The following is a 53,189-nucleotide window of genomic DNA, read 5'->3' as shown; positions in this document are numbered from 1 at the left end:
GTACGGCAGGACGCGGATGCTCGGTGGCACCGCACACGGCGCAGGCCGCGCCGTCGACGAGGTGGGTTGCGAGCTCGCCCGCGTACCCGTCGAGCCGGCGCTGCAGGAGGGCGGCGACGTGCGCGGCCCTGTCGGCGGCGGCGGCCACGGCGTCGCGATGCCCGAGCTCGGCCGCCTGGCGGGTCGCGACGAGACCAGCGGCCTCGTCGGCCGCGGCGAGCCGGTCGGTGAGCTCGGCGCGGCGCGCCCTGGCGGGCTCGAGCAGCGCAGCATGCTCCCGCGTCTCTGCGAGCTCGGTGTCGAGGCGGGCGAGCTCGGCGGGAACTGCGGCGCGCTGCGCGTCCAGCGCGAGGACGTCGGCCTCGAGGCGCACGACCTCGGCGGCCGCGCGCTCCCGCTCGGCCTCTTGACCGGCGAGCGCGGCCTCCTGTGCCAGCGCCGCCGTCCATACGGCGAGGTCGCCCGTCAGCTGCTCGACCAGCGCAGGGAGCTCGGCAGCCGGGTCGAGCCCGGCGTCGTCCGCCGCGCTGTGCCATGCCGCGTCGGCGATCGTCGCGGCCTGTGCCGTCGCCGCCGCGGCGGCGGCCGCACGGCGCGCGGCGTCGAGCGGTGCACGCAGCGCCTCCGCGGCGCGCGCATCGTCGAGGGACGCCCGGTCTGCGGCGATGCGGTCGGCGGCGGCTTCGAGAGCTGCCAGCCGCTCGCGCGCGCGGATCAGCTCGCCCTGGGACTTCGCGAGGGCGACCAGCGCCGCATGCGCGGTCTCGGCGGCGGCCCGCGCGGTCTCCGCGTCGGCCCGCTGGTGCGTGGCGGTGTCGAGACGATACTCGGCCCGCTGGACCGCCCGCTCGACGGCCTCGCGGCGGCCGGCGAGGTCGCGCGGCACCTCCGCACCGGCGGCCGTCGTGTCGTCGTCCGTCCCGGCGGCCTCTCCTGCCGCCCCGAGGTCGCTCGTCGAGACGAGCCGCTCCGCCTGGTCGAGGAGCGTGCGCGCCCGCTCGCCGAGGGCCTCGACCTCGTGCTGGGCCTGCTTGCTGCGCTCGCCCAGTTCGCGGGTGTACTCCTCGTAGCGGCGCGTGCCGAACAGCGCCCGCAGCAGCGACTGCCGCTCACCGCCCGAGGCGAGCAGGAAGCGCGAGAACCGGTTCTGCGCGAGCAGGATCACCTGCTGGAACTGCTGTGCGTTGAGCCCGAGCACCTCGTCGAGCAGGAGGCCGACGTCGCGCGGCCTGGCGGCGCGGCCGACCCATTGCCCTCCGACGAGCTCCTCGAGCTCGGCGCGCGTCGGCTCGGTCGTCAGTCCGCCCCCGCGCCGGGCGGGCCGCTGGTAGTCGGGAGCCCGGGTGACGCGCCAGCGGCGGTCGCCGACCGTGAACTCCAATCGCACCTCGGTCGGGTCCTCGGGCTCGCAGTGGTCGCTGCGCAGCCGCTTGTCGCCCGAGTCGTAGCGGGGGACGCTGCCGTACAGGGCGAAGCAGACGCCGTCGAGGATGCTCGACTTGCCGGCGCCCGTGCGCCCGGTGATGAGGAAGATGCCGTCGCGCTCGAAGGCCTCGAAGTCGACGGTCTGCGTCTCGCGGAAGGGTCCGAACCCGGTGAGCTCCAGCCGGTGCAGCCTCACGCCGTGGCCTCCGCCCGGACGCGCTGGTCGAGCAGGTCGCGCACCAGCACGGCCTCCCGGCCCGACGCGCCCTCGCCGTCGCGGACATGCGCGAGGAAGGCATCGACGAGCTCGGCGTCGTTGCGGGCGCTGCGCACCCGCTCGGCGTACGTGCGCACCTCATCGGCTCGTCCGGCGGGAGGCGTGTGCCGCACCTCGGCGCAGAACGGGAAGCGGGCGAGCAGCCGGCGCATCGGGTCGCGCTGCGGCAGCTCATCCGTGTACACCGCTCGCACCCAGTCGCCGGTGTGGGCGGCGAAGCGCTCGCCCGTCAGCAGTTCGTCGAGGGGCGCGGTGAGCGTCGTCAGCGCGCGCGGCACGGGGAGGGGCATCCACTCGACGTCGCCGAGCCCGTCGGCGTCGAGGTCCACGAGCCACGAGCCGCGCGGCTTGTGACCCTCGTCGAAGCTGTAGTGCAGCGGTGCACCCGCGTAGCGCACGTTCGGGGCGAGCTGCTGGCGCCCGTGGATGTGGCCGAGTGCCATGTAGTCCACGCCGTCGAACGCCGACAGCGGCACGATGTCGAGTCCGCCCTGCTGGATGTCGCGCTCGAGGTGCGGCGTGGGCTCGACCCCCGCGGCGAAGCAGTGCGCGACCGCGACCGTCCGGCCACCGCGGTCGGCGGCATCCGCCCGCACGATGTCCATCGCACGCGCGAGCACGTCGGCCTGCGAGCGGACGCCGGGCCAGTCGGCGCGCATCAGCACGGGCTCCAGGAAGGGGATCCCGTACACGTGCACGGGCCCGTGCTCATCGTGCACCGTCACCGGCGTGCCGATCGCGGCGGGGTCGGTGAGGACGTGCACGCCGTCGCGCAACAGGCCGGACTGGAAGCCCAGGCGCGCGGCCGAGTCGTGGTTGCCGCTCGTGACGACGACGGTCGCGCCGGTGTCGGCGATGCCGCGCAGGGTGTCGGTGAGCAGCGTGTAGGCGCCGGCGGCGGGCGTCGCGGAGTCGAACACGTCGCCGGCGACGATGACGACGTCGACGGCATGCTCGCGCACCTGTCCGACGAGCGCGTCGAGCACACCGCGCAGCGCATCGAGCGTGGCGTGGCCGTGGAACGACCGCCCGATGTGCCAGTCCGAGGTGTGCAGGATCCGCATGCAGCCACCGTACGTTCGGGCTCGGACATCCCCGCCGAGGAACGCCGGGCTCAACCCGAACCCCTCGCCGTGGCCGGGCCCGGTCTGATCCGGCACGGCGATGCGCCGCCGCGCACGAGGCCGCCGGACGTATCGTGGAACATGGCGCTCATCCCGGATCCCGCCCCGCTGTCGACCGTCGTCGCGCTCGTCGGCGCCGACAGCGATGAGCTGCTGACCGGCCTCGCGGATCTTCCGGCGCTCGTCGCCCTGTCGCTGCGCGACGCCGATCCGGCCGCTGCGGCGCATCTGGTGGCCTCGGTCTCGCTCCCGTATGTCGTGCACGACGCGGATCCGCTCGTGCACGTGGCGTCGGCCTGGGTGGAGCTGTACGAGGAGCGCGCGACGCTCGGGTCGCTGGAGGTCGAGATCGACGCGCTGCTGTCGCTGTTCGCGTCCGGCGAGGCGGTGATGCCCGACTACTACCTCGTCGCCGGCCCCGAGGCGATCGAGGGGACGTGGCGGCACTGGTGGCTGGGCGCGCTGGCGCACCACGCCCCGTCGCGCGTGCTGCCGGTCGAGGCGTCCGGATCCGCCGTGCGGGCACGGCTGCGGGCGCTCCCCACGTCACGTCCGTGGCCGGAGCCGTCGGCGTGGCTGCCTCGCGTGCAGTTCGACATCCCCGATCGCGTCGGTCTTCGCGATCAGCCGGGCGCCGCCTGAGCATGCCGGCGGTGGAGCGGTTCGCGCACGCCGGCGCGACGCTGGTCGTCGAGCGCGAGGGGCATGGACGCCCGGTCTACGTCCTGGTGCACGGGATCGGCATGGGCCGCAGCGTCTTCGCGGATCTGGTCCGGCACCTGCACGACGGAGAGGTGGTCGCGGTGGACCTGCCCGGGTACGGCGAGGCGCCGGAGCCCGCGCGCGTGCTGACGATGGAGCGCACGGCCGACCTCGTGGCCGCCTATCTGCGCGAGCACGTCGGCCGCCCCGCGGTGCTCGTCGGGCATTCGATGGGGTCGCAGGTGGTGCTCGAGGTCGCCGTACGGCACCCCGCCCTGGTGGAGCGGTTCGTGATGGTGGGTCCGACGGTCGACCCGTCGGCGCGCACGGCACCGCGCCAGCTGGGGCGGCTGCTGCGCGACATCGCCGTCGAGAGCCCGCGCGTGATCGGCCGCGGCGCGCGCGAGTACGTGCGAGCGGGGCCGCGGCTGCGCACCAAGTTCCGCGCGATGCTCGCGCATCGCCCCGAGGAGGTGCTCGCACGGGCGCATGCTCCTGCGCTCGTGATCCGCGGCGAGGACGACCTCGTCGCCCCGCGCGCGTGGTGCCGGCGCGTGGCGGAGGAACTGCCCGACGGCCGCCTCGCCGAGATCGCGGGACACGGTCACGAGACGATGATCCGGGATGCCGCACCCGCCGCGCGCCTGATCAGGGCGTTCGCCGCCGACGTCGGCTGAGCATCGCCCCGACTGCCTCCTGGCGGCGGATTCCTGCCATCCCGCCGCCACCCGGCAATGTCGGAACCCCCGCGTAGGTTTCCTCATGTCGAACCAACGGAGGAAACCATGTTCGCTGTATTCGCCGCCGAACAGCAGTACCACCACGACACCCGCACGAGAGAGAACGAGCGTCGCATCCTCGCCTCGATCCGCGAGCGCTCCGCGGTCGCCCCGCTGCGTCTGGACGCCGTGTCTGCGCCTCGCACGACCGATGCCACGGTGCGGACCGCTCGCGCCGCCTGGCCGCGCCCGATCGGGCTCCACGTCCACGAGGATTCCGCGACGGCCTGCGCAGCAGCCTGACCCGCCACCACCTGACGCCCGCCGCGCGGCACCCGTCAGGAGCGCGGGTTGAGGATGCCGCGGTGCGCGGGGTTCTCGTCGAACCAGTCCGCGACGTACCAGCACACCGGGATGATCTTGCGGTCGCCGGTGCTCTCCAGCTCGGCGACGGCGCGGCCGACCAGCTCACCGGCGTAGCCGTGCCCCCGGAACGTGGGGATCGTGTACGCCCGGGTCATGGCGACGGTCCGGCCGTCGTCGCGGTAGTCCAGGACGCTCACGAGGTCGTCGCCGCGGTGCAAGGTGTACCGCGAGGCATCCGGCTCGTTCGAGAAACGCAGCTCGCTCACCCGCACAGGCTACGCCCGGCCGGGGACGACGGGACGCAGCGGACGGGATGTCGCGGCGATCCCCCAGCTGGGCCGTTCGTCAGGCCGGAGGCCCGTCGAGCGGTTCCACCTCGAGCAGGCGGAACTCGTGCCGCCGCAGGATCGTGAGCACGACGCGCGGCGCACGGCCGAACGCCCGCCGGCCGGCGTCAGCGGAGTACGGCTCGACGGCGACGATGCGGTACCACCGGCGCCGGTGGAGCACCGCTCCCCCTCCCGCCACGATGTTGCGATACCAGTTGACGGCGGGTCCGTAGGTGAGCTCGGCGACGAGGCCGCCGTCGGCCTCGCCCAGGATCACGGGCGTCTCGAAGGCCCTCCCGCTCTTGCGGCCGACGTGCCGCACGATCGAGAACGGCCCGCGCCCGGCCCGCGCGAGATCGAGCGTCCAGGGGTTGAGCCGACGCTGGATGAGGTCGAGCCACCATCGTTTCAGCGGGCCGGTCTGCGTTGCCACGGATGCCAGTAAACTCCGCTGAGGCCGCTCCTCCGAGCTCTTGAGCGCCGGACTGAGCAATCTGTCACATTCCGACACGTTCGGACCGCGGCATCCGAGCGATTTGACGTATTCCGACAAAGTCCGTCATAATCGGCCTCATGACTGACAACGCGCTTTCTCTGTCCGCCTGGGAGGCGAACAGGACTGCCGGCATGATGATGGCCGGCCGCGCTGTCATGTGTTGTCGAATGTGCCACTAGCACGGTGACCCCCGCCGGATTCCTTCTCCGCTTCTGAACACGGATCGCATGGAATCCCCCGAAGCACCGGTCTTGTGCGTCGATCACGCGCACCCGGATCCGCTTCGCACACCGCCCAACGTCGGGCACCCGCCCTCTCTGGGCTCCCGGCCGAACAGGGCCGCAGCACATCCGAACCCGGCACCGTCATACGGGTTCCTTCCGCAAGGACCATCATCATGTCGACCACCGCACTCCTCGACCGTCCCGCCACCACCCCCGTCCGCCACCTCCGCGCCGTGAACCACCCCGCCCGCGTCGAGACGCCCTCCGCCCCCGAGCCGGTCCAGCCCGCCTCCCGCGCCCTTCCCGCGGGAACGGCGCCGCGCGGCTTCGCCCTGTACGTCGGCATCGACGAGGCGAAGGCGGCCGCGAACGGCGTGAGCCTCGGCGTCCTCGTCGACGCACTGCGCCGCACCCTCGCCGAGCTCGCCCCCACCGCCGAGACCTACGCCACGGTCGCGCTGGCGCCGGTCGGCTCCGGCGGACGCGACGTGGATGTCGTGCGTCTGGCCCTGCACGAGCCCTCGGCCATCGCGCGCACCAAGCAGGAGGAGCCCGAGGACGAGGAGCACGCCGCCGGCGGCGTCGTCGTCGACATCTCGCGCAAGCGCGTGCTCATCGACGGCGAGTCGGCCGCGTTCACGTTCAAGGAGTTCGAGCTGCTGCAGTACCTCGTGCTGCGCGAGGGCCGCACGATCGAGCGCACCGAGCTCGTGACCTCGCTGTGGCAGGGTGCGACCGACGACGACGCTCCGGGCGAGCGCACGATCGACGTGCACGTCCGCCGTCTGCGTGCGAAGCTCGGCCGCTACGAGGACATCGTCCGCACCGTCCGCGGTGTCGGCTACCGCTTCGACCGCCACGCCGACGTCGTGATCCGCTACGGCCACGGCACGCCGTCGCCCGACCGCTTCTGACACCTCCGCCGACGTTCGTCGAGGGCGGGTGGATGCCGTCCCCCGTGCTTTGACGAAGCCCGATGTCGGAGGTCCCGGCGTAGGGTGGGCGGCATGACCACGTCGCTCTCGCGCATCCCTCGCACGAGGGATGCGGGGCGATTCCAGGCGCGCACCGACTTGCGCGACCCGCGTCCCACGCCCGAGCGCCCGCTCGAGACGGAGTACCGGCCGCGGCATCCTCTTGATCTGCGACGCACCGTCCTCGCCCAGCGTCACGGCGCCGGCGACCCGACCATGACGGTGTCGGGAACGGTGATCTGGCGTGCGAGCCGCACACCGTCCGGCGTCGCGACCCTCGCGATCCGCGAGACCCACCCCGGCGTCGTGCGCGGCGCGGCGTGGGGCCCTGGCAGAGAGTGGGCGCTGGCGCAGCTGCCGGCGCTGTGCGGCGCCGACGACGACCCGACGGGATTCGACGCGTCGCGGCATCCCCTCATCGCCGACGCCCACCGCCGCAACCCCGGACTCCGGCTCTCGCGCACCGACCTCGTGTTCGATGCGCTCGCGAGCGCGATCTTCGAGCAGAAGGTCACGGGCATGCAGGCCTTCGGCGCGTGGCGCCGCGTCGTCACGTGGTGCGGAGAGCGCGCACCCGGCCCGACGCCCCAGCCGATGTTCGCGCCGCCCACGATCGACGGATGGCAGCACGTGCCCTCGTGGGTGTGGCATCGCGCGGGGCTCGAGCCGCCGCAGTCGAAGACCGTCGTGCGCGCCGCCCGCCGCGGCGACGCGATCGTGCGCGCTGTGCTGGCCGCCGAGGACGGCGAAGCGGTCGACCGCGTGCTCGTCAGTCAGCCGGGTGTCGGCCCGTGGACCTCTGCCGAGACCCGCATCCGCGCCCTCGGCGACGCCGACGCCGTGAGCGTCGGCGACTTCCACCTCGCCCACCATGTCGGCTACGCCCTGGCCGGCGAGCGCACCGACGACGACGGGATGCTGCGGCTCCTGGCCGCATGGCCGGGCCACCGGCAGCGCGTCATCCGGCTGATCGGGGCGAGTGGCGTCGTCGAGCCGCGTCGGGCTCCGCGGCTGCACCCGGAGGACCATCGCGGCCGCTGAGGCATCCGGCCCCGGCGGGCCCGAAGATCGAGTCCATCGATCCCCGAGCCCGCCTGAGGTCAGTCGCCCTTGACGTTCACGAGCTGGTTCAGCGTGTGCCGAACCCGGACGAGGTCAGCGGCGTCGGCCATGACCCGGTCGATCGGCTTGTAGGCCTGCGGGATCTCGTCGATGAACGCGTCGGTGTCGCGGAACTCGATGCCCGTCATCGCCTCGCGCAGCTGCTCGTGCGAGAAGGTGCGCCGAGCCGCCGAGCGTGAGAACTCACGCCCTGCGCCATGCGGCGACGAGTTCAGCGACACCGGGTTGCCGAGGCCCTCCACCACGTACGACGCCGTGCCCATCGAACCGGGGATGAGACCGGGCCGTCCGAGATCAGCCTGGATCGCACCCTTGCGCGACACCCACACCTGCTTGCCGAAGTGCTTCTCGGACTCGGTGAAGTTGTGGTGGCAGTTGATCCGCTCGTGCTCGACGACCGGTTCATCCATCGTCTCCGAGAGCTGCCGGGCGACGCGATCCATCATCTCCTCGCGATTGAGCAGCGCGAAGTGCTGGGCCCACCGCAGCTCCCGGATGTACCGGCGGAACTCCTCCGTCCCCTCGACGAGGTACGCCAGGTCGGGGTCGGGAAGGTCGATCCACCACTGCTTCGCGAGCCGCTGCGCCACCGCGATGTGGTGCGTGGCGATCTTGTTGCCGACACCCCGCGACCCCGAGTGGAGGAACATCCACACGCGGTCGTGCTCGTCGACGGACACCTCGATGAAGTGGTTGCCCGAGCCGAGCGAGCCGAGCTGCAGCCGCCAGTGCCCCGCATACCGCGACGGGTCGAAGTCCGCCTTCGCGGCGAGGTCCTCGAGCTCTGCGACACGCGGCTCGGCGGTGGCGACGACCTTGCGGTTGTCGCGACCGGCCGACAGCGGGATCGCACGCTCGATCTGCTCGCGCAGCTGCGTGAGGTCGCGCGAGACGAGCTGCGCCTTCGTGAACTGGGTGCGCACGGCGATCATGCCGCATCCGATGTCGACGCCGACGGCGGCGGGCATGATGGCGCCGAGGGTGGGGATGACCGATCCCACGGTGGCGCCCTTGCCCAGATGCGCATCGGGCATGAGCGCCAGATGCGGATGGATGAACGGCATGCGGGCCGAGGTGCGTGCCTGCTCGACGGTCTTCTCGTCGATCAGGCTCGCCCATGAGAGCAGCCGGTCGGAGAGCCTCTCCATGATTCCTTTCCTTCGTCGCGGGCCGGCGGATGCCGGACCTGCGGTGAGCACGACGGGACATGGGCCCGCGGCTCCCCCGAAAGGAGGACGCCCCGGACCAGTTCGGTGCGGGGCGTGAAGAGCGGATGCTGCTACACGGCCGGCGCCGGAGGGGACGACTCGAAGCGGTCGCTGGGCTTCTGCCCCAGGACCGCGTCGTCACGGAGTCGACGCTGCGCGTTCATCCGTCGCCCTCTCGGCTCGTTCGTGCTGCTGCGCCGGCGGCACAGCTTGTCGACCGTATGGGAAGCACCGTGGGCACGTCAAGAGCAATTCGCAGGTCCTCCTCGCAGCCCCCTTGTCGATGTCGGAGGGGGCGAGCACACTGGGACGCGCCACGCGGCCGGTCGCGGCATCCATTGATCCCTCTCCCAGGAGTTCGACATGCCCAGCCTCAACCCCTATCTCTCGTTCCGCGACCAGGCGCGTGACGCGATGACCTTCTACCAGAGCGTGTTCGGCGGCGAGCTCGACATCTCGACGTTCGGCGAGTTCGACGGCATGGTGCAGGACCCGGCCGAGAACGACCTGGTCATGCACGCCCAGCTGACCAGCCCCGACGGCTTCGTGCTGATGGGGTCGGACACGCCCACGGGGATGAACTACGAGAAGCCCGCAGGCATCTCGGTGTCGGTCAGCGGCGATGACGAGGCCTCGCTGCAGGGGTTCTGGGACAAGCTCGCCGACGGCGGCACCGTGACGATGCCGTACGACACCCCGCCGTGGGGCGGCAAGTTCGGCATGCTGCGCGATCGCTTCGGCATCGACTGGATGGTCGCCCTCAACGCGCAGCAGGGCTGAGCAGCCCGGCTGCGTCAGAGGTAGTCGCTGTCGTCGATCGCCGACGGGGCCGGGCCGAGCTCGTCCAGCTCGCTCCACACCTCGTCGGGGATCGGCGCCGCCTCGAGCGCGTCGAGCTGAGCCAGGCGTGCGGCCGACGACACCCCGACCACGGTCGTGTCGACGAGCAGTGAGCGCAGCGAGAAGTGCAGGGCGACACCGGGCAGCGTGACGCCGTACGACGCGCACACCCGCTGCAGCCGCGACACCCACTCCTGCAGTTCCGGCGACGCGGGGCGATAGGCGTACATCGCGCCTTCGCGGGGGCCGGTGGCCAGGATGCCGGCACCGAACGGCGCGGCGTTGAACACCGTCATGCCACGCCCACGTGCATCGGCGAACACCGGCTCGGCGGAGCGGTCGACGACCGTGAAGCGATTGTGGATGAGCACGGCATCGAAGACGCCGGTCTCGACGTAGCGGGCCATGAGCGGTACCGGCCCGGCCGCCACGCCGATCGCGTCCACGCGGCCGGACTCGCGGAGTTCGATGAGCCCCTCGACGGCGCCGCCACGCCCCATCGCCTCGTCGAAGGTCACGGAGTACGGATCGTGCAGGTGCAGGAGCGGCAGCCGGTCGACGCCTAGGCGCGCGGTCGTCTCGTCGAACGACCGCAGCACGCGATCCCGGTCGAACACGCCGGTGTCGGGCTCGCAGTCGACCTTCGAGATCACGCGTGTCGCGGCATCTGCACCGACGCGCGAGATCGCGAGCCCCAGGACCGACTCGGACCGGCCGCCGGCATAGTTATTGGAGGTGTCGACGAAGGCGTGGGTGCTCGCGAACAGGCGCTCGGCGAACTCCACCGCCGCTGCTTCGTCGATGGATCCCGGCTCGGTGTCACGGCCGAGTCCCGACGTGCCGAGGGTGAGCGGGCTGACGTTGAGGGTCATGGCGTCCGATCCGTGGGGGGTCTGCACTCCAACCTACCGACCGGCGCTGATCCGGCCGCGACGGCTCTAGGCTGTGGGCATGGCGACGACGCGCAAGGGCTGGACCCGCGGGGACTCCGGCTGGGCGCTCGGCACGGCACTCATGTTCACGCTGGGGATCGTGTTCGGGCTGATCTGGGGCAACGTGCTGCTCGGGGTCGTCCTCGCGGGCGCCGTGTCGATCGGCTGGCTCATGGCGTACGAGTCGTGGCGCGGCCGCAACGTCGGGCTCGAGAACCGCGACGACGACGGCGCGCAGCTGTAGGCGGCATCCACGGGTCTACCCCTGCCGCGCGCCGCGACGTATCGTGAGCGCCAGGAGGTGATCCGCATGCATGCGAACGTCGGCGACCGCGTGATCATCCACGGCCGTGTCGTCGGAGCGACGGAGCGCGCCGGTGTGGTCGTCGAGGTGCGCGGCGACGGAGACAATCCGCTGCTCGTCGTGCGCTACGACGACGGCCACGAGGCGATCCTGTCGCCCGGGAGCGACTGCGAAGTCCGGCACGCGCCCTGAGTCAGGCCCGGGCACACCCGGGCACATCGGCACCCGGCGCGGCACCCGGCGTCAGCCGAGCAGCTCGGGGCGCACCGGCTCCTGACCGAGCACGTGCTCCGCGAGGAACGCGAACACGGTCTCGTACCAGATGACGGCGTGCTGCGGTTTGAGCACCCAGTGGTTCTCGTCCGGGAAGTACAGGAACCGGTGCGGCATCCGTCCGTCGGCGTCGGCGTGGTGCTCGGCGAGTTCCGACCAGAGCCGGAGCCCCTCCCCGACCGGTACGCGGTAGTCCTTGTCGCCGTGGATGACGAGCAGCGGCGTGCGGATGTCGCCCACGAAGCGGTGCGGCGAGTGCTCGACCATGGCGTCGCGGGTGAAGATGCGCTGCCAGTACTCCGAGCTGTCCGTCGTGCCGGCGAACTGGTCGAGCGCCCACAGGCTCGCGTGGGTGACGATCGCCCGGAAGCGGTCGGTGTGCCCGGCGACCCAGTTGGCCATGTATCCGCCGAACGACCCGCCCATGGCGGCCGTGCGCGTGGCGTCGACGTCGTCGCGGGCCTCGGCCGCGTCGGTGATCGCCAGCAGATCGGTGTAGGGCTTCGCGCCCCAGCTGTTCCAGCCGCGCGCGATGAAGTCCAGGCCGTAGCCGGTCGACAGGGCCGGGTCGGGCAGCAGCACCGCATAGCCGCGCGCGACGGCGAGCAGCGGCGCCCAGCGCCAGCTCCACGCGTTCCAGCTGTTGAGCGGGCCGCCGTGGATCCACAGCAGCAGCGGGGCGGGAGTCTGCGCCGACGCCCCCTCGGGCAGCAGCAGCCAGCCGCGCACGCGCGCGCCGTCCTCGGCGGTCGTCTCGACCTCCGTGATCGTGCCGGGAGCGGCCGGCGCCGCCGCCGGTGTGACGAGCGGCGTCACGGTGCCGTCCCGCGCGATGCGCACCGGATGCGACGGGACGACCCACGACGACCGCAGCGCGACGAGTTCCCCACTCGTGCGGTCCACCGCGACGTGCGTGTACGTGAAGTCGTCGTCGGTGAGCCGCTCCGGCGCACGGCCGTCGAGCGGCAGGCGGAACACCGGCCCGCGGCCGTTGTCGTCGGCCGTCGCGATGAGCGCCTGGTCGTCGGCGTCGAACGCCAGCGACGACGCCCAGCGGTCCCACTCGGCGGCGATCCGGCGCGGGTGCGAGCCGTCGATCCCGGCGACCCACACTTCGTAGTCGGTGGGCCCGGCGGGCGTGCTCTTGACCGTGCGCAGGTAGGCGATCCGGGTGCCGTCGTGACTCACCGCCGGCATCTCGAAGTCGACGTCGACCTCGTCGAACAGCGGCGTGCGGGCGCCCGTCGCGGTGTCGATCGAGACGATCGCGCGACGGCCGCCGCGCTGCTCACGCTGCTCCGCCGACACGATGAGCACCGACGCGTCGGGAGTCAGCGCCGCCTCCGCGTGGTCGAACGCGCGTCCGGGAGCGGGCGTCAGGTCGCGCGGCCGCGGCAGCGACGCCGGGTAGGGCTTGGCGTCAGGCTTCTGGGCCTCGCCTCCGTCGTCCTCGGCCGCCTCCTCGGCGATCGCGGCGGCGACGGTGTCTTCGAGCGCGTCGATGTCGAGGGCGAACAGGTGCGGCTGGCCGGGGCCGAGGTCGTGGTCCCAGAACCGCACCGGGTACGTGTCATGGAGGATCGCCGAGACCTTCTTCTCCTTGCGCTTCGCGCGCAGGGCGGCATCGGCTTCCAGCGTGTCCGCCGCGGGAAGGAGGGATGCCGCCAGCACGACACGATCGGCGGCCGCCGCCGTCGCCGCGATGCCGTCGACGCCACCCGCGAGCCGCGTGACGGCGCGGGCCTCTCCGCCGCCGGCCGGGAGCAGCCACAGCTGACCGGACTCGTCGTCGGCCTCGCCGTCGGCGTCGGGCCGCGCGGAGACGAAGAGGATGTCACCGCCGGCCGTGAACGCCGCCCCGGCCTCGCCCTTGGCCGAGCGGGTGAGCCGGCGCGGCGATCCGCTGCCGTCGGCAGGCACAGCCCACAGCGCCCGGTCGTACCCCGTCGCGTCCTTCTTGAGCACCGCGACCGTCAGCACGGCGGTCGTGCCGTCGGGTGACAGGACCAGCGCCTCCACCCGGGGAAGCGCGATGTAGTCGGTCAGCGAATCGAACGGGGTGGAGGGGGTCGCCATGCTTCCACGCTATCCCCCAGGACCGGAAGGAGGAGCAGGATGAGAGACAGCCGAGGCGAGAGGAGCCGATGTGAAGATCGCGGTGGCCGGAGGGACCGGCGTCGTCGGACGCCATGTCGTCGACGCGGCGAGGTCGGACGGACACGAGATCGTGGTGCTGAGCCGCGCCGCCGGCATCGACCTGCTCACGGGCGCGGGTCTCGAGGCGGCGCTGGACGGTGTCGAGGCGGTCGTCGACACCGCGAACGTCGAGACGCTGTCGGCGAAGAAGGCGACGGACTTCTTCGAGAGGGCGACGGGCACCCTCGTCGCCGGGGCGGTCCGTGCGGGCGTGCGTCACCTCGTGGTGCTGTCGATCGTCGGGATCGACCGGATGCCGTACGACTACTACGCGGGCAAGGTGGCGCAGGAGCGTGTGGCCGAGGCATCCCCCGTCCCCTGGACGATTCTGCGCGCGACGCAGTTCCACGAGTTCGCCGGGCAGATGTTCGCGCGCGGCAAGGTCGGTCCGCTCCACGTCGCGCCGCGGGCGCGGGTGCAGCCGGTCGCGGCGCGGGAGGTCGGTCGGCACCTCGCGACCCTGGCGGGCGGGGTGCCGCAGGGGCGGGCCGCGGACCTCGCCGGGCCGCGCGAGGAGCGCCTCGACGACATGATCAAGGCGTATGCGACACACATCGGCCACCGCGGGTGGATCCCGTCGGTGAGTCTCCCCGGCGCGCAGCTGAAGGCGATGCGCGACGGCCGGGCCCTGCCCGGCGCCGGGGCGACACTGGGCGTGCAGACGTTCGCGGAGTGGCTCGCGACCATCGATCGGCACTGAGCGATCGTGCGTGCGGCGGCCGGTGCCTCCGACGGCGGCGGCCCCGCTCTGCGCACCGCGCGGTCCGGACCCGCACTCTCCCCCGAGGGGACCGGAGCGTTCCATGACACGCCCGGCTTGCACACGCCCCGCGCCGTTCGCCACGATGGGGCGACAGCGCACGATGCGAGCACGACAGGAGCGCCATCATGAGGTTCGCGATCGCCGGCGGCACCGGGATGACGGGCACGCACGTCGAAGCGGTCGTGCGCGAGCGCGGTCATGAGGTCGTGCTGCTGTCGCGGAGCAGCGGCGTGGATCTGGTCAGCGGTGCGGGTCTGCACGGGCGCCTCGATGGCGTCGACACCGTCATCGACGTGTCGAACGTCACCACGCCGAGACCCGAAGTGTCGGTCTCGTTCTTCGCGGGCGCCACCACGAACCTGCTGGCCGCAGAACGCATGGCCGGAGTGACCCACCACCTCGCCCTGACGATCGTCGGCGCCGAAGCGGCCCCCGACGGTTACTACGCCGGCAAGCTCGCCCAGGAGCGCCTCGTCGAGCAGGGCGACGTTCCCTGGACGATCCAGCGGACGACGCAGTTCCACGAGTACGCGGGCATGATGTACCACCGCACGCACGCCGGCGCCCATGTCGCCCCGACCGGGCGCGTGCAGCCGGTGTCGCTGCGCGAGGTCGCGGAGCGCCTCGTCGACCTCGCCGAGGGCGATCCAGCAGGTCGTGCGACCGACCTCGGCGGGCCGCAGGAAGAGAGCCTCGCCGATCTCGTGCGCCGTTACGCGCACGCCATCGGCCACCACGGCGTGCTGCCGGTGATCGACATGCCGGGCACGCTCGGTCGCGCGTTCCGCTCGGGTGCGCTGCTTCCCGGCCCCGGTGCGCTGCGCGGCACGCAGACGTTCACCGAGTGGCTGGCCGCTCTGCCCGACGCGTGAGCGACGCTTCGACAGGCTCACGCTTCGACAGGCTCACGCTTCGACAGGCTCAGCGGCCGCGGTCGCTGAGCCTGTCGAAGCGTCCCCGGGCCCGTCGGGCGCCCGGGTGGCGGCATCCCGTCACATCTCTTCGTGCGTCAGCGGGTCGCCGTCCCACAGCCGTCCGCGCTCGAGCGCGCTCACGGCGTCGACCTGGTCGTCCGTGAGCGTGAAGCCGAACACGTCGGCGTTCTCGCGCTGACGGTCGGGGTCGGCGGACTTCGGGATGGGGGTGCTGCCGAGCTGGGTGTGCCACCGAAGCACCACCTGCGTGGGCGTGACGTCGTGGACGACGGCGAGCTCCTGCAGGATCTGCTCGGTCAGCAGCTCGGTGCGGCGCGCGAGGGGGCTCCAGCTCTCGGTGCGGATGCCGTGCGCGACGTGGAACGCACGCAGCGCCGCCTGGGGGAAGTACGGGTGCAGCTCGACCTGGTTGACGGCCGGGGCGACGCCGGTCTCTTCGATGAGCTCGGTGATCATCTGCTCGGTGAAGTTCGACACGCCGATGGAGCGCACGAGCCCGTCCTGCTGCGCCTCGATCATGCCCCGCCACGTGTCGACGTACTTGCCGACGCTGGGGTTCGGCCAGTGGATCAGCTGCAGGTCGATGCGGTCGAGGCCGAGCAGCCCGAGGGATCCGCGGATGCTGTCGATCGACTCCTGGCGGCCGTGGTGACGGCCGGGGATCTTCGAGGTGACCAGCAGCGCGTCGCGGTCGGCACCGCTGCGGCGCACCGCCTCACCGACCTCGCGCTCGTTCTCGTAGTTGACCGCGGTGTCGAGCAGGCGATAGCCGACGTCGATCGCGGAGACGATGGCCGCGATGCCCTCCTCACCGCGCAGGTTGTATGTGCCGAGGCCCAGTTCGGGGAACCAGGCGCCGTCGTTGAGGGTCACGGTGGGGATCGGGCTCATGCCTCCATCCTGGCCCCGTTCCGCGGGTGTCAGGGCAGGTCCTCGACGTCGAGCGTGCCCTCGGTCGCGGCCTGCTCGTCGGCGGCGGCGCTGTTCAGCTGGTCGTCGTTGCGGTCGGGGTCGAGCGGTCGGTCGTCGTCGAGCCCGGGCGTCTCGTCGGTGTCGTCGCCGACCACCTCGTCGTCCGGGTCGCGCATCGGGCCGTCGTACGGGAACTGGATCATGGCTCCTCCTGTCGCCCCGAACGTAGGATCCGGCCGGTCCCCTTGACAGGGGGCTTGCGTCGTCGCGCGGGAACGGGTAGCCCTACGGCTCCTCGGCGGCCGCGACCGCGCGGATGCGCTCGCGCGGGCCCGGGATGCCACGCTCGACGCGCCGCCACGAACCGTCGTCGCCACGCACGTCGTAGGCCGCGAACGCGCACGCGATTCCGCCGGCGGCCATCAGGTCGGCGGAGTCCATGAGCTGGAAATGCAGGTGCGGCGACGTCGAGTTGCCGGTGTGCCCGACCCGGCCGATCACCTCTCCCGCGCGCACGGGGGCGCCGGCGCGTACCGTCACGGTGCCCGGGCGCAGGTGCGCGAAGCCCGCGTACACGTCGCCCGCCCGCAGGATGACGTGGTTGCCGAGGATCTCCGGGATCCGGGCCGGACGGAACGTCAGCGCATTCCACGTCATGCGCGCGAACTCCCGCACCGGGTGGATCCACCGCCGCTCGCGCATGCCGTCGCTCGCTGCGACCACGACCGCGTCGAACGGGGCGTGGACCTCGGCGCCCCATGCGTAGCATCCGTCGGTGCGACAGCCGATCGTCGACGTGCGCAGGCGCGCACCGGGGTGCACCGGCGCACCGGCGCGGTCGTCGACTTTGACGAAGTCGTACGCGTACCGCTGGCCCAGCAGGTCGACGCCGTGGCTCGGGATGCGGGCGGCCGGGGTCGTGACCGCCATCCAGCCGTCGCCGCGCAGGGGGAACTCGACGACCACCGGATCGTCGAGCTCGCCCATGGGTCAACCCTGCCAGCGCTCTCGCAGCCAGTCGAGGGTCACGATCGCCTGGTCGCGCTGGAAAGGGCGCAGCGTCGGCATCCGCGGTGGCGCCGGTCGCAGCGACGACGACAGGAACATCCCGGCGAACCCTGCCAGCACGTTGCTCGCCGCGTCGGCGGGCATGCCGTCGTACACCGGGTGCTCCGCGACGATGCGCTCGACGTCGGCGTCGGCGTCGAAGTACCGGACGTTGATCAGCAGACTGAGCGCGTCGAACCATCCGGCGCCGCGCGCGCCCCACGGCCAGTCGACGAGCACGACCGTCCCGTCGGGGCGGATCAGCAGGTTGTCGGCCCGCGTGTCGTAGTGCACGAGGCGGTCGCCCCGAGCGTCCGAGGCGCCGCGGGCGGCGGCATCCACGAGTCCGTCGAACTGCGCACGCACCCACGCATCGAGGCCGCGCGGCATCGGCGGCAGGGCGTCCAGGTCGATGCTGCGCCACGCGTCGGCGTCACCGGCGAGCGCCTCGCTGACGTCGATCACCGGGACGTCGGCGGGAAGCTCGACCTGCGCGACCTGCTGCAGCGCATCGAGCACTGCGTCGAGCTCGCGCGGCTGCCAGGGAGTGGCGGGATGCCGCCCCTCGACGTCCTCGAGCACGAGGGCGATCCAGTCGCCGTCGTCGACGGCGCCCAGCAGTGTCGGGGCGGGGACGACGGCGGGCAGTTTGGCGGTGATGGCGGCCTCGCGCCGGTGGATGCTCGGGGTGTCGACGTTGACCGCGGGGGACGCGGCCTTGACGAACGCCCGGCGCCCCGCAGCCGTCACCACGCGGTCCGCCGACCCCGGCGAATACCCTCCGGGCTGCGACACCGCCTCGACGACCGGGCCGCCGAGGACGCCCTCGATCTCGGCGCGCACCGCGGCGGGGAGCTCGTGCCATTCGAGGCGGCTCATGCGGTCACCGGGATCGATCCGGGCCGCGCGCCCACGAGCGCCTCCGCTGCGCGCGCCGTGCGGCGGGCGAAGCGCGTGGTGTCGGTGCCGCGGGCGAGGGACTGCGCGTTCAGGCCGTCGATCATGCCGATGAGCTCCCACGCGACCTCGTCCGGCTCGGCGGTCGAGAAGGCTCCGGCGCGGCATCCCTCCGTGACGATGCCCTCGACGAGCGCCTGCCACCGCTGCATCTGGGCCTGCACGGCGGCGGCGAGCGCATCGCTGCGACGTGCCATCGCCCACCCCTCGACCCACACGACGGTGAGCTCCTCGCGGGCGCCGTCCATGAGCGTGTCGATGAGGATCCCCAGGCGCACCGCCGGGTCGTCCGCGCGCGCGACGACCCGCTCGACGTCGCGCACCTCCTCCTCCACGAGGTCGGTGTAGACGCGGGCGACGAGTTCGTCCATCGACGGCTGGTAGTGCGCGACGAGGCCCGAGGTGATCTCCGCGCGCTCCGCGACGGAGCGCAGCGTCAACGCGCTCAGCCCCTGTTCTCTCGCGACGGCGGTGGCCGCGGCGACGATCTCGGCGGCGCGTTCGGCGGGGGCCTTGCGGGTTCGGGGCCGGGGCACTGTGCTTGACATGGTCTCGCCAGCATAGATACTGTCTCTATTGATCGCTAGATCAATTACTTCCGGCGCCAGCCGCCGGCCGAAGCGAAGGGGCTGACGATGGCCTGGAGGATGCCGCACGAGGGCGACCCGCACGAGCGCACCTGGATGGCGTTCCCGAACGAAGGGCCGACGCTCGGCGAAGACCCCGCCGAGCAGGAGCGCTTCTACGCGGCGTGGAGCGCCGTCGCGAACGCCGTCGCGGAGTTCGAGCCCGTGACGATGCTCGTCGACCCCTCGAAGGCCGGCCGCGCGCGGCAGGCGCTCAGCGCCGGCATCGAACTGGTCGAGACGCCCGTCGACGAGTTCTGGTTCCGTGACCACGGCCCCACCTTCGTCGTCGACGACGAGCGGCCGGGCGTGCTCGGCGCGGTCGACTGGATCTTCAACGGCTGGGGCGCCCCCGAGTGGGCGTCCTGGACCAAGGCGGCCGCGCACGCCCGATTCACGGCGGGACTCGTCGGGGCCGAGGTCGTCAGCTCACTGCTCGTCAACGAGGGCGGCGGCATCCACGTCGACGGCGAGGGCACCGTGCTCGTCACCGAGACGGTGCAGCTCGACCCGCGCCGCAACCCGTTCGCCGACAAGGAGCGCGTCGAGGCCGAGCTCGCGCGCACGATCGGCGCGACCAAGGTCGTCTGGCTCCCCCGCGGCCTCACCCGCGACTACGACGAGTTCGGCACGAACGGCCACGTCGACATCGTCGCGACCATCCCGACGCCCGGCCGCGTCCTGCTGCACGCGCAGCAGAACCCCGAGCACCCCGACTTCGAGGTGTCGCACACGCTGCGCGCGTTCCTGGCGGAGCAGACGGATGCCGCCGGCCGCACCTTCGAGGTCATCGACCTGCCCGCGCCCGACACTCTCCGCGACCACGAGGGCTTCGTCGACTACAGCTACGTCAACCACCTCGTGGTGAACGGCGGCATCATCGCGTGCGGCTTCGGCGAGGAGCGCGCCGATGCGCGGGCCCGCGACATCCTCGAGGCCGCCTACCCCGGGCGCCGTGCGGTCACCGTCGACGCCCGTCAGATCTTCGCGGGCGGCGGCGGCATCCACTGCATCACCCAGCAGCAGCCGGCCCTTCGGCAGGCGCAGGGACCGGTGACCCGATGAGCCGCTATCCCGTCGTCGAGAAGACGATCGCGCAGCTGCGGGCCGCCCTCGAGGCCGGCGAGATCACGAGCGTCGAGCTGCTCGACACGTACGAGGCGCGCATCGCCGCCTACGACGCCCCCGGCACCGAGACCGCGCTCAACGCCGTGGTGGTGCGCAACCCCGACGCGCGCGCCGAGGCCGAGGCATCCGATCGGCGCCGCGCCGAGGGCCGCGCCCGCGGGCCGCTGGAGGGCATCCCGTACACCGCGAAGGACTCGTTCATGGCCCGCGGGCTCACCGTGGCCGCCGGCTCCCCGGCGTTCGCCGACCTGGTGGCGCAGCGTGACGCGTTCTCGATCGAGCGTCTGCGTGACGCGGGCGCCGTGCTCGTCGGACTCACGAACATGCCGCCGATGGCCAACGGGGGCATGCAGCGCGGCGTCTACGGCCGCGCGGAGAGCCCGTACAACGCGGACTGGCTGACGAGCGCGTTCGGCTCCGGGTCGTCCAACGGGTCGGGCACGGCCACCGCCGCGAGCTTCGCGGCCTTCGGGCTCGGCGAAGAGACCTGGTCGAGCGGCCGGGCGCCGGCATCCAACAACGCCCTCTGCGCCTACACCCCGAGCCGAGGTGTCATCTCGGTGCGCGGCAACTGGCCGCTCGTGCCGACGATGGATGTCGTCGTGCCGCACACCCGGACGATGGCCGACCTGCTCGAGATCCTCGACGTCATGGTCGCCGACGACCCGGAGTCCCGCGGCGACTTCTGGCGCGCGCAGCCGTGGATCGAGATCCCGGATGCCTCGGCCACGCGTCCCGCGTCCTACCCGGCTCTGGCACCGACCGGCACCGACGGTGCCCGGGCGACACTCGCGGGCCGCCGCTTCGGCGTGCCCCGCATGTACATCGGCGCCGACGCGGAGGCCGGCACCAACCCGGACGGCGGCATCGGCGGTCCGACCGGGCAGCGCATCGAGACCCGCGCATCGGTGCTCGAGCTGTGGCAGCGGGCGCGCCGCGACCTGGAGGCCGCGGGCGCCGAGGTCGTCGAGGTCGATTTCCCGGTGGTATCGAATTACGAGGGCGATCGGCCGGGCGCTCCCACGATCAAGAGCCGGGGCCTGGTCACCGAGGCGTTCCTGCAGCGCGAGATCGTCGACCTGTCGGCGTGGGCCTGGCAGGACTTCCTCGCCGCCAACGGCGACCCGGCGCTGGACTCGCTCGCAGACGTCGACGGCGCCACGATCTTCCCCCACCCGGCCGGCGCGCTGCCCGACCGCTACACCGGCTTCGACGACGACATCGCCGAATACCCCGCCCACGTGCGCGAGCACCCGTACGCCTCGTTCACCGACATCCCCGAGATCGAGGCGGGCGTGCGCGGACTCGAAGAGACCCGGCGCGTCGACCTCGAGGAATGGATGCTGCGCCTCGGCCTCGACGCCGTGCTCTTCCCCGCGGTGGCCGATGTCGGGCCGGCCGACATGGACGTGAACGCGGCATCCGCCGATCTCGGCTGGCGCAACGGCGTGTGGGTCGCCAACGGCAACCTCGCGATCCGCCACCTCGGCATCCCCACGGTCACGGTGCCGATGGGCGCGATGGCCGACATCGGCATGCCGGTGGGCCTCACGATCGCCGGCCGCGCCTACAGCGACGCCGAGCTCCTCACGTGGGCCGCCGCGTTCGAGGCCCTGCGGCCGCGGCGCAACGCTCCCCCTCGCACCCCCGAGCTGGACTGACCGGATGGAGCTCCGCACCGCGACCTCGACGCACGTCGACCCGGAGGCGCGCGGCCTCGAGCTGGGCACGGCGTTCGCCGCGCAGTACCGGCGCACCGCCGACCTCTACCGGGAGCACTTCGCCGAGCTCGGCATCCCGTCACCCGTCGTGCGGGCGATCGCCGAGGGCAGCCGCGAGGCGCTCATCGCCTGGGATTCGGGCCAGGCCGCCGAGTCCGACGCGATCGCCGACGCGGCCGGCGTCGACAAGTGGCGGCTGGCCGCCGTCGGGGCGCGGACGGAGATCCTCGCGGCAGCGCCGCCACGCGGCGAGGGCGAATGCTCCACCGCCGTGCACGTCGGCGCCGGCCGCGCGGCCGAGTCGATCCAGACGTGGGACTGGCACGACTTCCTCGTGCCCGAGGGACTTCTCCTCGCGTTCCCGTCGAGCGCGGGCCTCGACGTCAAGCTGTTCACCGAGTTCGGCACGGCCGCGAAGATCGGCGTCAACAGCGCCGGAGTCGGCCTGCACTTCAACATCCTGTCGCATGTGTCGGACTCCCCGGCTGGGGGCGTGCCCGTTCACGCGATCGCCCGGCGGATCCTCGACGAGGCCCGCTCGATAGAGGACGCCCGGCGCGTCGCCGCGAGCGCGGCGGTGAGCGCGTCGACGGTCCTGACCGTGTTCACGTCCGACGCCTCGGGCTCGCATGCCGTGTCACTGGAGCTCTCCCCTGCAGGCCTGGGCGTCGTCGAGCCCGGTCCCGACGGCTGGCTGTTCCACACCAACCACTTCCTCGATCCGGACCTGTTCGCGGGTGACACCATGCCGGCGGACTCCACGACCGCCGAGCGCTATGCGCACCTCGACCTCGTGCGGGGCGCGCTCGCGGGTCTCGATCCGGCGGCCCGGGCCCTCGCAGTGTGCGGCGGACTCGGCGCCGACGCCGCCGTGTGCATGACCCCCGATCCTGCCCTGCCGCGCCTCGACCAGTGGGCCACGCTCCTGACGATTGCCGTCGACACCGCGGGCTTCGCGCTCGACGTGTTCCCCGGTCGCCCCGATCAGGCCGCGACCGCGGGGTTCGCCCGGTTCTGAGCAGGGGCGACGTGCGTCAGCGCAGCCCGGAGCGGAGGTCTTCGCCGGCCTCGCCGACCGCGGTCGTGACGTCGATCGCGGCGTCCTGCCCTCCGTCGGGTTCCGCGGCGACCGCCGTGGCGTACGCGTCGCTCAGCTCGCGGTAGGGCTTGGAGACGAAGGCGAGCAGCACGACGAGCAGCAGCACGAGGCTGGCGCCCACGAAGGCGAGCGCGATGCCGCGGGCCTCGCCGGCGCCGAGCAGCCAGCCGAACGTGTTCTGCCCCTCCGGCGACTCCATGTACGGGATGAGCCAGAACTGCGCGAGCGGCCCGATGATGAACGCCGAGATCGGCGCCGCCGCCGACTCGACGCTCGCGGCGAAGCCGAACACGCGCCCCTGCTTGTCGAACGGCACGACCCGCTGAACGATGGTCTGCTCCGACGCCTCCGCGATGGGCATCAGGCACATGAAGAGGAGGATCCCGAGTGCGTAGATCCACCACTGCTCGCGGATCGCGAAGGTCATGCCGAGCAGGGCGATGCCGATGTTCACCAGCAGCATCGTGCGCACCGGGTTCCTGCCCAGGCCGAACTTCGCCACGAGCGCGCCGCCGATGATGAACCCGAAGCTCGTGACACCGAGGACGATGCCCCACATCTCGACCGAGAACAGCGTCAGACCGTAGGGGTCCATGAGCGCCATGAAGACGCCGCCGACGAGGTTGTTGAACGTCGAGAACAGCACGAGTGCGAGCAAGCCCGGCACCGCCAGCACCGCAGGGATCACGCCGCGGAACCCGAAGCCCTGCGGCGCACCGCCCTCGGCGTGCGCGACGCCGCGCTCGGGGATCGGCACGAACAGCAGGTGCACGAGCGCGATGCCGGTGGCGGCGATCGCGATCGCGACCGTCCAGCCCATGCCGAGGATGCCGATCGACAGCCCCGAGAACACGCTCGTCACCATGAACGCGATTCCCTGCACAGCCCCCACGAGGCCGTTCGCGCGGTCGCGCTGATCGGCGGGGACGAGGAGGGTCACGGTCGTCGACAGCGCGATGTTGCGGAGGTTCTCGACCACGCCGCCGATGAGGATGACTCCGGCGAAGACCCAGAACCACGGGCCGCCCCAGTCCAGCAGCGCGCTCTCGGGGAACGCGAGGAACATCGCCCCGGCCAGCAGGTACGCGACGGTCGTCACGACGCTCGACAGCATCATGACGGCCTTCTTCTTCATGCGGTCGACGACCACCCCGAACACGACGCCGAACACCGCGATCAGCAGCATGTACGACCCGCCGATGATGGCGGTGGCCAGCACGGAGCGGGTCTCGAGGTACACCCAGAAGGTCAGCGCGAACCACAGGTAGCTGCTGGTGACGTTCGCGAGGGCGGTGTTCACGAGCACCTGGTGGAAGGCGCGCACCGTGCGGGGTCCGGGGGTCGGCTGGCTCATGGCGGTTGCTCCGGCGTGTTCGGCGGTCGGGAGGATCGTGCGAGGGCCTACACTTCAATGTGGACACTGTTCACATTGAGATGTTCACACCGTACACACCAGAGCGGGAGCGCGCAATGACCTCACCTGCCGTGCGCACCTATCACCACGGCGATCTGCGCCGCGCCCTGATCGACGAAGGGCTCCAGCTGGCGCGCACCGGCGGCCCCGCCGCCGTCACGCTGCGCGAAGCGACCCGCGCGGTCGGCGTCTCGCCCAACGCGGCCTACCGCCACTTCGCCGATCGCGACGCCCTGGTGCACGCCGTCGCGCACGAGGCGCAGCGCGCCCTCGCCGATGCGATCCTCTCCCGCGTCGCCGCGACACCTGCCGGCCTCTCGCCGCAGGACGCCTCCGTCGAGCGTCTGCGTCGGGTCGGCTTCGCCTACATCGCGTTCGCCCGGGCTGAGCCGGGATGGTTCGAGACGGCCTTCTTCACGCAGGACGCACAGGCCAGCGACGGCATCGTCACCCTCGACGACGAGATCGTCGCCCCCTTCCGCCTGCTGATGGACACACTCGACGCGATGGTGGATGCCGGCGCCCTCGCCGCCGCCCGACGACCGTTCGCGGAGTGGGCGTGCTGGTCGGCGGTCCACGGCTTCGCCGACATCGCGGTGCACGGACCCGTGCGCTGGCAGCCGGCGGAGGTCGTCGACGCCCTCGCCGCGGCCGTCGTGGAATCGGCGATCACCGGCGTGATCGGCGCCCCCGCCCCGGCCCCCGCGACCTCCTAGACTGGCGCGCATGTCAGACGCCCCGGCCGCGCGCCCCTCGGTGCTGCGGCGCGGGCTGTGGTGGGCCGCGGACTACGTGTACGCCGCCCGGCGCCAGCTCGCCGTGCTGTCGCTCCCGTGGGCGATCGGCCGGCCCCGCCCCGCCCCCGACGCATGGCGCCACGGCGACCCGGAGCTCCCCGAGGCGTACCTCGTGCCTGGCGTGTACGAGCACTGGACGTTCCTGCGTCCCCTCGGCGACGCACTGGCCGAGGCCGGGCACCGGGTGCGCGTCGTGCACGGACTCGGGGTGAACCGGCGCAGCATCGCGGAGACCGCCGACCGCCTGGCCCGGCTGCTCGGCGAGACTCCTGCCCCGCCGGGCGGGCGCGTGCTCGTCGCGCACAGCAAGGGCGGGCTCATCGGAAAGCACGTGCTCGTGCCGTCCGGCGCGGCGACGTCCGACAGCCCGGTCCCGCCGCTGGGGCTCCTCGGGCTCGTCGCCGTGGCGACGCCGTTCCACGGGTCGAAGCTCGCGCGCCTGTTCGTCGATCCCAGCATCCGCGCGTTCCGCCCCGCCGACGTCACCATCGTGGCCCTCACGGGCGAGACGGGCGTGAACTCGCGCATCGTGTCGATCTTCGGCCCGTTCGATCCCCACATCCCCGAGGGCAGCGTGCTCGACGGGGCCGTCAACGTCCAGGTGCCCATGTCGGGCCACTTCCGCGTGCTCGCCTCCCCTGCGACCCACCGCGCGGTGCTGGACGGGATCACGCTGCTCGCTCGCCGCGACGCAGACTGACACCCGGCGCCGCGTCGGGTCACACCGCCGGGCGGTGCGGCCACCACTCCGGCAGCAGCGCGGCGTACGCCCGCAGGAACAGCTCGACCTGCGGATCGGGATGCCGCAGCCAGCCGTCGATGATGCCCACGGTGCCGTCGGCCAAGAACCGCGCGGCCGCGTCCGCGACATCGGCGGGCGGCATCCCGTCGACGGCCACGTCGAGCTCGACCCGGCCGCGCTCGATGAGCGCCTCGGTCGTCCCCCGGAAGTGGCGGCTCAGCATCGCGTGCAATGCGCCGCCTCCGCCCGAGAGCTCGCGACGATAGATGTCGGCGTGCCGCAGGATGTGCTCGAGCACGCCCCGGGTGACGGTGACGAGGGCCGTGACGGCATCCGATCGGTCGGTCATGAGCGCGCCGCGCAGGGTGTCGAGCTCGGAGGTGAGGGCCGACTCGACCAGCGACTCGGGCGAGTCCGCGTGCTCGTAGAAGGTCGAGCGGTGCACCCCCGCGGCGTCGGCGAGCTGTGTCACCGAGAGCTCTGTGATCGGCTGTGCCGCCGCGAGCTCGAGTGCGGCAGCGTACAGACGATCGCGGCTGCGCTGCTTGCGGGGGTCCATGGCGCCTCCAGGGAATCTTTTCGACAGGTGTAGGTTAACTCATATGTAACCGACAACTGTCGGAGACAGGACCGGCGCCACACGATGACGCCACCAACGGAGGTACATCATGGCTACGTACGATGTCGCGGACCGCTCCGCCATCGTCACGGGCGCCGGGTCCGGCATCGGCCGGGCGGTCGCCCTCACTCTCGCCGCGAACGGCGCCGCAGTGCTGGTCGCCGACGTGCGACAGGAGGCTGCCGACGCGGTCGTCGCCGAGATCACCGGCGCGGGCGGCACCGCCGTCGCGTTCGTCGGCGACGTGTCGGACCCCGCGGTCGGCCAGGCCGCGGTCGATGCGGCCGAGGCCCTCGCCCCCCTGCGGATCGCGGTGAACAACGCCGGCATCGGCGGCGCCGCCGCTCCCGTCGGCGAGTACCCGATCGACTCGTGGCAGAAGGTCATCGAGATCAACCTCAACGCGGTGTTCTACGGCACGCGCGCGCAGGCGCCCGCCATCGCGAAGAACGGCGGCGGCTCGATCGTCAACATCTCGTCGGTGCTCGGCTCGGTCGGAATCCCGATGTCGTCGGCGTACGTCGCCGCCAAGCACGGCGTCGTCGGGCTCACCAAGAACGCCGCCCTCGAGTACGGCACGCAGGGCGTCCGCGTGAACGCGGTCGGCCCGGGCTTCATCCACACCCCGCTCGTCGACGCGAACCTCGACGCCGACGCGCAGGCCGCCCTCGCCGGCAAGCACGCCCTCGGCCGGCTCGGCGACGCGCAGGAGGTCGCCGACCTGGTGGCCTTCCTCGCCTCGGACGCCGCGAGCTTCGTCAGCGGCAGCTACCACCTGGTCGACGGGGGCTACGCCGCGCAGTAGGCCTCGTCACGAACCAGCGGCCCGCGCGAACCCGAATCGCGCGGGCCGCTTCTCGTCCGTGCGGCAGCGGTGGACGATTCACGGGCCGGGATCGGCCGGCGTGAGCGTCAGGCCGCGCCACGCGGCGAGGACCTCGACGTGGCGCAGCAGGAACGCGCGCTCATCGAGTCGTTTGCGGCGGAGCCACCCGGTGACCTCGTCGTTGCTCTTCGAGGCGTTGCACGAACGGCACGCCGGCACGACGTTCTCGAACGTGTAGCGCCCGCCCCGCGAGATGGGCTGCACGCAGTCCTTCTGCAGGGCGACGCCGTCGGCGCCGCAGTACGCGCACGCGCCCCAAGCCTCCAGCAGTGCCTCCCACTCGTCGAGCGTGAGGTCGTTGTCGGCCGCCGCGACGCGGCGTGCGCGCCGGCGCGAAGCACGCGCGCGACGGGTCTGACTGACGGCCATGCCCACACCGTACCGATCGCGCCGGGCGGACCCGGCCGACGCGCCCGTACGACCGCCGACATCATGCGCTCTCGGCGAGCGCACACGTCCGTGACGCGGGCAACGCGTCCTCTCGCCGAGAGCACACGCTCTCGGCGAGCGCGGCTCAGGCCTCGTCGTCCGGGAGCCCGTCCAGGAGCTTCTCGATCGTGGTGAGGACGCCGTGATCGAGGTTCGACGGCGCCGCGTACCGCGCGCGCTCGGCGACGAGCGGATGGGCGTTGGCCATCGCGAACGAGAGGGCCGCGGCATCCATCATCTCGAGGTCGTTGAGGTAGTCCCCGAACACGGCGGTCTGGTCGCGGGTGATGCCGGTCGCCGCCTGCAGGCGCTCGAGGGCGACGCCCTTGTTGACGCCGAGGTTCATGACGTCGATCCAGTGCTCGCCCGACACGACGACCTGGTGGGTGGCGCGCAGGTCCTCGAGCGCCGGCGCGGTGGTGGCGGCGTCCTCGAAGTCGAAGATCGCGACCTTGAGGATCTGGTCGTCGACCTCGAGCAGGTCGGCGACGACCTGCAGGCGCGCGTAGTACTTGTCGGCCTCGGCGCGGAACGCGTCGTCGGCGCGCTCGATGTACGCCGACCGCTTGCCGCACACGACGACGCCGAGATCCCGGCCTTCGAGCGCGCGGACGCGGGCGATGAGGGATGCCGTGAACGCGGCATCCATCGCGTCCGAGCTGATCTCGGACCCGCCCTCGACGACGTAGGCGCCGTTCTCGGCGATGAACACCATGTGGTCGAGGTGGTCGGCGAACGCGTGCTGGAGGGTCGCGAGCTGGCGTCCGCTCGCCGGGGCGAAGCGGATGCCGCGCTCGTGCAGGCGATCCAGGAGCGGCCACAGCGCATCGGGGATGCGACCGTCTCCGTCGAGCAGGGTGCCGTCCATGTCGACGGCGATCAGGCGCAGGTCTGGGGCAGGAAAAGGCATCGCCTCGAGCCTACGCGGCTCACTCCGGCGTCCGTTCGGCCGTGAGCAACACGAAACCATCCTGGCCACCGGCCCGAGTACCTTAGGGTGCGTGACCGCTCCCGTCGATGCCACCGCCACGCCCGCCTGGTCCGAGCTCAGCTCGATCCGGGATTCGTTCGCCCCCGATCTGCGCGACTGGTTCGCGATCGATCCGCGCCGCGCCGAACGGCTGAGCTTCAAGCTCGCCGACCTGCACGTCGACCTGTCGAAGAACCTCGTGACCGACGAGATCCTCGCCGCCCTCGTGCGCCTGGCCGAGCAGACCGGCGTCGCCGAGCACTATGCGGCGATGCTCGCGGGCGAGCACATCAACACCACCGAGGACCGCGCCGTGCTGCACACGGCGCTGCGCCGCCCCGCCGGCGCGGAGCCCGCGCTCGTCGTCGACGGACAGGACATCGACGCCGACGTGCAGTCCGTGCTCTCGGCGATGACCGTGTTCGCCGACCGTGTGCGCGCGGGCGAGTGGACGGGCGTGACAGGCAAGAAGGTCACGCACATCGTCAACATCGGCATCGGCGGGTCCGACCTCGGGCCGGTCATGATCTCGGCCGCGCTGGAGCCGTATGCGACCGCCGGCATCCAGGCCCGGTTCGTGTCGAACATCGACCCGTTCGACATCGCGGACAAGACGAAGGACCTCGACCCCGAGACGACGCTCTTCATCGTCGCCTCGAAGACCTTCACCACGCTCGAGACGCTGACCAACGCCCGTCTCGCGCGCGACTGGCTGTGGGCCGGCCTGCAGGCCGTCGGCGCCATCGACGGTTCGGACGCGGCGAAGACGGATGCCGTCGCGCACCACTTCGTCGCCGTGTCGACCGCCCTCGACAAGGTCGCGGCGTTCGGCATCGACCCGGTCAACGCGTTCGGCTTCTGGGACTGGGTGGGCGGCCGGTACTCGGTCGACTCCGCCATCGGCCTCTCGCTCATGATCGAGCTCGGCCCCGACGTGTTCCGCGAGCTGCTCGCCGGGTTCCACGCCGTCGACGAGCACGTCCGCACGACGCCGCTCGAGCGCAACGTCCCGGTGCTCATGGGCCTGCTGAACGTCTGGTACTCCAACTTCCTCGGGGCGCAGTCGCACGCGGTGCTGCCCTACGCGCAGCAGCTCAGCCGCTTCGCCGCCTACCTGCAGCAGCTCACGATGGAGTCCAACGGAAAGTCGGTCCGCTGGGACGGCTCGCCGGTCACCACCGACACCGGCGAGGTGTTCTGGGGCGAGCCCGGCACCAACGGCCAGCACGCGTTCTACCAGCTGATCCACCAGGGCACGCGCCTGATCCCCGCCGACTTCATCGCGTTCGCGAACCCCGCGTACCCGCTCGAAGACGGCGGCCGCGACGTGCACGGCCTGTTCCTGTCGAACTTCCTCGCGCAGACGAAGGCGCTCGCGTTCGGCAAGACCGCCGAAGAGGTCGAGGCCGAGGGCACGACGGGTCCGCTCGTGGCCGCGCGCACGTTCGCCGGCAACAAGCCGACGACGTCGATCTTCGCGCCTGCGCTCACGCCCGCGGTGCTCGGACAGCTCGTCGCCCTGTACGAGCACATCACCTTCACGCAGGGCGTGATCTGGGGCGTCAACTCGTTCGACCAGTGGGGCGTCGAGCTCGGCAAGCAGCTGGCGCTGCAGATCGCGCCGGCGATCGAGGGCGACGAGGCCGCGATCGGCGCGCAGGACGCGTCGACGCGCGCCCTGCTGGCGTACTACGCCGCCCACCGCCGCTAGTCGACGACTGCGGAGGGGTGGATGCCGGCGGCCCGGCATCCACCCCTCCGTCGTTCGCGCCGCCGGGCGGCGTCCTCAGTCCGTCGCGGGCTTCGGCTCAACCGTGAGCAGCGGTGCACCGACCGCGATGTCGCCCTCAGGCCCGGGGACCACCTCACCGAAGTCGTCGGCGTTCAGCACGATCACGGGTGTGATGAGCGGGTAGCCGGCCTGCTCGATCACCGCGCGGTCGAAGGTCACGAGCGGCGTGCCGAGTTCGACGCGGTCGCCGTTGTGCACCTTGACGTCGAACCCCTCGCCCTTGAGGTTGACCGTGTCGATGCCCACGTGGATCAGCAGCTCCACTCCTCCGTCGAGGACGATGCCGAACGCGTGCCCGGTCGGCTGCGCCGCCGCGATGACGCCCGCGCCCGGCGAGAACACCGTGTCGCCGGCGGGCTCGATGGCGACCCCCGGCCCCATCACCCCTCCCGCGAACACCGGGTCGGGCACCGCCGACAACGGCACGACCCGGCCTGCGAGCGGCGCCCGCACCTCGACCGGCGCCTTCTCCGGCGCCAGGGTAGCGGTCGCGACGGCGACGACCGCGGGTGCGGCCTCCGATGCGTCCATCGCGCGAGGCTCCGCAGCCTCGACGACCGCCGGAGCGACATGCTCGGCCGCCGCCGCGGCCTCGGCCGCATCACGCGTCGCCTCGAACTCGGCCTGCTGCTCGGGCGTGCGGAAGTTCGACCCGATGACGAGGAACATCGAGGTGAAGAAGGCCAGTCCGATGGCGATCGCGTACAGCCCGATCGGGTTGAACGCGGGGATCGTCAGCAGCGACGTGAACACGAACGCCTGCGTCGTGACGCCGTCCTGGAGGCCCAGGATCAGGCTGCCGATGCCGATCGTCAGACCACCGACGAAGCAGCCCACGAGCATGCGCGGGTAGATGCGCTTGAACCGCAGATGGATGCCGTACAGCGACGGCTCCGAGATGCCGCCGAGCAGGCCCGCCGCGAGCGCACCCGTGGCGGTCTGGCGCATCTGCGTGTCGCGGTGGCGCAGCGACAGCACGAGCACACCGGCCGTCGCGCCGAAGCACGCGAAGTTCCACGCGCCCATCGGGCCCTGGATGAAGTCGTACCCGAGCGTCTGGATGTTCAGCAGCATGACCGCATTGATCGGCCAGTGCAGTCCCAGCGGCACCATGAAGGGGTATGCGAGCGGGATCACGATCGCGAAGATGAACGGCGAGAACTGGTTGATCGCCTTCAGCCCCTCGGCGAGCGCGGCGCCGGCGTAGACACCGATCGGGCCGATGATGAACGCCGTCAGCGGGATCATGATGAGCATCGCGAAGAACGGCACGAAGATGAGCTGCAGGTTGGCCGTGATGAGCTTGCGCAGCAGCTTGTAGAGCGGGCCGATGACCGCCGCCATCAGGAGCGGCGGGAAGACCTGCGAGCTGTAGTCGAAGATCGTCAACGGGAAGCCGAAGATCGGCACGATCGTCACCTCGACGCCGAGGAACTTCGTCGGCTCCACCCCTTCACCCAGCGCGAGGAAGCCCGGCAGCATGAGCACCGCCATGATGCCAAAGCCGACCCACGGGTCGGCGCCGACCTTCTTCGTCGCGTTGTACGCCACCATCAGGGGCAGGAAGACGAAGATGCACTGCCACATCAGGTTGACGAACGCCCACGACGGATCCAGGGTCACCCCGGGTGCGTTCCAGTCCGGGATCACCCCGAGGGTCGCCAGCAGCGCCATGAACGTGATGAAGAAGGACGCGCCGAGCAGGGCGCCGAGGATCGGCCGGAACGAGTCCGACAGGAACTCGAACAGCGAGTCGATCCACGCGACCTTGCCGCGCACCCCCTTCGCCCGCTCCCGCGCCTTGATCGAGTCGATGTCGTCGTCGGGCGCGGGAGCGCTGCTCCCGCCCGCCATCTCGGGCAGCGCCATGATGTCGTTGTAGACGTTCTGGACGCCCCCGCCGATGACGACCTGGAACCGCTCGCCGGCCTGCGGGACCGCGCCCATCACGCCCGGGATGGCCTCGACGGTCTTCGGATCGACGCCGGACGCGTCGCGGAGCTGGAATCGGAGCCGGGTCGCGCAGTGCGTCAGGCTCTCGATGTTGGAAGCGCCTCCGACCGCTTTCACGATGTCGGCGGCAGACGATGTGGCCATGGAACTCTCCTTCGAGATGTCGTGATCGCACCGACGACGCACACGACGCACGTGCCCCGTCGAGCGCAACCGTAGCGGCGCGCGGCCCCGCTCACCAGCACCACGCGGGGGGCCTTCTCCGACCCCGGATCAGGCTTTTCGCAGAAAACCCTTCCCACGGTTCTTCCAGGAAAACGCCAGAAGTCGTCCAGTGGCGATGAGGCAGACTCGTGGACTTATGCGTCCGACCCGAGGACGCGGCGCGCTGCACCCCGACGGCGCGGAACCCCCGAAGGAACGTACGTTCGTCATGCATTCAGATCAGATCGCCCCTGCCCGCCGCCCCCGTCGCCGCTTCGTCGGCGCTGCCGTCGCCGCCGGAACCGCTCTCGGAATCGTCGTCACGACCGGCCTCACCCTCGCCTCGCCGAGCCTCGCCGCCGCCGCCCCGATGGCTGCCACCGCCATCGCCACGGTCGCCGCCCCCGACGCCACCGTGCACACGCTGCGCGACATCCGCGTCGACGCCAAGAGCACGCTGCTCGCCGCCCGCGTCGCCCTCACCGAGGCCGACACCATCACCACCGACATCTCGACGGCCGGCCTCGACATCGGCATGGCCGACACCTCGGTCGACACCTCCGACCTCACGCAGGCGGCCGACCGCCTCGCGGAGCTCGACATCGTCCCCGCCCTGCTGCTGCCGGGTCTCGCCGCCGACACGTCGACCTCGACCGAGAAGGTGACCGCCCGCGTCGCCGACCTGCGCGAGCACCTCGACGCCGCCAAGGCGAAGAAGGCCGCAGAAGACGCTGCCGCTGCCGCGGCGGCCGCTGCCGCCGAGGCGCAGCGCCAGGCCGAGGCGGCCGCTGCCGCCCTCGCCGCCGCCAACACGCCCGACGGCGCCAAGGCCACCGCACGGCAGATGGCCGCAGCCAACTACGGCTGGGGTGACGGCCAGTTCTCGTGCCTCGAGTCGCTGTGGACCAAGGAGTCCGGCTGGAACTACCAGGCGTACAACAGCAACGGCGGCGCGACGGGCATCCCGCAGTCGCTGCCCGGCAACAAGATGGCCAGCGCCGGCGCCGACTGGCAGACGAACGCCGCCACGCAGATCGCGTGGGGCCTCGGCTACATCGCCGGCTCGTACGGCACGCCGTGCGCCGCGTGGGCGCACTCGCAGGCGGTCAACTGGTACTGATCCCGGCTCGCGAGTCGACGAACGCGGATGCCGCACCCCGGCCTGGGGTGCGGCATCCGCGTTCCGTCATTCCGAGGGGAACGGATCGGGGTCGATCTCCCACGCCGTGACGGACACCGTCGAGCCCTCGACGATGTCGAGATCGACGTCGAGCCCCCACGACCCGCGTTCCATGCCGGCGGTGGGCGCCGCGTAGACGGTCTTCGTGACGAGCGCACCGTGCGGTGACGCGGCGTCCCACCCGAGGTAGGTCAGGGCGTAGCCGCCGGCGGGCACCTCGATGCGCTGCGGGCCGGGGTCCTGCGCCATGAACGAGCCGCCCTGCTCGATCGTGACCGCCAGCAGGTGCTGGTTCTGGTCGCCGAAGGCGACGTCGGGGTAGCCCTCGATCACGCACGGCTCGTCCGAGAAGTTCATGAGCTGTATCGGCATGCCCCGATGCCCGGTGGCCGCATCCGATTGGCCGAGCAGCAGGGTCGCCTTGTCGGGCGTGCACCACTGTGCGTCGAGCTCGGTGGATGCCTCGGCCCGGGTCGGTACCGGTACGCCCGGCGCGTTCGGGTCGGGCAGGGCGCCGAACGTGACCGCCGCCTCGGCCTCCTGCCGCGCCGCACTCTCGGCCGCGATGGCGGCGGTGCGTGCGGTGTCGGAGGCGACGCCGCCGGCGACCACCGCGATCACCGCGACGGCCGCGGCCGGCAGCAGCCACACGGGGCGGCGAGTCTCGTCCGCGTACGCGGGGGTCTCTGCGGGCGAGCGGGCGACGAGGCCCGGCATCCATCCCGCCGCCAGGCCCCACAGCGCCCCTGACGCGGCGGCCACGCCGAACGCGCCGACGAGCAGACCGCGCGGGCCGAACATCGCCAGCGAGCCCCAGGCGGCGGCGAGGTCGAAGGCCAGCCCCACGACCGCGCCCGCCGTGACGGTCGCGAACCAGGCGGCGATCAAGGGCGCTCCGCTCCGGGCGGCGAGCGCCGTGACGAGCGCGTGGACCAGCCCCACCGCGAGCACGCCGGCGGCGATCGCCACGAACAACCAGCCGCCGCTCTGTCCCCACAGCAGCTGCGACGGGGCGAGCTGCGGCACGAGCTGCGCCAGTTGTGCAGCGCCGCCGGGGATCTGCGAGAACCCCCAGCGGATGACGACGATCAGGAGCCAGAGGGCCGCCGCAAGTGCGCTCGAGGCGAGCAGGCGACGGCTGAGAGGTGTGCGCATCACCTCTCATCCTGGCTCATCCGCCGGTGCTCACGCGCACCGGTTTCATCGCCTGGTCAGCCTTTCACGCCCGGGCCGTACAGCTCGGCGACCCTCTGCGAGCTGAACCAGCCGTCGTACGTGGGGGTCGTCGGCCATCCTTGCGGTGAGTCCTGCCAGTCCTCGCGCCGCCCGTACGGCAGCAGATCGATGAGGCCGAACTCGTACGACAGCTGCTCGGTGCCGCGACCGTTGGTGTGCCACGTGCGGTAGACGGTGTCGCCGTCGCGCAGGAACACGTTCACCGCGAACCCGCCGTCCGGCGGGGCGTCCATGTCGGCGCCGAACGGGCTGTCGGCCGTCGAGTACCACTCCATGCGGTTGCCGGTCCTGGCCTTGTACGCGAGCGCCTCGTCGATCGGGCCCTGCGTGACGATGACGAACCTCGCGTCATAGGGCTCGAGGAACTCCAGCCGGTCGAACTGCGACGTGAACCCGGTGCACCCGGGGCACTGCCATTGCTTGCCCTCGAACCACATGTGGCTGTACACGATGAGCTGCGTGCGCCCCTCGAACACGTCGGCCAGGCGGACGGGTCCGTCCTTGCCGGCGAGGGTGTAGTCGGGCAGCTCCACCATCGGCAGACGACGCCGCTGCGCGGCGATGGCGTCGAGCTCACGGGTCGCCGCCTTCTCGCGGACGCGCAGCTCGGCGAGCTCGCGGCGCCATGCCTCGGCGTCGACGACGGGCGGGAGGGCGTTCCGGGTCGTGCTCTGCATCAGGACCTCCGAGTCGGCGAATGCGTATGTTCACACCGTACACATCTGTGCCGCGACGTCAAGAGGGGTGCGCGGCGCTACGCGGGCGTGGCGAGTTCGGCCGGCAGCCGCCCGAAGGTGCGGGCGTGCGCCGAACGGGCGTGCTTCGTCATGTACCCGATCACGGGTCCGGGGGCGGTGACGGTCGTCGTCTCCTCGACGACCGTGCCGTCGGCCGTCGGGACCGCCGTTGTGACGGTCTGCAGCCGGCATCCGGGCGCCGCGACGACGTCGCCCCGCATCGAACCCGCGCTCAGCCGCGTCATGCGCGCCGGGAAGCGCATCGTGTACGGGATCCCCCACACCGTGGGCCGCTCCACGACACGCCAGTCCCACCACGGACCGTCGCCTGCGACGCCCTCCGCCACGACCTCCGCGGACTGCAGATACGGGTGCAGGCCGTGGTGGCGGTCGAGCTGCATCAGGAATGCGATCGCGCTCTCGGGCGGCGCGTCGACGGTCGCCGACAGGGTGAAACTGCGAGTGGGCACGCCGACATCCTGCCTCAGGATCCGTGCGGGATGAACAGTGGATGCCGGCGGCCGCTGCGGCCGCCGGCATCCACTCTCCGTCAGCGGGTCACGGCCCCGCGCCACGTGCGCACCGCCGCGCGCGTCGCGGGCGCGACCTCGGCCGCCGCGAACCACGCGTCGACGTCGATGCCGGTGTACGCGGAGCGGAACGCCGATTCCGGCGTGTGCCCGTAGCCCGACAGCACGCCGAGGCGCTGCGGAACGTGGGACGGGCGGCCGTGCAGCGCCTCCATGGCCCGGGCGTTCTCGAACGACCGGAGGTAGTCCGTGACCGCGGCCTCCGGTGTCACGTCGAGCGAGCGCAGCAGCACCGCCGACACGAGGCCGGTGCGGTCCCACCCCGCCGCGCAGTGGAACAGCACGGCCCCCTCCGGCGCGTCGGCGATCGCGTCGAGCACCGCGCGCATGCGGTCGGGGATCCCCGCAAGGTGCGGCAGGTAGTAGAGCGGCGTGCCCCAGCGACCGTCGGCCTCGTAGGGAGCCCAGAACTCCTGATCGTCGCCGTCGAGGTCGGCCGGCACGACGTCGATGCCGTGCGGCTCGGCACCGGCGCGTTCCTCGGGCCGCCGCAGGTCGACCACCGTCCGCACCCCGAGGTCGTGCAGCGCCCGCCACCCGTCCGGCGTCACGCGGTCGGGCATCTCGGACCGGTAGAAGACTCCGGTCGGCGTCACCGACCCGTCGCGCCGCTCGAGCCCCCCGAGATCGCGTGCGTTCGCCAGTCCTTCGACGTCGAGGTCGCGTGCCGCCATGCGTCCGAGTCTGTCACGCGGCGGTCGGGCCCCTCGCGTCGCGCTCGAACCGAGCCCGGGAAGACCCGCCGATAGCCTGGAGCCGTGCCTGACGAGGAGGTTCGGATCACGCGGGAGGTGCTGCGTCTGCCGGCCTTCGCGCTGTTCTGGAGCGCCGCCACGCTGCGCGCGTTCGGGGGCAGCGTCGCGGGAGTCGCGTTCCAGGTGCTCATCGTCTCGGTGATCGACGCGACACCCGTGCAGATCAGCGTACTGAGCGCGCTCGGCGTCGTGCCGTACCTCTTCTTCGGACTCGTGATCGGTGCGCTGATGGACCGCTGGCGCCGGCAGCGCACGCTCGTGCTCACGAGTGTCGGGCGCGCCGCCGTGCTGGCCGTCATCCCGGTGCTGCTGCTCACCGGGACCCTCGGGTTCTGGTCCCTCGCCGCCGTGGTGCTGGCGCTCGGCGTGCTGACGCTGTTCGCGGACTCCGCCGCACAGCCGCTCCTCCCCCGCATCGTGCCTCGCGACGCGCTCGTCATGGCCAACGCCCGCCTCGGCCAGAGCCAGACGGTCGCCGAGACGGCCGGTCCCGCGCTCGGCGGCGCGCTGCTGAACCTCGTCGGAGCACCGCTGCTGTTCGCGTTCGACGCCGTCATCAACGCAATCGCCGCACTGCTGCAGTGGCGCATCGCCGTCGCCGAGCCGCGGCCGGGGCCTCGAGCGCCGGGCCGGCACGTCGGCCACGAGATCGCCGACGGCATGCGGTACACGTACGGCCACCGCACCCTCCGGCCGCTCGCCCTGTCGGTGCACACCTGGTTCCTCGGCAACAGCATCGTGGCGACCGTGTTCGCGGTGTTCGTGCTGCGCGAGCTCGACCTGCCGCCGTGGGCGTTCGGCATCGCCCTCGCGTGCGGAGCCCTGGGCGGCTTCTCGGGCGCCGTCATCGCACCGGCCGTCGGCGCGCGACTCGGCGCGGGGAGGGCGATCCTGCTCGGCCGGGCGCTGGTGGTGGTGCCGTGGGTCGGGCTGGCGGTGGCTCCGCTGACCGCCGGCAGCGGCGTCGGCGTCGTGCTGACCGTCGTCGCGGCCGCTCAGTTCGTATACGGCCTGTCGATGGGGATCGAGGACGCGAACGACATCGCCTACCGCCAGTCGGTCGCCCCCGACGGCATCCAGGGGCGCATGAACTCGACCATCCGCACCGTGAACCGTGTCGTGTTCTTCTTCGGCGCGCTCCTCGCCGGCGTGCTCATGACGTTCCTCGGCTTTCAGCCGGCGCTCGCGATCGCAGCCGCGATCTTCGCCGTGGCTGCGGTGATCGTGCTGGTCTCGCCGCTGCGCCGCGCCCGCCACGACGACCCGCCCGACACCTCGGACTGAGGAGATGCCGGAGGCCCGGCATCCCGGGTCCGAACTCAGGCCGGGCCGAGGAGGTGCTCGCGCGCACGCTCGGCGCCCGTGACGGCGAGCGACCACTCCGGCCGGCGGAACTGCTCGGCCGACACCCGCACCCGGATCTCGTCGACCGGCTCGCCGGGACGCGGCTCGGCGCGCGAGAGTCCGTTGCGCTCGTAGCCGAGGCTCTGCGAGACGCCGAGGGAGGCCTCGTTCCACGACGCCGCGCTGGACTCCGCCCACTGCGCGCCGAGGTGGTCGAAGCCGAACAGCAGCAGGGCGGCGCGCATCTCCTTGCCGAGACCGCGGCCATGAAGGTCAGCGGTCAGCCACGACGCCGTGTCGATCGTGCGGCGGCCGGCGAAGTTGCGCGCGTGCATCTCCTGGATGCCGACGGGCACGCCCTCGTGCACGACGGTGAAGCTGACGCCCCAGTTCTCGAGCGTGGCGTTCGCGCGCAGGCTCCAGTGGAACTGCGCCATCGACCGCGTCAGCCGCGCGGGCTCCCAGTCCGTCCACGGCACCCCGAACGGCATGCGCTCCGGCTCGTGCACTCCCCGCAGCGCCGCCTCGACGAGCCCCGGCAGGTCCTCGTCGCGGATCGGGCGCAGCATGAGGCGCGGCGTCTCCAGCCGGAGGGCGAACAGCGGCCAGACGTCCTCGATCTCCATGCCGCCAACCTAGGGCCACGATGCGGCCGGGTTACGAAGGCCTCCCGGCGCGGTCCTGCCAGGAGGTCGTCCGTAACAGTCGGTGCGGGATGCCGCACCCCGTCACCGCCGCCGCACGGCGTCACGCGGTGTCGTGACCGTCCAGTTCGTCGGCGTACGCGGCGACCGACCGGCGGTACAGCGGCAGCGTCGGGGCGAGAGCCCGCAGCGCGACCGCGAGAGCCTCGTCGGGATGCCCCGCATCGCGCAGGCACAGCGCGAGGAACGCCTGCACCGCCGCCCCCGCGACGGTCCCGTCGCCGAGGTCGCGCAGGAGCGCCGCACCCTCGTCGGGCCGGCCGATGTTGCGCAGCGAGCTGGCGAGCTGCACGACGGCCTGCGGCATCCGTTCTCCGTCCAGGCCCGCGGCGAGCGCCGCTTCGTACGCGGGGACCGCCTCGTGCTCGCGCCCGACGAAGTCGAGCACCGAGGCCCATTCGAACAGCGCCACGGGATCAGCGGGCGGGCGTTCATCGACCAGCGCCCGCATGCGGTCGACGACGGCGGGGTCGGCGTCGTCGGCCGCGTCCCAGAACGCCGCGACGCGGTCCTCCCACGACGTCATCGGGTGGTCCCGCCGCCCGCGCTCGGCGTGAGCGCCATTCGCCCGCAGCTGGCCATCGATACCTCGTCTCTCGCGTCCGGCGGCAGTCGCTGTCGTCGTCCGGACGATGCTAGCGCCGTGGCGCCGGCGCCGAACGAACGGATGCCGCCACCCTGCGCGCCGCGACCGCCCGAGGTGACGGCATCCACTCTCCTCACGCGACGGCGGCGAGCTGAAGGCGCCGCTGGCGCGCGGCGTCGGCGAGGTCGCCGAGGAGGACCTGGGTGGTGTCCCAGTCGATGCACGCGTCGGTGACGGACTGGCCGTACACGAGGCTGTCGCGGGTGTCGGCGGTGAGCTTCTGGCTGCCGCCCACGAGGAAGCTCTCGATCATGACGCCGGCGATGTCGTCGGTGCCGGCGATCTGACCGGCGAGCTCGCGCACGACCTCGGCCTGGCGCACGTGGTCCTTGCCGCTGTTGGCGTGGCTGGCGTCGACCACGAGCCGGCGCGGCATGCCGGCGCGCTCGAGCAGTCCGGCCGCGAGGTCCAGGTCGGCGGGGGCGTAGTTCGGGCCGCCGCGGCCGCCGCGCAGCACGACGTGGGCGGCGCGATTGCCCGTCGTCGAGACGACGGCCGCCGCGCCGGAGTCGTCGGTGCCGAAGAAGACGTGCCGCTGGGACGCCACCGTGCAGCCGTCGATCGCGATCTGCACGTCGCCGTCGGTGGCGTTCTTGAAGCCGATGGGCATCGAGAGCCCGGAGGCCAGCTGCCGGTGGATCTGGCTCTCGGTGGTGCGCGCGCCGATCGCGCCCCACGCGACGGCGTCGGCGATGAACTGCGGGCTGATGGGCTCCAGGAACTCGCAGCCGATCGGCAGGCCGAGGTCGAGGACGTCCAGCAGCAGGCGACGGGCGACCCGCAGCCCCCGCACGACATCGTGGGTGCCGTCCAGGCCCGGGTCGTTGATGAGCCCCTTCCAGCCACCCGTCGATCGCGGCTTCTCGAAGTAGACGCGCATCACGACGAGCAGGTCGTCGCGGTGCTGCTCGGCGACGACGGCGAGCCGGCGCGCGTAGTCCACGGCCGCCACGGGGTCGTGCACCGAGCACGGGCCGACGACGACGAGGAGCCGATCGTCGTCGCCGCGCAGCACCGCCTCGACCTCGGCACGGGCGTCGGTGACGGCCGTCTCGTGCGCGGCGGTCATCGGGAGCTCGCGTCGCAGCTCGGCGGGCGAGGGCAACGGGGTGAAGGAGGCGACGCGCAGGTCGTGGGTGGCGTTCATGACGGATTCCTGTTCCCGGCGGAGCCCGGGACCAGGCCACCGCCGTGTTAACGACGAAGGCAGACCCTCGAAACGAGTGTCTGCCAGTGGCTCTGGAGGCGCGATAGCGCTTATCGGCGGTCGGCCCCTCCAGAGCCACTCCGATACGCATACCAGCGGATGTCCATGCCGCGACGGTACCCGGGCATCCGCCCGATATCAAATCGCGGGCCATAGTGTGGCGTCATGATCTGGCAGACGCTCGCCTCCCGCACCGTGTACGAGAACCGCTGGATCCGGGTGCGCGAGGACGACGTCATCGGCCCCGACGGCGCGGGCATCTACGGCGTCGTCGAGATGCGGCATCCCGCCGTCTTCGTCGTCGCGCTCGACCCCGAGGACCGCGTGTGCCTCGTCTCGCTGTATCGCTACGCCACCGGGCGCACGTCGCTGGAAGTGCCTGCCGGCGGCTCGGACGGCGAGGACGCGCTGATCGCCGCGCGGCGCGAGCTCGAGGAGGAGACCGGCTACGCCGCGGCCGAGTGGACCGAGATCGGCCGCATGGATGCGCTGAACGGCCTCGCCGACGCCCCCGAGCACGTGTTCCTCGCGCGCGACCTGCGGCGCGTGTCCGACGCCGCGGGCTCGCAGCACGAGGAGGGCATCGACGACGTCCGCTGGGTGCCGTTCGCCGAGGCGCTGGCGCTCATCGGCGCCGGCGAGATCACCGACGGCGAGACCATCGCCGCCCTCGCGTTCGCCGGCATCCACCTCGGGCGCTTCCGGTGAGCGACGCCGTCGGCGGAGAGTGGATGCCGCCGGCCGAGGTCGACTGGGTCGAGATCCCCGAGGGGGTCGTGCGGCGCGGGACCCCCATCGCGGACCTTGAGAGCGTGGCCGAACGCTACGCCGACACCGGGGCGCTGCCCCAGTGGTTCCGCAAGGAGGCGCCGCGCGCCGACGTGCGCGTGCCGGCGTTCCGCATCGCCCGCACCCCGGTGACGGTGGCGCAGTGGGCGGCGTTCGCGACAGCGACGGGACGCCCCGTCACAGCCGCACCGACCCGCGCCGACCATCCGGTCATCGGCGTGGCCTGGGCGGACGCGGCGGCCTACTGCGACTGGATCGGCACGAGGCTCGGGGTGGGGGTCCGGCTGCCGACGGAGGACGAGTGGGAGCGCGCGGCGCGCGGCGACGATGACCGCGAGTTCCCGTGGGGCCGCGAGTATCGCATCGGGCTCGCGAACCTGCACGACCTGGGCATCGGCACGACCACAACGGTCGGCTCCTTCCCCGACGGCGCGAGCCCGTTCGGCGTGCTCGACATGGCCGGCAACGCCGACGAGTGGACCTCGACGCGCTACGCGCCCTACCCCGGGGCGCCGGCCGACGTGCCCGCCGTGGAGGACTGGGCGTTCGACCCGCACATCACGCGTGGCGGCGCCTTCCGCCACGACCGCGACCTCGCCCGGTGCGCCCGCCGCCACGGTGCGTACGAGGCGGATCTGGCGGCGATCGGCGTGGGGTTCCGGCTGGCGGCGGGCGCCGCCTGAGGTGCCACCATGACGACGCAGTACATCGTTCCCTTAATTCAGGGATCCCTGTACTATTGCCGCATGTCGACAGCCACCGCCACCGCGACCGCGACGCACACCGCGGCGCTCGCCCGCCTGGGCCACGCCCTGTCGGATCCCACCCGGACGGGCGTGCTCCTGGCACTGCGCGAGGCGCCGGCGTATCCGTCCGATCTCGCGGACGCCCTGGGGGTATCCCGCCAGGTCATGTCGAATCAGCTCGCGTGCCTCCGCGGCTGCGGCCTCGTGGAGGCCGTGCCCGATGGTCGCCGGACCTGGTACCGGCTGGCCGACCCGCACCTGGCGCCTGCGCTGGACGAGCTGCTGCGCGTCGTCCTCTACGTCGAGCCCGGCTGCTGCGCCGGCGAGTCCTGCACCTGCGCATGACCACCGCCGGGCCCCGTCTCGCCGACGACCGGCGCCGCGTCCTGCAGCGGCGCGTCCGGTGGATCGTCGCCGCGACGATCACGTACAACCTGATCGAGGGCGTCATCGCGATCGCCGCCGGGGCGACCGCGTCGTCGGCGGCGCTCATCGGGTTCGGCCTCGACTCCGCGATCGAGGTCCTCTCCGCGGCCGCGGTCGCGTGGCAGTTCACGCGCCGCGAGCCCGAGCGGTGGGAGAAGGCGACGCTGCGCGTCATCGCGGTCGCGTTCTTCGCACTCGCCGCGTACGTCACCGTGAGTTCGGTCCTCGCGCTGACCGGACGCGTCGAGGTCGAGCACTCCCCGCTCGGCATCGCCATCACGGCGCTCAGCGTCGTGATCATGCCCTTCCTGTCGCTCGCCGAGCGCCGCGCCGGCCGCGAGCTCGGATCTGCGACTGCCGTCGCCGACTCGGCGCAGACGCTCATCTGCGCCTACCTTTCGGCCTCGGTGCTCCTCGGCCTCGCGCTCAACAGCCTGTTCGGGTGGTGGTGGGCGGACGCGTTCGCCGGCCTCGTCATCGCGGTGTTCGCGATCCGCGAGGGCATCGAGGCGTGGCGTGGCGACGCGTGTGCGACGTCGGTCGGGATGCTCCTCGACGACGCGCACGACGACGCTCACGAACAGGGTCATCACGACCACTGACGGGCGTCTGGAACGCCCTTGCACGATCAGCCGACGCATGACGGAGCTCGCAGCGGACGCCTATCGGACTCACAGCAGATGAATCACAAAAAGATAACGGGAAACCCTTGCTGTCGTTATCTGGCCGTTATAGAGTGCTTGCACGGTAGTTGTTTTGCTGTGGCAGCTACCGGCATGTGATTGCAGGACACTCTTGGTGCAAGGGACAAGGGCCGGTCGGTAGCCTCTCCGACCGGCCCTTACTCTTGCCCGCGCAACGGAGCCGCGAGGGATGCCGGGCGCCCGGCATCCTGAACGCTCACTCCTCCGCTGCGACGACCTCCACCTTGAACCCGGAGGCGTTCTCGAGCCAGCCGGCGTAGTGGTCGGGACCGCCGGCGTGCGGATACCGGTCGTGGTACAGCGGGCTCCAGCCGTGCGCGCGAGCATCGGCCATGACGGCATCCACCGTGGCACGATCACCCGCCCAGAACGCGAGGTGATTGACGCCCGGGCGGCGCCGGTCGTGGCCGTCGGGCGACAGGTTGGGCGACCCGGTGAGGGTCAGGTACGCGCCGCCGTCACCCCACGTCTCACCGCCCGGCCACGCGCTCAGACGCGTGAGGCCGACGCGGCCGAGCAGCCACGCCCAGTCGTCGCGAACGAGGTCGAGGTCGGCGATCCACAACTCCACGTGATGCAGGCCCATGCGTCAGACCCCGCCGCCGCCACCGCCGCCACCGCCGCCGCCCGCCGAGCCGCCGCCGGACGAGCCGCCCGACGAGGACGACGACCCGGCCGACGCCGACAGGCTGGAGATGCCCGAGGAGAACGCCGCGGCGTTGAACGCCGTCGAGCCCACGTACCAGCCGGGGTTCCCACGGTCGCCGTAGAGGACGGCGAGCTCCTCGGCCCACTGCTTCTCCTGGCCGAAGACGACCGCATACGGCAGCAGTGCCTCGTACAGCTTGAGCTTCACCGTCGGGTCGGTGAGATCGACGGGCACGCGCTCGGCGCCCTGCGGCGACTGCAGCATGCGGATGCGGTCGGCCTCCGCCCACTCGATGAACTCCTTGAGTCCCCGCAGATGATCGCGGGCCTCGGCCCCCGCGGCGGTGAGAGGATCCCTCGCCACCATGAAGGTCACGGTGAACGCCACTCCCAGCCCGCCGATGAACAGCAGGAGCGGCACCAGCGGGGTCACGAACGAGACCAGGGCGATGACCCCGAACACGATCACGAGCGCCGCCGACAGCCACGCGACGACGATCGGCCACGCCTTCGCCCCACCGGGCACGACACGGCGGAACCCCCGCGCCTTCAGGTCGTCGGCCGCCGCTTTGAGCAAGGCCTGCGCGGTCTTCGAGAACCTCGTGTCGGTGCCGCCGAACTCGAACTCCTCGCCCGGCACCCCCGACGGGAACAGGCCGGGCAGCAGCATCCGCCCGTCGGCGTCGGAGAGCGTCGGATCCTGCAGCACGGCCTTGAGCCTGACGCCGCCGAACAGCTTGTGCGAGCCCTCCTCGATGCGGATGCTGCCCACGATCGCCTGCTCGAGCACCTCGGCCGGCACGGCCTTGGTCGTCCGGCCGAGCAGCACGGCGCTCTGCATCGCGTCCAGCCCGGGCGGCGGCGTGTACTCCGCGATGATCACGGGACGCCCCGGCGCATCGCGCAGGAACCGGCGGCGCGCGACGAGCGCGGCCACGAACGAGCCGCCCAGGCCGACCAGCGCCACGATGCCCTGCAGCCACCCCCACGGTGAGGCCAGGTAGGACGCGTCGAACGGCGTGAACGTTCCGGCCGTGAACCCGATCGCGATCGTGACCGTCTGATACGGCCCCACGTCCGTGGCGGATGCCTCGACCCCGTCGCCCGAGTCCGAGATGGGGCAGGTGGCGGTCGAGCCCTGGCTGCCGACGTAGCAGGCCGTCGCCCCCGTGCGGGCGGCATCCACGTCGTCGGTCATCGTGACGTGCGCGGTGATGCGACCGAACGACTGCGGCCACGCGGTGCCGTTGACGTCCCAGTAGAACTCGCCCACTCCGGTGTCGGAGAAGTACCGCGTGACGTTGTGCAGCGTGTACGTGAAGACGTACGTCTGGCGGCCGTGCACGAACCCGTCCGCCCGCGAGGTCATGTAGTAGAAGCCGTCTTCGGTCTCCGTCTCGGATGCGCGGGGCGCACCGTTCTCATCCGTGATCGACACCAGCCGGGGGTCGAGCGGCGCCCCCTGGTACGAGTCCGGGACCGCCCGTCGCATGCCGTGGTTCTGGTCGATGTCGGGGAACAGGGCCACGAACGTCTCGACGACGGTGAGGGTGCTCGCACCGTCGGCGTCGCGACCGAGCTGATACTCGACGTCGAGACTCTCGAACGAGAAGTCGTCGACAGCCGCGCGCGCCGGCACGGTTCCCGCGCCCGCCAGCAGCACGCCGGCGAACAGGGCGATCAGCAGGCCGACGACACCGAGAAGGCGCGGGCGCGACGCGCGCGCAGCGTGAGAGGCCATGCCGCAAGCCTACGGTCCGCACCCTGCCCTACTCTTGTCGATATGACCGACCGCCGCCTCGCCATCGACGCCTGGGAGAGCCTGTTCCGCGCCCAGCATGAGGTGTTCGGCGATATCAACGAGGACTTCGACGACGACACCCTCAGCCAGGCCGAGTACGACGTGCTGCTGACGGTCACGCGCGCCGACGATCTGACGGCGCGACTGCGTGACGTCACTGCCAACATGCTCATCAGCCAGCCGAGCGTGTCGCGGCTCGTCGATCGCATGGTCGCGCGCGGGCTGCTCACCAAGTGCGCCGATCCCGAGGACGGACGCGGTTCGCTGGTTCACGCGACGGATGCCGGCGCCTCGATGTTCCGCCGCATCGCGAGCGCCCACGGCCGCTCCATCGCGGAACGCATGTCGCTGCTCAGCGACGACGAGCTCGCGCAGCTGCGCGACCTCACGTCCAAGCTGCGCAAGAAGCAGCCCAGCTGCTGAGCCCTTCGACAGGCTCAGGGACCGCGACAGGCCCAGGGACCTCCTCGGCCGGGCGCTCTACGGCGTCCGCCGCCGCAGCGTGAGCGACGCGAGGATCAGCGCGCCGACCGCGAACGCCACGACGACGAGGAGCGGCCCGAACACGTCCCACCCCTCGTCACCCGCGGTGACGGCGTTGATGGTGTCGATCGCGTAGCTCAGCGGCAGGATCTTCGAGATCTGGTACAGCGCATCGGGCATGTCCTCGCGCGGCATGAAGAGTCCGCCGAGGATGATCTGCGGGAACACGATCAGCGGCATGAACTGCACCGCCTGGAACTCCGTACGGGCGAACGCGCTCGCCAGCAGCCCGAGCGCCGTGCCGAGGATGGCGTCCACCACTGCCACCAGCCCGAGCTGCCACAGTTCCCCGTCCACCTGGAGATCGCACACCCACACGGCGAAGGTGACGGTGATCACGGCCTGCAGCGTGGCCATGAGCCCGAACGCGAGCCCGTAGCCGAGGATGAAGTCCGCCTTGGCGATCGGCGTGGTCATGAGCCGCTCGAGTGTGCCCGAGCGCCGCTCGCGCAGCGTCGTGATCGAGGTGATGAGGAACATCACGATGAACGGGAACAGCGCGAGGATGGGGCCGCCGAACTGATCGAAGACGCCCTCCTGATCGCTGAACAGCCAGGCGAACAGGCCCACGAGCAGGCTCGGCGCGATGAGCATCAGGGCGATCGAGCGCGGGTCGTGGCTCAGCTGCCGGAGCACCCGGCCGGCCGTGGCGAACGTGCGCACGCCGTTCATGACGCGTCCTCCCCCGAGGGCGGCATCGGGTCCGGATGCTGGGCGTGCTCGCGCGCCTCCCGCCGCGTCTGCGGATGCGGTTCGACAGGCTCACCGGCCGGAGTTTCCGGTCCCTGAGCCTGTCGATCCGGTCCCTGAGCCTGTCGATCCGGTCCCTGAGCCTGTCGGTCCGGTCCCTGAGCCTGTCGAAGGGCGTCGCGCGCGATGAGCTCCAGGAAGGCCGCATCCGGGTCGGTCGTGCCGGTGTCCGCGAGGAGTCCGTCGGGAGTCGTGTCGGCGATGATCCGGCCCGTGCGCATCAGCAGGAGCCGGTCGCACCGCAGCGCCTCGTCCATGACGTGGCTCGACACGATGAGCGTCGTGCCCTTGTCCGACAGGCCGCGGAACACGTCCCACAGCTCGGACCGCAGCAGCGGATCCAGGCCCACGGTGGGCTCGTCGAGCACGAGCAGCTCGGGCGTGCCGAGCATGGCGACCGCGAGCGACACGCGGGACTCCTGACCGCCGCTGAGCGAGTCGATGGTCTGGTCGCGCTGGTCAGCGAGACCGACCTCCGCGATGACCCGGTCGATGTCGCTGCGGGGTGCGCCGAGCAGCCGGGCGAAGTAGCGCAGGTTCTGGCGGATGGTGAGATCGCCGTAGACCGACGCGGCCTGCGTGTCGTACGAGACGCGGTGTCGCAGCGCTCGCGATCCCGCCGGCTCGCCCAGCACCTCCACTGTGCCGCCGGCGACCTTCTGGACCCCGACGATGGAGCGCATGAGCGTCGTCTTGCCGCAGCCGGACGGGCCCAGCAGGCCCGTGATCTGCCCGCGCGGAATGGCGAGATCGAGACCGGCGAACACCTCGGTCTTGCCGCGCCGGACCTGCAGTCCGCGCACCTGGACGGCATCCATGCGCTCAGACTAGACCCGCGTCACCAGCGGTTGTGGACCTCTTCGGCCCAGCCCAGGATCCCGTCGAAGGCGACCGTCTCGCCGCCCGGGATCGCGAAGGTCCCGGCCCAGTGCCCGAAGCACTGATCGGTGCGCGACGAGATCACCCCGAGCTGCGTGCGGGCGGTCTTGTCGAAGAACGGGGTGAAGGATGCCGTCAGCCCTCCGCCCGCGACCTGCCAGGGCCTGCGCCACTCGGCGACGTCGTACTCCCACGTGAGCTCATCGTGGATCTTGTGCAGTCGGCCGTCGACGAAGAAGGCGTTCTCGGTGGACCCGGTGCCCTCGGTCCAGCGACCGCCGACCTGGATGCCGATCGTGCGACCGTGCGAGACGCCGGAGCCGGCACCCCAGTTCCAGGCGATGTCGTACGGCCACCGCCCGCGGCCGTGGTCGAGCACCGCCCACGACTGCCCCGCCGGGACCTCGTGCGTGACGCCGTCCACGGTGACGGTGCCCGAGGCCGGACGGGCGACGTCCTTCACGGTGTACTGGAACCGGGTGCTGCTCCACGGCACGACGACGGCGAGGCGCTCGTGACCGTCGGGGAGCTCGGCGAACACGTCGAACGAGGCCCCGGGGATCCGGGCGCGCAGCCGCGTGCCGCGAGGCGCGGGCGTGATGTCGATCTCGAGGTCCTTGGCCCGTGCGCGCGCCGGGCCGCTCTCCACGTTCGCGGGGAGTTCGGCCCCGCGCGACGGGATCACCGTCGCCCCCTTGCCCCAGCTGCGCTGGGTCGCGCGGTCGAAGACCCACACCTCGTGCACGGCGGCGTAGTCGATGGACGACACGGTCAGCGCCAGGATGTGGGTCGGCGTCGTGACGTTCCAGTACTCCCACCGCTTGTTGCGGCCGAGCCCGCGCCCGAGACCTGCGGTGTCGACGACCGGCTGCCGCGCCCACCCGATCGCGTCGGGGTTCACGCCTCCGTTCGGCAGGGTGAGCGACACGGGGGCGGTGAGCTCGCGCTCGGTCATGCGGGGTCCTTCCCGGGGCCGGGAGCCGCGGCATCGCGCAGCCGGTCGTTGATCGCGCGCATCGCGTCCTCGGGGACCTTCACGAACCGCCGATCGTACGTCACGAGCCCGTTGACCTCCTCTTCGACGTCGGCGAGCTGCGTGTAGACGGTGGCGGCGAGCCCACGCGCGATCGCCGGGGCGATCTCGCGGTCGTGCAGGCGCTCCAACGCTGCGACGAGGTGGTCGCGCGAGCGGAACTTCTTGTAGCCGAACGTCGTCGTGCTCCACGTGTGCTGCGGCACCGCGAGGCTGTAGCCGCCGTACTCGGTCAGCGCGAGCACGCGCCCGTCGCCGCGGGGCGCTTTCACGGGACGGAAGTAGACGTGCAGGCTGTGCAGGTCGCCGGCCCCCTGGTCGTGCCACCCGCTCGCGTGGTCGACGGGCCGTGTGGGGTCGAGCTCGCGAACGACGCCCGCGATGCGTGCGGCGTCGAACTGTCCCCACCCCTCGTTGAACGGCACCCACAGCGACAGCGAGGTGACGCTGCGCAGGTGCTCGATCATGTCGCGCAGCTCGTGCTCGAACGCAGTGCGCCCCGCCTCGTCGGCCCGCGCGAACCGCGCGTGCCGGCGGTCGTCGAGGGTCGGCGACGCGATGGCGGGTGCCGACACGACGAGGGGGTTGTACGCGGTGCCGCCGCTGACGGCGTCCTGCCACACGAGCATGCCGAGGCGGTCGCAGTGGTGGTACCAGCGCAGCGGCTCGACCTTGATGTGCTTGCGCAGCATCGTGAACCCGAGGCGCTTCGCCAGGCGGATGTCGTACTCCAGCGCTGCATCCGACGCCGCGGTGTACCCGCCGTCGGGCCAGTACCCCTGGTCGAGCAGGCCGACCGGCAGGTGCGGCTGCCCGTTCAGCAGCAGCCGCGTGAAGCCCTGGTCGTCCACGCCGACGCCGAACGACCGCATCCCGACGTACGACGTGACGACGTCCTCGCCGAGCGTCACCCGCACGTCGTACAGGAAGGGGTCGTCGGGGCTCCACACCCGCACCGGCCCGTCGAGCACGACCGCCGTCGCCACCCCGACGAGAAGATCAGTGGATGCCGCCACCCGCCCGCCCTCGAGCAGCTCGACCCGCGCGGTCTCGGTGCCGGCCGCATGGTCGCTGTGCACGGCGACCACGACGGCACCCGCGTCGAGGTCGGGCGTGAGCACGAGGCGGTCGACCGCGATGCGAGGAACGATCTCGAGCCACACCGTCTGCCAGATGCCCGACTGCGCCGTGTACCAGATGCCGCCGGGGCGACTCGTCTGCTTGCCGCGCGACAGCCAGGAGGCATCCGTCACATCCCGCACCGCGACGACGAGTTCGTGCTCCCCCGCGTCGGCGGCGAGCGCCGAGGTGATGTCGAACGCGAACGGCAGGTAGCCGCCGGTATGGGCACCGACCTCGACGCCGTCCACGGCGACGCGGCAGGACTGGTCGACGGCGCCGAAGTGCAGCAGGACGCGTTCGCCGTCGCGGAGCGCACGCGGCAGCGCGAACGCGCGCCGGTACCACAGCGTCTGGTCCGCCCGGAGGGTGCGACCGACGCCCGACAGCGCCGTCTCGGGCGAGAACGGCACGACGATGCGGCCGTCGTCGATGGCCGGCGGGGCAGCGGGGTCATCGACGGCGAGCGAGTCGAGGCCGTCGGCCTGCAGGGGCGTGATGGCGTAGTCCCAGCGGCCGTTGAGGTTCGCCCAGTCGCCTCGCACGAGCTGCGGACGGGGGTACTCGGGCAGCGGCGCTGCGGGGTCGAGGGTGTCGGCCCACGGCGTGAGGAGCGTCATGCCCTGGCCTCCGAGACGGCCGGGGCGGCGGCATCCACGCTCCGTCGGTCATGGCGGCGCAGCAGCAGGACGGGGACGACCACGAATACGGCCACGACGGCCGCGGCCGGGAAGATCCACGGCGTCGGCACCTGCTTGACCACGCCCAGGTCGACGTAGGTCTCGGCGGCTCCGACGATCACGGCCGCGCCGATGAACGGACCGGCGACCATCGGGATCAGCACGGCCGCGATCATGCGCAGACCCTGCACCATCCCGACGCGGTCGGTCGGCGTCGCGTCGCGGACGCTCGCCGAGATCGCCGCGATCGACAGCATGAAGCCAGCCATCATCACCGTGCCCGCGACGATCACCGCGAGCATGTCGCGCACGAAGAACATCGCGACGAGCCCCACCACGAGGATCGCGACGGAGGGGAGGATCGCCCGCACCTTGCCGACCCTGTCGATGACCCGGCCGCCCAGCACGCTGGCGATCGAGGCGAGGATCAGGACGCTGCCGAGCACGATCGCGTAGCCGTCGATGCGCAGGTAGCGCTGGATGTAGATGATCAGGTACGGGATGAACACCTGCGTGCTGGTGCCCACGACGGCGTACGCCAGGAGCAGCAGGTACAGGCGCGGGTTCGCGCGGACGCTGCTCGGGCGCAGGCCGTGCACGACCGAGGCGAGGTAGGCGCCCTGCGCCGATTCGATGCGCTCGGGGTCGCGCACGAGGAACCAGGCGATCACGCCGACGACCGCGGTGACGAGCCCGACGATGCCGAAGAACAGCGTCCACCGGCCGGCCTGGGTCAGTCCGTCGAGCGCGCCGAAGACGACCAGCATGCCGATGAGCGGCATGATCGCGAGCACGCCGTCGACGCGGCCGCGGTTGGAGGGCGCCGTCGACTCGGTCACCCACGCGTTGAACGCCGCGTCGTTGGCGCCCGAGCCGAAGAACGACATGACGCAGTCCAGGGCGACGATCGCGACGACCGCCGTGCCCACGGCGAGTGCGGCATCCGCTCCCGCCGCCGGCTGCACGAACCCGAAGGTCGCCGTCGTGAGCCCCCACAGCACGTACCCGACGGCGATGAACGGCCTGCGGGTGCGCGCGCGGTCCGACCATGCGCCGACCAGCATGGTCGCGAGGGTCGCCGCGACGGCCGATGCCGCCACCAGCGTCGCGATGACGGTGGGGTCGGCCGTGATGGTGTCGTACACGAAGACGTTGAGGTACATGTTCTCGACCGTCCAGGCGAGCTGGCCCACCAGGCCCAGCACCACGACGGTCACCCACGTGCGGGCGGAGAGACTCTGGGCGCGCGGCGGCGCGGGCGCACGGGATTCTGCGGGCATCGGCATCCTTGCTGACGTTCCGGGGGACACTGTCCGGTAGTTCGGGCGCTTCGATCCTAGGCCGCATATCCTGGCGCCATGCACACGCCAGATCGGGCCCGGCTGCAGGTGGTCACCGGACCCATGTTCGCCGGCAAGTCGGAGGAGCTGCTGCGCCGAGTGCGACGGGCGCGCATCGCCGGGCTGTCGGTCGAACTCGTCAACCATGCGCTGGACGACCGGCGGGGAACGGGACAGGTGAGCTCGCACTCGGGGCTCAGCGTCCCGTCGCGCACCGTCGCCGACGCCGCGGCGCTCGCGGACGCCACGCTCGGCCGCGACCTCGGCATCGTGGCGATCGACGAGGCGCAGTTCTTCGGCCCGCCGCTCGTCGCGGCAGTGGAGGCGCTCGTCGCCGACGGGGTCACCGTGATCGTCGCCGGGCTGTGCGTCACCTTCGACGGTCGTCCGTTCGAGCCTCTGCCGGCGCTCATGGCGACCGCCGAGGACGTGCTCAAGCTCACCGCCGTGTGCGCGGTCTGCGGGGCCGATGCCGCGTTCCACCAGCGTCTCGCCCCCGGCGAGGTCGTCGATGCCCGGGTGCCGGCGCCCGAGCAGATCGGCGGCGTGGAGTCGTATCAGGCGAGGTGCCGGCGCCACTTCACGGGCGGGGTGCTCAGCACTCGATGACGTTGACCGCGAGGCCGCCCTCGCTGGTCTCCTTGTACTTCGTCGACATGTCGATGCCGGTCTGCCGCATGGTCTCGACGACCGCATCGAGCGAGACGTAGTGCGAGCCGTCGCCGCGCAGCGCCAGGCGCGCGGCGGTGACCGCCGTCGACGCGGCGATCGCGTTGCGCTCGATGCACGGGATCTGCACCAGGCCGCCGACCGGGTCGCACGTGAGC

Annotated in this window: 57 protein-coding genes (2 of these 57 running past the window's edge); 25 read left to right on the top strand and 32 right to left on the bottom strand. The window is 72.0% G+C overall.

What is annotated here, in order from left to right:
- Positions 1 to 1,621, bottom strand: partial view of an AAA family ATPase gene (locus ACFWJ8_RS16760; protein ID WP_378813656.1) — the 5' portion only. The gene continues 1,418 nt to the left of window position 1, outside the view; 1,621 of the gene's 3,039 nt are visible here — the first part of the coding sequence; the start codon lies at positions 1,619 to 1,621; the stop codon falls past the left edge of the window.
- Entirely contained in the window at positions 1,618 to 2,766 is a 1,149-nt protein-coding gene (locus ACFWJ8_RS16755; RefSeq protein WP_378813654.1) for an exonuclease SbcCD subunit D, read from the bottom strand. Before ACFWJ8_RS16755 ends, ACFWJ8_RS16760 begins: the two co-directional genes overlap by 4 nt.
- 141 nt (positions 2,767 to 2,907) lie before the next feature.
- Here ACFWJ8_RS16755 and ACFWJ8_RS16750 point away from each other — a divergent pair, with 141 nt between their 5' ends.
- The 3 genes from ACFWJ8_RS16750 to ACFWJ8_RS16740 all read left to right on the top strand — a co-directional run bounded on the left by ACFWJ8_RS16750 (position 2,908) and on the right by ACFWJ8_RS16740 (position 4,550).
- Positions 2,908 to 3,468 (top strand): hypothetical protein, encoded by a 561-nt coding sequence (locus tag ACFWJ8_RS16750; protein WP_378813652.1) that lies wholly within the window; start codon positions 2,908 to 2,910, stop codon positions 3,466 to 3,468.
- Between the two features lie 2 nt (positions 3,469 to 3,470).
- Positions 3,471 to 4,205, top strand: coding sequence for an alpha/beta fold hydrolase (locus tag ACFWJ8_RS16745; RefSeq protein ID WP_378813650.1), 735 nt, complete (start codon positions 3,471 to 3,473; stop codon positions 4,203 to 4,205).
- Positions 4,206 to 4,313: 108 nt separating this feature from the next.
- On the top strand, positions 4,314 to 4,550 hold the full coding sequence (locus ACFWJ8_RS16740; protein WP_378813648.1) for a hypothetical protein: 237 nt from the start codon (positions 4,314 to 4,316) through the stop codon (positions 4,548 to 4,550).
- Between the two features lie 35 nt (positions 4,551 to 4,585).
- On the opposite strand, the gene ACFWJ8_RS16735 is transcribed toward ACFWJ8_RS16740, so the two are convergent.
- Entirely contained in the window at positions 4,586 to 4,879 is a 294-nt protein-coding gene (locus ACFWJ8_RS16735; RefSeq protein WP_378813646.1) for a GNAT family N-acetyltransferase, read from the bottom strand.
- Positions 4,880 to 4,958: 79 nt separating this feature from the next.
- The gene (locus ACFWJ8_RS16730; protein WP_378813644.1) at positions 4,959 to 5,375 is read right to left on the bottom strand and encodes a nitroreductase family deazaflavin-dependent oxidoreductase; all 417 of its coding nucleotides are present in this window, start codon (positions 5,373 to 5,375) and stop codon (positions 4,959 to 4,961) included.
- A gap of 460 nt (positions 5,376 to 5,835) precedes the next feature.
- On the opposite strand from ACFWJ8_RS16730, the gene ACFWJ8_RS16725 reads away from it, so the two are divergent.
- Together ACFWJ8_RS16725 and ACFWJ8_RS16720 are read left to right on the top strand one after the other, a co-directional pair.
- Positions 5,836 to 6,576: a winged helix-turn-helix domain-containing protein gene (locus tag ACFWJ8_RS16725; RefSeq protein WP_378813642.1), complete on the top strand. Its 741-nt coding sequence runs from the start codon at positions 5,836 to 5,838 to the stop codon at positions 6,574 to 6,576.
- Between the two features lie 93 nt (positions 6,577 to 6,669).
- Positions 6,670 to 7,677, top strand: a complete 1,008-nt coding sequence (locus ACFWJ8_RS16720; protein ID WP_378813641.1) for a DNA-3-methyladenine glycosylase family protein — start codon at positions 6,670 to 6,672, stop codon at positions 7,675 to 7,677.
- Positions 7,678 to 7,736: 59 nt separating this feature from the next.
- Here ACFWJ8_RS16720 and ACFWJ8_RS16715 read toward each other — a convergent pair whose 3' ends face one another.
- Positions 7,737 to 8,906, bottom strand: a complete 1,170-nt coding sequence (locus ACFWJ8_RS16715; protein ID WP_378813639.1) for an RtcB family protein — start codon at positions 8,904 to 8,906, stop codon at positions 7,737 to 7,739.
- 423 nt (positions 8,907 to 9,329) lie between these two features.
- Between ACFWJ8_RS16715 and ACFWJ8_RS16710 the strand changes: the two genes are divergently transcribed.
- Positions 9,330 to 9,746, top strand: coding sequence for a VOC family protein (locus ACFWJ8_RS16710; protein WP_378813637.1), 417 nt, complete (start codon positions 9,330 to 9,332; stop codon positions 9,744 to 9,746).
- 14 nt (positions 9,747 to 9,760) lie between these two features.
- Here ACFWJ8_RS16710 and ACFWJ8_RS16705 read toward each other — a convergent pair whose 3' ends face one another.
- Positions 9,761 to 10,678: an aldo/keto reductase gene (locus ACFWJ8_RS16705; protein ID WP_378813635.1), complete on the bottom strand. Its 918-nt coding sequence runs from the start codon at positions 10,676 to 10,678 to the stop codon at positions 9,761 to 9,763.
- A gap of 79 nt (positions 10,679 to 10,757) precedes the next feature.
- On the opposite strand from ACFWJ8_RS16705, the gene ACFWJ8_RS16700 reads away from it, so the two are divergent.
- The gene (locus ACFWJ8_RS16700) at positions 10,758 to 10,982 is read left to right on the top strand and encodes a hypothetical protein (RefSeq protein WP_378813633.1); all 225 of its coding nucleotides are present in this window, start codon (positions 10,758 to 10,760) and stop codon (positions 10,980 to 10,982) included.
- 66 nt (positions 10,983 to 11,048) lie between these two features.
- Positions 11,049 to 11,234 carry a DUF1918 domain-containing protein gene (locus ACFWJ8_RS16695; protein ID WP_378813632.1) on the top strand — a complete coding sequence of 62 codons (186 nt, stop codon included), beginning with the start codon at positions 11,049 to 11,051 and terminating at the stop codon, positions 11,232 to 11,234.
- Positions 11,235 to 11,285: 51 nt separating this feature from the next.
- Here the strand turns inward: ACFWJ8_RS16695 and ACFWJ8_RS16690 are convergent, their stop codons facing one another.
- Entirely contained in the window at positions 11,286 to 13,391 is a 2,106-nt protein-coding gene (locus ACFWJ8_RS16690; protein WP_378813630.1) for an alpha/beta fold hydrolase, read from the bottom strand.
- A gap of 70 nt (positions 13,392 to 13,461) precedes the next feature.
- Here ACFWJ8_RS16690 and ACFWJ8_RS16685 point away from each other — a divergent pair, with 70 nt between their 5' ends.
- Both ACFWJ8_RS16685 and ACFWJ8_RS16680 read left to right on the top strand, forming a co-directional pair.
- Positions 13,462 to 14,211: an SDR family oxidoreductase gene (locus ACFWJ8_RS16685; protein WP_378813628.1), complete on the top strand. Its 750-nt coding sequence runs from the start codon at positions 13,462 to 13,464 to the stop codon at positions 14,209 to 14,211.
- 188 nt (positions 14,212 to 14,399) lie between these two features.
- Positions 14,400 to 15,146 (top strand): SDR family oxidoreductase, encoded by a 747-nt coding sequence (locus ACFWJ8_RS16680; RefSeq protein WP_378813626.1) that lies wholly within the window; start codon positions 14,400 to 14,402, stop codon positions 15,144 to 15,146.
- Positions 15,147 to 15,266: 120 nt separating this feature from the next.
- Here the strand turns inward: ACFWJ8_RS16680 and ACFWJ8_RS16675 are convergent, their stop codons facing one another.
- The 5 genes from ACFWJ8_RS16675 to ACFWJ8_RS16655 form a co-directional block, all read right to left on the bottom strand.
- A complete protein-coding gene (locus ACFWJ8_RS16675) occupies positions 15,267 to 16,100 on the bottom strand; it encodes an aldo/keto reductase (RefSeq protein WP_378813624.1) in 834 nt (277 codons plus the stop codon).
- Between the two features lie 29 nt (positions 16,101 to 16,129).
- A complete protein-coding gene (locus tag ACFWJ8_RS16670; RefSeq protein WP_378813623.1) occupies positions 16,130 to 16,324 on the bottom strand; it encodes a hypothetical protein in 195 nt (64 codons plus the stop codon).
- 82 nt (positions 16,325 to 16,406) lie between these two features.
- Positions 16,407 to 17,108: a M23 family metallopeptidase gene (locus ACFWJ8_RS16665; protein WP_378813621.1), complete on the bottom strand. Its 702-nt coding sequence runs from the start codon at positions 17,106 to 17,108 to the stop codon at positions 16,407 to 16,409.
- Positions 17,109 to 17,111: 3 nt separating this feature from the next.
- Complete coding sequence (locus ACFWJ8_RS16660) at positions 17,112 to 18,047, bottom strand: phosphotransferase family protein (RefSeq protein ID WP_378813619.1); 936 nt, start codon at positions 18,045 to 18,047, stop codon at positions 17,112 to 17,114.
- Entirely contained in the window at positions 18,044 to 18,673 is a 630-nt protein-coding gene (locus ACFWJ8_RS16655; RefSeq protein ID WP_378813617.1) for a TetR/AcrR family transcriptional regulator, read from the bottom strand. The genes ACFWJ8_RS16660 and ACFWJ8_RS16655 overlap by 4 nt, the downstream gene beginning before the upstream one ends.
- A gap of 87 nt (positions 18,674 to 18,760) precedes the next feature.
- On the opposite strand from ACFWJ8_RS16655, the gene ACFWJ8_RS16650 reads away from it, so the two are divergent.
- From ACFWJ8_RS16650 to ACFWJ8_RS16640, 3 genes are read left to right on the top strand one after another with little or no spacing between them, the layout of a single operon-like run.
- Positions 18,761 to 19,816 carry an agmatine/peptidylarginine deiminase gene (locus tag ACFWJ8_RS16650; protein ID WP_378813615.1) on the top strand — a complete coding sequence of 352 codons (1,056 nt, stop codon included), beginning with the start codon at positions 18,761 to 18,763 and terminating at the stop codon, positions 19,814 to 19,816.
- Complete coding sequence (locus tag ACFWJ8_RS16645; protein WP_378813613.1) at positions 19,813 to 21,540, top strand: amidase; 1,728 nt, start codon at positions 19,813 to 19,815, stop codon at positions 21,538 to 21,540. Before ACFWJ8_RS16650 ends, ACFWJ8_RS16645 begins: the two co-directional genes overlap by 4 nt.
- Before the next feature lie 4 nt (positions 21,541 to 21,544).
- Entirely contained in the window at positions 21,545 to 22,618 is a 1,074-nt protein-coding gene (locus tag ACFWJ8_RS16640; RefSeq protein ID WP_378813611.1) for a C45 family autoproteolytic acyltransferase/hydolase, read from the top strand.
- Positions 22,619 to 22,634: 16 nt separating this feature from the next.
- Here ACFWJ8_RS16640 and ACFWJ8_RS16635 read toward each other — a convergent pair whose 3' ends face one another.
- The gene (locus tag ACFWJ8_RS16635; protein WP_378813609.1) at positions 22,635 to 24,053 is read right to left on the bottom strand and encodes an MFS transporter; all 1,419 of its coding nucleotides are present in this window, start codon (positions 24,051 to 24,053) and stop codon (positions 22,635 to 22,637) included.
- Between the two features lie 116 nt (positions 24,054 to 24,169).
- On the opposite strand from ACFWJ8_RS16635, the gene ACFWJ8_RS16630 reads away from it, so the two are divergent.
- Positions 24,170 to 24,829, top strand: coding sequence for a TetR/AcrR family transcriptional regulator (locus ACFWJ8_RS16630; RefSeq protein WP_378813607.1), 660 nt, complete (start codon positions 24,170 to 24,172; stop codon positions 24,827 to 24,829).
- Between the two features lie 10 nt (positions 24,830 to 24,839).
- Positions 24,840 to 25,610 carry an esterase/lipase family protein gene (locus ACFWJ8_RS16625; RefSeq protein ID WP_378813605.1) on the top strand — a complete coding sequence of 257 codons (771 nt, stop codon included), beginning with the start codon at positions 24,840 to 24,842 and terminating at the stop codon, positions 25,608 to 25,610.
- Positions 25,611 to 25,629: 19 nt separating this feature from the next.
- On the opposite strand, the gene ACFWJ8_RS16620 is transcribed toward ACFWJ8_RS16625, so the two are convergent.
- Positions 25,630 to 26,211 (bottom strand): TetR/AcrR family transcriptional regulator, encoded by a 582-nt coding sequence (locus tag ACFWJ8_RS16620; protein WP_378813603.1) that lies wholly within the window; start codon positions 26,209 to 26,211, stop codon positions 25,630 to 25,632.
- Positions 26,212 to 26,320: 109 nt separating this feature from the next.
- Here ACFWJ8_RS16620 and ACFWJ8_RS16615 point away from each other — a divergent pair, with 109 nt between their 5' ends.
- The gene (locus ACFWJ8_RS16615) at positions 26,321 to 27,076 is read left to right on the top strand and encodes an SDR family NAD(P)-dependent oxidoreductase (protein ID WP_345545169.1); all 756 of its coding nucleotides are present in this window, start codon (positions 26,321 to 26,323) and stop codon (positions 27,074 to 27,076) included.
- 78 nt (positions 27,077 to 27,154) lie between these two features.
- Here ACFWJ8_RS16615 and ACFWJ8_RS16610 read toward each other — a convergent pair whose 3' ends face one another.
- Both ACFWJ8_RS16610 and ACFWJ8_RS16605 read right to left on the bottom strand, forming a co-directional pair.
- Positions 27,155 to 27,526, bottom strand: a complete 372-nt coding sequence (locus tag ACFWJ8_RS16610) for an HNH endonuclease (RefSeq protein WP_378813600.1) — start codon at positions 27,524 to 27,526, stop codon at positions 27,155 to 27,157.
- Positions 27,527 to 27,671: 145 nt separating this feature from the next.
- Positions 27,672 to 28,496 carry a Cof-type HAD-IIB family hydrolase gene (locus tag ACFWJ8_RS16605; RefSeq protein ID WP_378813598.1) on the bottom strand — a complete coding sequence of 275 codons (825 nt, stop codon included), beginning with the start codon at positions 28,494 to 28,496 and terminating at the stop codon, positions 27,672 to 27,674.
- 91 nt (positions 28,497 to 28,587) lie between these two features.
- On the opposite strand from ACFWJ8_RS16605, the gene pgi reads away from it, so the two are divergent.
- Complete coding sequence (gene pgi / locus ACFWJ8_RS16600; protein ID WP_378813596.1) at positions 28,588 to 30,267, top strand: glucose-6-phosphate isomerase; 1,680 nt, start codon at positions 28,588 to 28,590, stop codon at positions 30,265 to 30,267.
- 75 nt (positions 30,268 to 30,342) lie between these two features.
- Here pgi and ACFWJ8_RS16595 read toward each other — a convergent pair whose 3' ends face one another.
- Positions 30,343 to 32,445, bottom strand: a complete 2,103-nt coding sequence (locus ACFWJ8_RS16595; protein WP_378813595.1) for a glucose PTS transporter subunit IIA — start codon at positions 32,443 to 32,445, stop codon at positions 30,343 to 30,345.
- Positions 32,446 to 32,734: 289 nt separating this feature from the next.
- Between ACFWJ8_RS16595 and ACFWJ8_RS16590 the strand changes: the two genes are divergently transcribed.
- Positions 32,735 to 33,625: a phospholipase gene (locus ACFWJ8_RS16590; protein ID WP_378813593.1), complete on the top strand. Its 891-nt coding sequence runs from the start codon at positions 32,735 to 32,737 to the stop codon at positions 33,623 to 33,625.
- Positions 33,626 to 33,691: 66 nt separating this feature from the next.
- Here the strand turns inward: ACFWJ8_RS16590 and ACFWJ8_RS16585 are convergent, their stop codons facing one another.
- From ACFWJ8_RS16585 to ACFWJ8_RS16570, 4 genes are all read right to left on the bottom strand, one after another.
- A complete protein-coding gene (locus tag ACFWJ8_RS16585) occupies positions 33,692 to 34,840 on the bottom strand; it encodes a DUF4232 domain-containing protein (protein WP_378813591.1) in 1,149 nt (382 codons plus the stop codon).
- A gap of 56 nt (positions 34,841 to 34,896) precedes the next feature.
- Positions 34,897 to 35,598: a DUF899 domain-containing protein gene (locus ACFWJ8_RS16580; protein ID WP_378813589.1), complete on the bottom strand. Its 702-nt coding sequence runs from the start codon at positions 35,596 to 35,598 to the stop codon at positions 34,897 to 34,899.
- Positions 35,599 to 35,675: 77 nt separating this feature from the next.
- A complete protein-coding gene (locus ACFWJ8_RS16575) occupies positions 35,676 to 36,128 on the bottom strand; it encodes a hypothetical protein (RefSeq protein WP_378813587.1) in 453 nt (150 codons plus the stop codon).
- 80 nt (positions 36,129 to 36,208) lie between these two features.
- Positions 36,209 to 36,922 carry a tyrosine-protein phosphatase gene (locus tag ACFWJ8_RS16570; protein WP_378813585.1) on the bottom strand — a complete coding sequence of 238 codons (714 nt, stop codon included), beginning with the start codon at positions 36,920 to 36,922 and terminating at the stop codon, positions 36,209 to 36,211.
- An 84-nt stretch (positions 36,923 to 37,006) separates the two neighbouring features.
- On the opposite strand from ACFWJ8_RS16570, the gene ACFWJ8_RS16565 reads away from it, so the two are divergent.
- Positions 37,007 to 38,287, top strand: a complete 1,281-nt coding sequence (locus tag ACFWJ8_RS16565; RefSeq protein ID WP_378813583.1) for an MFS transporter — start codon at positions 37,007 to 37,009, stop codon at positions 38,285 to 38,287.
- Between the two features lie 35 nt (positions 38,288 to 38,322).
- On the opposite strand, the gene ACFWJ8_RS16560 is transcribed toward ACFWJ8_RS16565, so the two are convergent.
- The 3 genes from ACFWJ8_RS16560 to ACFWJ8_RS16550 all read right to left on the bottom strand — a co-directional run bounded on the left by ACFWJ8_RS16560 (position 38,323) and on the right by ACFWJ8_RS16550 (position 40,844).
- A complete protein-coding gene (locus ACFWJ8_RS16560) occupies positions 38,323 to 38,973 on the bottom strand; it encodes a GNAT family N-acetyltransferase (protein ID WP_378813581.1) in 651 nt (216 codons plus the stop codon).
- 121 nt (positions 38,974 to 39,094) lie between these two features.
- On the bottom strand, positions 39,095 to 39,577 hold the full coding sequence (locus tag ACFWJ8_RS16555) for a tetratricopeptide repeat protein (protein WP_378813579.1): 483 nt from the start codon (positions 39,575 to 39,577) through the stop codon (positions 39,095 to 39,097).
- A 193-nt stretch (positions 39,578 to 39,770) separates the two neighbouring features.
- The gene (locus ACFWJ8_RS16550; RefSeq protein ID WP_378813577.1) at positions 39,771 to 40,844 is read right to left on the bottom strand and encodes a 3-deoxy-7-phosphoheptulonate synthase; all 1,074 of its coding nucleotides are present in this window, start codon (positions 40,842 to 40,844) and stop codon (positions 39,771 to 39,773) included.
- Between the two features lie 225 nt (positions 40,845 to 41,069).
- On the opposite strand from ACFWJ8_RS16550, the gene ACFWJ8_RS16545 reads away from it, so the two are divergent.
- The 4 genes from ACFWJ8_RS16545 to ACFWJ8_RS16530 all read left to right on the top strand — a co-directional run bounded on the left by ACFWJ8_RS16545 (position 41,070) and on the right by ACFWJ8_RS16530 (position 43,467).
- Positions 41,070 to 41,612 carry an NUDIX domain-containing protein gene (locus ACFWJ8_RS16545; protein WP_378813575.1) on the top strand — a complete coding sequence of 181 codons (543 nt, stop codon included), beginning with the start codon at positions 41,070 to 41,072 and terminating at the stop codon, positions 41,610 to 41,612.
- Positions 41,609 to 42,376 (top strand): formylglycine-generating enzyme family protein, encoded by a 768-nt coding sequence (locus tag ACFWJ8_RS16540; protein WP_378813573.1) that lies wholly within the window; start codon positions 41,609 to 41,611, stop codon positions 42,374 to 42,376. Before ACFWJ8_RS16545 ends, ACFWJ8_RS16540 begins: the two co-directional genes overlap by 4 nt.
- Positions 42,377 to 42,439: 63 nt before the next feature.
- Positions 42,440 to 42,784, top strand: a complete 345-nt coding sequence (locus ACFWJ8_RS16535) for an ArsR/SmtB family transcription factor (RefSeq protein WP_378813572.1) — start codon at positions 42,440 to 42,442, stop codon at positions 42,782 to 42,784.
- Complete coding sequence (locus ACFWJ8_RS16530) at positions 42,781 to 43,467, top strand: cation diffusion facilitator family transporter (protein ID WP_378813570.1); 687 nt, start codon at positions 42,781 to 42,783, stop codon at positions 43,465 to 43,467. The genes ACFWJ8_RS16535 and ACFWJ8_RS16530 overlap by 4 nt, the downstream gene beginning before the upstream one ends.
- 298 nt (positions 43,468 to 43,765) lie before the next feature.
- Here ACFWJ8_RS16530 and ACFWJ8_RS16525 read toward each other — a convergent pair whose 3' ends face one another.
- Entirely contained in the window at positions 43,766 to 44,155 is a 390-nt protein-coding gene (locus ACFWJ8_RS16525) for a VOC family protein (protein WP_378813568.1), read from the bottom strand.
- Positions 44,156 to 44,158: 3 nt separating this feature from the next.
- On the bottom strand, positions 44,159 to 45,958 hold the full coding sequence (locus tag ACFWJ8_RS16520) for a DUF2207 domain-containing protein (protein ID WP_378813566.1): 1,800 nt from the start codon (positions 45,956 to 45,958) through the stop codon (positions 44,159 to 44,161).
- A 42-nt stretch (positions 45,959 to 46,000) separates the two neighbouring features.
- Between ACFWJ8_RS16520 and ACFWJ8_RS16515 the strand changes: the two genes are divergently transcribed.
- Positions 46,001 to 46,441, top strand: coding sequence for a MarR family winged helix-turn-helix transcriptional regulator (locus ACFWJ8_RS16515; protein ID WP_378813564.1), 441 nt, complete (start codon positions 46,001 to 46,003; stop codon positions 46,439 to 46,441).
- 57 nt (positions 46,442 to 46,498) lie between these two features.
- On the opposite strand, the gene ACFWJ8_RS16510 is transcribed toward ACFWJ8_RS16515, so the two are convergent.
- From ACFWJ8_RS16510 to ACFWJ8_RS16490, 5 genes are read right to left on the bottom strand one after another with little or no spacing between them, the layout of a single operon-like run.
- A complete protein-coding gene (locus ACFWJ8_RS16510) occupies positions 46,499 to 47,233 on the bottom strand; it encodes an ABC transporter permease (protein WP_378813562.1) in 735 nt (244 codons plus the stop codon).
- Complete coding sequence (locus ACFWJ8_RS16505) at positions 47,230 to 48,129, bottom strand: ABC transporter ATP-binding protein (protein ID WP_378813560.1); 900 nt, start codon at positions 48,127 to 48,129, stop codon at positions 47,230 to 47,232. The genes ACFWJ8_RS16510 and ACFWJ8_RS16505 overlap by 4 nt, the downstream gene beginning before the upstream one ends.
- A gap of 20 nt (positions 48,130 to 48,149) precedes the next feature.
- Positions 48,150 to 49,145 (bottom strand): DUF2804 domain-containing protein, encoded by a 996-nt coding sequence (locus tag ACFWJ8_RS16500; protein WP_378813559.1) that lies wholly within the window; start codon positions 49,143 to 49,145, stop codon positions 48,150 to 48,152.
- Positions 49,142 to 50,962, bottom strand: a complete 1,821-nt coding sequence (locus ACFWJ8_RS16495) for a glycoside hydrolase family 2 protein (RefSeq protein ID WP_378813558.1) — start codon at positions 50,960 to 50,962, stop codon at positions 49,142 to 49,144. Before ACFWJ8_RS16495 ends, ACFWJ8_RS16500 begins: the two co-directional genes overlap by 4 nt.
- Complete coding sequence (locus tag ACFWJ8_RS16490) at positions 50,959 to 52,302, bottom strand: MFS transporter (RefSeq protein WP_378813556.1); 1,344 nt, start codon at positions 52,300 to 52,302, stop codon at positions 50,959 to 50,961. Before ACFWJ8_RS16490 ends, ACFWJ8_RS16495 begins: the two co-directional genes overlap by 4 nt.
- Positions 52,303 to 52,380: 78 nt before the next feature.
- Here ACFWJ8_RS16490 and ACFWJ8_RS16485 point away from each other — a divergent pair, with 78 nt between their 5' ends.
- Positions 52,381 to 52,971 (top strand): thymidine kinase, encoded by a 591-nt coding sequence (locus tag ACFWJ8_RS16485; RefSeq protein ID WP_378813554.1) that lies wholly within the window; start codon positions 52,381 to 52,383, stop codon positions 52,969 to 52,971.
- Here the strand turns inward: ACFWJ8_RS16485 and ACFWJ8_RS16480 are convergent.
- On the bottom strand, positions 52,958 to 53,189 hold the 3' portion of the coding sequence (locus ACFWJ8_RS16480) for an L-serine ammonia-lyase, iron-sulfur-dependent, subunit alpha (RefSeq protein ID WP_378813552.1). Its footprint extends 1,355 nt past the window's final position; 232 of the gene's 1,587 nt are visible here — the last part of the coding sequence; its start codon lies off the right edge, out of view; the stop codon is at positions 52,958 to 52,960. The genes ACFWJ8_RS16485 and ACFWJ8_RS16480 overlap by 14 nt on opposite strands.

Source organism: Microbacterium sp. NPDC058389 (genome assembly GCF_042722305.1).
Classification (GTDB): domain Bacteria; phylum Actinomycetota; class Actinomycetes; order Actinomycetales; family Microbacteriaceae; genus Microbacterium.
The sequence above is the reverse complement of the archived record's forward strand: the minus strand, read 5'-3'. Positions and strand labels throughout refer to the sequence as shown.

What these genes read in the sequence shown, in the direction of transcription:
- ACFWJ8_RS16755 (WP_378813654.1), bottom strand. Translation starts at nt 2,766, where the DNA reads ATGCGGATCCTGCACACCTCGGACTGGCACATCGGGCGGTCGTTCCAC.
- ACFWJ8_RS16750 (WP_378813652.1), top strand. Translation starts at nt 2,908, where the DNA reads ATGGCGCTCATCCCGGATCCCGCCCCGCTGTCGACCGTCGTCGCGCTC.
- ACFWJ8_RS16745 (WP_378813650.1), top strand. Translation starts at nt 3,471, where the DNA reads ATGCCGGCGGTGGAGCGGTTCGCGCACGCCGGCGCGACGCTGGTCGTC.
- ACFWJ8_RS16740 (WP_378813648.1), top strand. Translation starts at nt 4,314, where the DNA reads ATGTTCGCTGTATTCGCCGCCGAACAGCAGTACCACCACGACACCCGC.
- ACFWJ8_RS16725 (WP_378813642.1), top strand. Translation starts at nt 5,836, where the DNA reads ATGTCGACCACCGCACTCCTCGACCGTCCCGCCACCACCCCCGTCCGC.
- ACFWJ8_RS16720 (WP_378813641.1), top strand. Translation starts at nt 6,670, where the DNA reads ATGACCACGTCGCTCTCGCGCATCCCTCGCACGAGGGATGCGGGGCGA.
- ACFWJ8_RS16715 (WP_378813639.1), bottom strand. Translation starts at nt 8,906, where the DNA reads ATGGAGAGGCTCTCCGACCGGCTGCTCTCATGGGCGAGCCTGATCGAC.
- ACFWJ8_RS16710 (WP_378813637.1), top strand. Translation starts at nt 9,330, where the DNA reads ATGCCCAGCCTCAACCCCTATCTCTCGTTCCGCGACCAGGCGCGTGAC.
- ACFWJ8_RS16705 (WP_378813635.1), bottom strand. Translation starts at nt 10,678, where the DNA reads ATGACCCTCAACGTCAGCCCGCTCACCCTCGGCACGTCGGGACTCGGC.
- ACFWJ8_RS16700 (WP_378813633.1), top strand. Translation starts at nt 10,758, where the DNA reads ATGGCGACGACGCGCAAGGGCTGGACCCGCGGGGACTCCGGCTGGGCG.
- ACFWJ8_RS16695 (WP_378813632.1), top strand. Translation starts at nt 11,049, where the DNA reads ATGCATGCGAACGTCGGCGACCGCGTGATCATCCACGGCCGTGTCGTC.
- ACFWJ8_RS16690 (WP_378813630.1), bottom strand. Translation starts at nt 13,391, where the DNA reads ATGGCGACCCCCTCCACCCCGTTCGATTCGCTGACCGACTACATCGCG.
- ACFWJ8_RS16680 (WP_378813626.1), top strand. Translation starts at nt 14,400, where the DNA reads ATGAGGTTCGCGATCGCCGGCGGCACCGGGATGACGGGCACGCACGTC.
- ACFWJ8_RS16675 (WP_378813624.1), bottom strand. Translation starts at nt 16,100, where the DNA reads ATGAGCCCGATCCCCACCGTGACCCTCAACGACGGCGCCTGGTTCCCC.
- ACFWJ8_RS16670 (WP_378813623.1), bottom strand. Translation starts at nt 16,324, where the DNA reads ATGATCCAGTTCCCGTACGACGGCCCGATGCGCGACCCGGACGACGAG.
- ACFWJ8_RS16665 (WP_378813621.1), bottom strand. Translation starts at nt 17,108, where the DNA reads ATGGGCGAGCTCGACGATCCGGTGGTCGTCGAGTTCCCCCTGCGCGGC.
- ACFWJ8_RS16660 (WP_378813619.1), bottom strand. Translation starts at nt 18,047, where the DNA reads ATGAGCCGCCTCGAATGGCACGAGCTCCCCGCCGCGGTGCGCGCCGAG.
- ACFWJ8_RS16655 (WP_378813617.1), bottom strand. Translation starts at nt 18,673, where the DNA reads ATGTCAAGCACAGTGCCCCGGCCCCGAACCCGCAAGGCCCCCGCCGAA.
- ACFWJ8_RS16650 (WP_378813615.1), top strand. Translation starts at nt 18,761, where the DNA reads ATGGCCTGGAGGATGCCGCACGAGGGCGACCCGCACGAGCGCACCTGG.
- ACFWJ8_RS16645 (WP_378813613.1), top strand. Translation starts at nt 19,813, where the DNA reads ATGAGCCGCTATCCCGTCGTCGAGAAGACGATCGCGCAGCTGCGGGCC.
- ACFWJ8_RS16640 (WP_378813611.1), top strand. Translation starts at nt 21,545, where the DNA reads ATGGAGCTCCGCACCGCGACCTCGACGCACGTCGACCCGGAGGCGCGC.
- ACFWJ8_RS16635 (WP_378813609.1), bottom strand. Translation starts at nt 24,053, where the DNA reads ATGAGCCAGCCGACCCCCGGACCCCGCACGGTGCGCGCCTTCCACCAG.
- ACFWJ8_RS16630 (WP_378813607.1), top strand. Translation starts at nt 24,170, where the DNA reads ATGACCTCACCTGCCGTGCGCACCTATCACCACGGCGATCTGCGCCGC.
- ACFWJ8_RS16625 (WP_378813605.1), top strand. Translation starts at nt 24,840, where the DNA reads ATGTCAGACGCCCCGGCCGCGCGCCCCTCGGTGCTGCGGCGCGGGCTG.
- ACFWJ8_RS16620 (WP_378813603.1), bottom strand. Translation starts at nt 26,211, where the DNA reads ATGGACCCCCGCAAGCAGCGCAGCCGCGATCGTCTGTACGCTGCCGCA.
- ACFWJ8_RS16615 (WP_345545169.1), top strand. Translation starts at nt 26,321, where the DNA reads ATGGCTACGTACGATGTCGCGGACCGCTCCGCCATCGTCACGGGCGCC.
- ACFWJ8_RS16610 (WP_378813600.1), bottom strand. Translation starts at nt 27,526, where the DNA reads ATGGCCGTCAGTCAGACCCGTCGCGCGCGTGCTTCGCGCCGGCGCGCA.
- ACFWJ8_RS16605 (WP_378813598.1), bottom strand. Translation starts at nt 28,496, where the DNA reads ATGCCTTTTCCTGCCCCAGACCTGCGCCTGATCGCCGTCGACATGGAC.
- ACFWJ8_RS16595 (WP_378813595.1), bottom strand. Translation starts at nt 32,445, where the DNA reads ATGGCCACATCGTCTGCCGCCGACATCGTGAAAGCGGTCGGAGGCGCT.
- ACFWJ8_RS16590 (WP_378813593.1), top strand. Translation starts at nt 32,735, where the DNA reads ATGCATTCAGATCAGATCGCCCCTGCCCGCCGCCCCCGTCGCCGCTTC.
- ACFWJ8_RS16585 (WP_378813591.1), bottom strand. Translation starts at nt 34,840, where the DNA reads ATGCGCACACCTCTCAGCCGTCGCCTGCTCGCCTCGAGCGCACTTGCG.
- ACFWJ8_RS16580 (WP_378813589.1), bottom strand. Translation starts at nt 35,598, where the DNA reads ATGCAGAGCACGACCCGGAACGCCCTCCCGCCCGTCGTCGACGCCGAG.
- ACFWJ8_RS16570 (WP_378813585.1), bottom strand. Translation starts at nt 36,922, where the DNA reads ATGGCGGCACGCGACCTCGACGTCGAAGGACTGGCGAACGCACGCGAT.
- ACFWJ8_RS16560 (WP_378813581.1), bottom strand. Translation starts at nt 38,973, where the DNA reads ATGGAGATCGAGGACGTCTGGCCGCTGTTCGCCCTCCGGCTGGAGACG.
- ACFWJ8_RS16555 (WP_378813579.1), bottom strand. Translation starts at nt 39,577, where the DNA reads ATGACGTCGTGGGAGGACCGCGTCGCGGCGTTCTGGGACGCGGCCGAC.
- ACFWJ8_RS16550 (WP_378813577.1), bottom strand. Translation starts at nt 40,844, where the DNA reads ATGAACGCCACCCACGACCTGCGCGTCGCCTCCTTCACCCCGTTGCCC.
- ACFWJ8_RS16545 (WP_378813575.1), top strand. Translation starts at nt 41,070, where the DNA reads ATGATCTGGCAGACGCTCGCCTCCCGCACCGTGTACGAGAACCGCTGG.
- ACFWJ8_RS16535 (WP_378813572.1), top strand. Translation starts at nt 42,440, where the DNA reads ATGTCGACAGCCACCGCCACCGCGACCGCGACGCACACCGCGGCGCTC.
- ACFWJ8_RS16530 (WP_378813570.1), top strand. Translation starts at nt 42,781, where the DNA reads ATGACCACCGCCGGGCCCCGTCTCGCCGACGACCGGCGCCGCGTCCTG.
- ACFWJ8_RS16525 (WP_378813568.1), bottom strand. Translation starts at nt 44,155, where the DNA reads ATGGGCCTGCATCACGTGGAGTTGTGGATCGCCGACCTCGACCTCGTT.
- ACFWJ8_RS16520 (WP_378813566.1), bottom strand. Translation starts at nt 45,958, where the DNA reads ATGGCCTCTCACGCTGCGCGCGCGTCGCGCCCGCGCCTTCTCGGTGTC.
- ACFWJ8_RS16515 (WP_378813564.1), top strand. Translation starts at nt 46,001, where the DNA reads ATGACCGACCGCCGCCTCGCCATCGACGCCTGGGAGAGCCTGTTCCGC.
- ACFWJ8_RS16510 (WP_378813562.1), bottom strand. Translation starts at nt 47,233, where the DNA reads ATGAACGGCGTGCGCACGTTCGCCACGGCCGGCCGGGTGCTCCGGCAG.
- ACFWJ8_RS16505 (WP_378813560.1), bottom strand. Translation starts at nt 48,129, where the DNA reads ATGGATGCCGTCCAGGTGCGCGGACTGCAGGTCCGGCGCGGCAAGACC.
- ACFWJ8_RS16500 (WP_378813559.1), bottom strand. Translation starts at nt 49,145, where the DNA reads ATGACCGAGCGCGAGCTCACCGCCCCCGTGTCGCTCACCCTGCCGAAC.
- ACFWJ8_RS16495 (WP_378813558.1), bottom strand. Translation starts at nt 50,962, where the DNA reads ATGACGCTCCTCACGCCGTGGGCCGACACCCTCGACCCCGCAGCGCCG.
- ACFWJ8_RS16490 (WP_378813556.1), bottom strand. Translation starts at nt 52,302, where the DNA reads ATGCCCGCAGAATCCCGTGCGCCCGCGCCGCCGCGCGCCCAGAGTCTC.
- ACFWJ8_RS16485 (WP_378813554.1), top strand. Translation starts at nt 52,381, where the DNA reads ATGCACACGCCAGATCGGGCCCGGCTGCAGGTGGTCACCGGACCCATG.